This window comes from Pseudomonas sp. I2 (assembly GCF_040984075.1).
GTDB lineage: Bacteria > Pseudomonadota > Gammaproteobacteria > Pseudomonadales > Pseudomonadaceae > Aquipseudomonas > Aquipseudomonas guariconensis_B.
Genome location: NZ_JBCGFQ010000044.1, coordinates 1 through 44,362, shown reverse-complemented (window position 1 = coordinate 44,362; position 44,362 = coordinate 1). Strand labels below are relative to the sequence as shown.

Here is a 44,362-nt window from a genome sequence, read left to right as displayed (position 1 = left end):
CGATGGAATACGCGCTGTGGCAGTTGCCGGTATTCGCCGGGCTGATCCTTGGCAACCTGATCATCAACCGCATCGCCAGCACCGCACCGCCCAGCCCCAGCAGGGCAATGGTGATCATCCCCAGCATGGCCGACACCAGCCCCTTGCTCTGCTCACTGGCGAACAGGGTCATGCGGTACAGCACCGCATTGGCCACGCCCAGGCCCAGGGCGTACAGCGACATCCCCGCCACCACGCTGGTCACCGTCGGCCAGTACCAGGTCGCCAGCACCATCAGGCACAAGCCCGCCAGGTAGGGCCACAGGGCCCCACGCACCAGGCTGGGCAGCGGGTAGCGGTCGGCGATGCGGTTGATGATCAGGTTGCCAAGGATCAGCCCGGCGAATACCGGCAACTGCCACAGCGCGTATTCCATCGTGCTCAGCCCCTCGTCGTGGATCAGCAGCACCGGCGACAGGCCGATCCAGCCGATCAGCGGCAGGCCCACCAGGCCCAGGGCCGCGCTGCCGGCAACGAAGCGGCGGTTGGCCAGCAATTGGCCATAACCGAACAGCAAGGGCAGCAGCTGGATCGGCGTGAACGCCAGGCGCGAGCCGTCGCGGCGCTCCACGCCCAGGGTTTCCGGCATCAGCCGGTACAGCAGCAGCCAGGTCAGCACCGCGCCGGCGGCGAAAGCCAGGAACAGCCAGCGCCAGTCGAGCCACTGCAGCAGCAAGGTGCCTACCAGTGGGCCGAGCAGCGGTGACAGCAGGGCGATATTGGCCAGCAACGCCATCATGCGGACCGCATCGGCCTCGCTGAACGCCTCGTTCAGCGCCGGGTAGCTGACAGTGACCACGAAGCCCAGGCCAACGCCCTGCAGCAGGCGCAGCAGGTTGAACAAGCTGATGTCATGGACCCAGTAGGTGGCCAGGCACGCCAGGCCGAAGAAGGCGCAGCCGGCCAGCAACAGCGGACGTCGCCCATAGCGGTCGGCCAGTGGGCCGATCAGCCATTGCAGGAGCACGCCACCGAGCAGGTACAGGTTCAGGGCGTGGGGAATGAATTCGGGGCTGGCGGCCAGATCGTCGACCACCACCGGCATGGCAGGCATGACCGCGTCGCTGGCAAGGTAGGTCAGCAATTCGAACAGGGCCAGGGTGAGGCCGAACAGCAGGGCCCGCAGGGGCGAGATATACAGCAGTGGTTTCATGATGGACGTCAGGTTGGAACGGCGGGGAACAGCCTGTATGCCAGAAATGGCCGTACGGGGCTGTGAACAAGTGTAATGAGATGAATGGGATCGGGGCCGCTACGCGCCCCTTGGCAGGCAAGCCCGCTCCTACATGGCCGTGCACATCACATCGTGTGATCGACTCGGCTCTGTAGAAGCGGGCTTGCCTGCCAAGGGGCGCGTAGCGGCCCCGGCTGTTCAGCGGACCCTCGAAGGCCCTTACGACACGGCAGCCTCCTGCACCACGCGGATCACCCGCTGCGGGAACGGGATGTCGATTCCCACAGTCTTGAGCCGGTCGCGGGCCTGCTCGTTGAGCATGAACATCACGCTCCAGTAGTCCGGGGTCTTGACCCAGATACGCAGCGAAACGGTGATCGAGCTGTCGCCCAGCTCGGACACCACCGCCGCCGGCGCCGGATCAGGCAGCACCCGCGGGTCCTTGGCCAGCTCCAGCAACACCTCGCGGGCCTTCTGCAGGTCGGCATCGTAATCGACGCCGACATTGAATATCACCTGGCGGGTGGGCTGGCGGTTGTAGTTGGTGATGATGCCGTTGGACAAACTGCCGTTGGGCACGATGACCGTCTTGTTGTCACCGGTGCGCAGCACGGTGTGGAAGATCTGGATGCTGTCGACGGTACCGCTGACGCCCTGGGCCTCGATCCAGTCACCCAGGCGGAACGGACGGAACAGCAGGATCAGCACGCCGCCGGCGAAGTTCGCCAGGCTGCCCTGCAAGGCCAGGCCGATGGCCAGGCCCGCCGCACCGATGGCGGCGACGAACGAGGTGGTCTCGATGCCGATCATCGAGGCCACGCTGACGAACAGCAGCACCTTGAGCACGATGTTGGCCAGGGAACTGATGAAGCTCTGCAAGGCCGCATCGCCATGGCGCATGCCGACCAGCGCGCCCAGGCGGGCACTGACCTTGTTGACGATCCACCAGCCGACGGCGAGCGTCAGCAGCGCCAGCAGCACGCGGCTGCCGTACTCCATGATCAAGGGAACCCAGGTCTGCGATTGACGGACCAGCTGATCGACTTCAGCGTTCAAATCCATATTCATCTCCTGATGCCGAACGGCAAGTACACGATAAGCAGGCCGCGAGGATTTCAGCGGCCATGGAAGCGATGGACATCACGGCGCCATCAGGGTTCCTGGCCGCCTGCCGGTCAGTCGCGGAAGTTGTTGAACTGCAGCGGCATGTCGAACTCCTTGGTGCGCAGCAGCGCGATGGCTTCCTGCAGGTCGTCGCGTTTCTTGCCGGTGACGCGCACCTGCTCGCCCTGGATGGCCGCCTGGACCTTGAGCTTGGCGTCCTTGATGGTGGCGACGATCTTCTTGGCCAGGTCCTTGTCGATACCTTCGCGGAACTTGGCCTCTTGCTTCATTTCCTTGCCCGAGGCATAGGCGTCCTTGACCTCCAGGCACTTGACGTCGATCTTGCGCTTGACCAGGGCCAGGCGCAGGATCTCGATCATCGCCTCGAGCTGGAAGTCCGCCTCGGCGGTCAGCAGCACGGTCTGCTCCTTGTCCTTGAACTCGAAGCTGCCCTTGCCCTTGAGGTCGTAGCGACGGTCCAGTTCCTTCACCGCGTTTTCCACAGCGTTGGTGACTTCGTGCTTGTCCAGTTCCGATACCACGTCGAACGAAGGCATGGTTGTTCTCCAAAAATAAAAGCGCGCTCGGTAGGGGCGCGCGCCGGGTCAGACGGTTAAAATGCGGGCACATTATAACGGGTTGCGAAACACAGATGAGCAGCACCTGGCATATTCTCGGCGCCGGTAGCCTCGGCAGCCTCTGGGCCTGCCGGCTGGCCCGCGCCGGCAAGGCGGTCCGCCTGATCCTGCGCGACGAGCGTCGCCTGGCGGCGTACCAGGCGGCCGGTGGCCTCACCCTGGTCGAGCACGACCAGGCCAGTCACTATGCGATCCCCGCCGAGACCGACGCGGCCACCGGCGGGCCGATCCATCGCCTGCTGGTGGCGTGCAAGGCCTACGACGCCGCACCGGCAGTGGCGCGCCTGGCGCCGCGCCTGGCCGAGGGCGCCGAACTGGTGCTGCTACAGAACGGCCTGGGCAGCCAGGACGAAGTCGCCGAGCAGGTGCCGCACGCCCGTTGCATCTTCGCCTCCAGCACCGAGGGCGCCTTCCGCGAGGCGGACTGGCGGGTGCGCTTCGCCGGCCACGGCTTCAACTGGCTGGGCGACCCGCTCAACCCCGGCGTACCGGAGTGGTTCGACGACCTGCAGGATGCGGGCATTGCGGCCCAGTGGACGGTCGACATCCTCCCGCGCCTGTGGCGCAAGCTGGCCCTCAACTGTGCGATCAATCCCCTCACCGTGCTCCACGACTGCCACAACGGCGGCCTGCTGGAACACCTCGGCGAGGTCGACACACTGTGCACGGAACTGAAGGCACTGCTGCGCCGCTGCGGCCAGCCCCAGGCCGCCGAAGACCTGGACGAGGAAGTGCAGCGGGTGATCCTGGCCACCGCAGCCAACTACTCTTCCATGTACCAGGACGTGCGCCATGGCCGCCGCACCGAGGTGCACTACCTGCTCGGCCACGCTTGCCGGGCGGCAACCCGCCACGGCCTGGCCGTACCGCACCTGGAACACCTGCACCGGAGTCTGGTCGATAGACTGCAGGCCCGCGGCCTGCCCAGCGACTGACGCCGCCTCTTCAACGAGTGGACATTGCCTCGCCCATGACCCTGCGCCAACGCCTGGAAAACCTCCCAGTCGGACAGAAACTGCTGGCAGCCCTGCTGGTGCTGCTGGTCACTATCCTGCTGGTGGCCAACCTGGCGTTCATCAGCGCCGCCTACTGGATCACCCAGGAAAGCATGGCGCCCCAGGCCCTGCAGACCATCGGCCGCCTGGTGTCCAACCCGCAGCTCTCGGCGCGCGCCGGCGACTCGCCAGAGGCCGCCACGGCGCTGCTCAAGGAGCTCGACAGCTACTCTCCCCTGCGCGCCGCCGCGCTCTATGCCAGCGACGGGCGCATGCTCGCGCAGTTGCAGCACGGCGAGCCCCTGGCCCTGCCCAAGCGCTATCGCAACATCGACGGCTGGCGCCTGATGGAGTTTCGCAATACCCAACTGATTCGCCTGCCCCGTGCCGGCAGCCCGCCGGCGCACCTGCTGCTGGTGGCCAGCAGCGAACTGCCGACGGCCTTCTACACCGGCACCCTGACCGCCAGCCTGGCGATCCTGGTGTTCAGCGTGCTGCTGTGGCTGCTCATCGCCCGGCAGATCAAGCGCCTGATCACCCAGCCGATCAATCAGTTGGAGGAGCTGAGCCGCCAGGTCACCCGCGAAGAGAGCTACGCCCTGCGCGCCCAGCGTGGCAATGACGACGAGATCGGTAGCCTGGCCGAGGCCTTCAACACCATGCTTTCGCGCATCGAGGCCCGCGAGCAACAGCTCAAGAATGCCCGTGACGAGTTCCAGATGGCCTACGACCAAGCCCAGGGCCTGGCCGAGGAAACCCGCCACACCAACCGCAAGCTGGAACTGGAAGTCCAGGTGCGCAGCAAGATCGAGAAGAAACTCACAGGCTTCCAGAACTACCTCAACAGCATCATCGACTCGATGCCCTCGGCCTTGATCGCCCTGGACGAACAGCTCTACGTGACCCAGTGGAACCACGAGGCCACGGTGCTTTCCGGCACTCCGCTGGACGAAGCGTTGAACCAGCCAATCTTCATCGCCTTCGAGCCGCTCAAGCCGTTCCTGCCACAGCTCAAGGAAAGCGTGGAGAAGCATCGGGTGGCGAAGATCGAGCGGGTCACCTGGCCCAAGGGCGACGATGTACGCCACTATGCCCTGACCTTCTACCCCCTGATGGGTGGTGGCGGGCGCGGCGTGGTGATCCGCATCGACGACATCACCCAGCGCCTGTCGCTGGAAGAAATGATGGTGCAGTCGGAGAAGATGCTGTCGGTCGGCGGGCTGGCCGCCGGCATGGCCCACGAGATCAACAACCCGCTGGGCGCCATCCTGCACAATGTGCAGAACATCCGCCGGCGCCTGTCACCGGATCTGGCACGCAACCAAGCGCAGGCCGAGGAGCTCGGCGTCGACCTGGACGGCGTCAACCGCTACCTGGAAAGCCGCGAGGTGCCGCAACTGCTCGACGGCATCCAGCAGGCCGGCGCACGGGCGGCGAAGATCGTCACCCACATGCTCAGCTTCAGCCGCCGCAGCAACCGCCAGTTGGTGCCCTGCGACCTGCCGGCGCTGATCGACCAGGCGGTGGAGATCGCCGGCAACGACTTCGACCTGACCATCGGCTTCGACTTCAAGGGCCAGCACATCGTCCGCCAGTTCGACCCCAACCTGGGGCCGGTGCCCTGCACGGCCAACGAACTGGAACAGGTGCTGCTGAACCTGCTGAAGAACGCCGCCCAGGCCATTCACCTGCGCCCGCAGCCCTGCGAGCCGGGACGGATCATCCTGCGCACCCGGCTCAACCCGCCCTGGGCGGAAATCCAGGTCGAGGACAACGGCATCGGCATGCCCGAGGGCGTGCGCAAGCGGACCTTCGAGCCGTTCTTCACCACCAAGGAGATCGGCCAGGGCACCGGGCTTGGCCTGTCGGTCTCGTACTTCATCATCACCAACAACCACAAGGGGCAGATGGAGGTGCACTCCGCACCTGGCCAGGGGACCTGTTTCACCCTGCGCCTGCCCCTGAGCCAGCCCGCGCCGGCGGCGCCGGCCAAGACGGAGGCATGACATGGGCTACCGCCTGTCGAAAATCTACACACGCACCGGCGACAAGGGCGAGACCGGCCTGGGCGACGGCCGCCGGGTCCCCAAGGACCATCCACGGATCGAGGCGATCGGCGAGGTCGACAGCCTCAACAGCCAGCTCGGCCTGCTGCTGGCAGGCCTGGCCGAACACGGGCTGGAGGAGCTGACCGAGGTCCTGGCGCCCTGCCAGCACCGGCTGTTCGACCTCGGCGGAGAACTGGCGATGCCGAGCTACCAGGCCCTGGACCAGGCCGAGGTGGAACGACTGGAGGCGGCCATCGACCGCTGGAACGAGGAGCTGGGGCCGTTGAAGAACTTCATCCTGCCCAGCGGCTCGGCACTGGTGGCCCAGACCCATGTCTGCCGCAGCCAGGCACGCAGCGCGGAGCGGCGCTGCCAGCAGCTCAATGCCATCGAGCCGCTGGAAGGGGTTGGCCTGGCCTACATCAACCGGTTGTCGGACTTGCTCTTCGTGGCCGCACGGATCATCGGGCGGCGGCAGGGGGTGGCCGAGGTGTTGTGGCAGGCACGTGAAAAACCGGCGATTCGTTGAAATTAGAGAAACTTCCTACGCAACGTTAGGAAGCTCAGGGGAAGATTCACCATAAGCCCATCATTAAGCTTCTTGTCCCGCGCACAAGACTTCAACTTCGAATGAAGGAGACAGCGGGACAAGGAGTCTTCCATGCCTCAGTACGGCCTGCTGTTCATTTCGCTGTCAGTAACCTGCCCTCGCCTCTTCGCTTGTCAGCGCACAATCTGGAGAGAGCCACATGCCAACTGATTCCTCGACTGTCAGCACTCTCTCTGGTCCTGCCTGCAGTGCCCGTATTCCCATACTGCCAATCCGCTACGCCGTCGTTCCGAAAGCGCGTGACGCCGCCCATTTACGCTACGCCGACTCAGGCTTTCGGCTCGAGCATGATTTCGCCCCACTGCAGCACTGTGCCTATACCCTCCGATCGCTGCGTGCCGGCTACATCTACGTTTTCATGAAAGGTCCTCTTGGCGAAAAACTCGTCATTCATGAATACGACGGTGCAGGTCTTTATCGTGAGCTCACATACAAGGGCCTTGAGGACTATCAGCGTCGTGATCGATATACCACCGGCAAATCCATAGGCTGGGTCTGGGCGGACACCTGCAAAGACACCGCCCGGGAAGTATGGATCGGTTACAGCTCGCACTTGTGGAGCAATGCGATGTCCGCGCAGGTCATGACGTCTGTCGCTTCACGCAAACGCCATATGCGTGCTCTGAATATATCGGAGCTGATTTCAGGAGAGCGTACCGCTTCCAGCCAGGCACACGTTCTGCCCATCAGGGCTCTGCAGGACTGGGTCGAGGATTTCAAGCCCAATGCACTGCGCATGGACTTGCGGTGGAGCAGCCATCCATGTCCGGAAACACTGCATGTTGCTAACTTGGCGGGTATCGTACGCCACTATCCCTACGCTCAACCCAGGGTACCCGCCGTCGTCGCGCTCAATGATGCAGAGGGCATTTCCCTGGACCTCGGACTGTCGGCCAATGCCTATCGACATGCACTGAGTGACGTATCGGCGAGGGAGCATCCCGCACGTTCCATCCATGCGCAGACTCGGGAATCGATTCCTGCCTGCTACCAACTGGATGTGGGACGAATCTGCCAACAGAGCCAGGAATTCCACCACAAGAGCCTGGTATCCATGTTGCTGGAAAGAACACTGGAGACGCTCTATCCCCCAAGTGCGCCAGACCTGATTCAGGCAACGAGAGTACAAGCCGAGCAGCATGAACGAGCCACTGGTTCGCCTCAGCCACCAGGCTTGACGCGCTACAACGTGCTGACCAACGAGCGCCATTCACCACTTGGCGCCCGTTTGGCGCAGCGCATCGACAGGGCCCGCTATGAGGCATTCATAAACGAGCGCGAAATTCAGGAATCCAAATTGCGCGATCTGCAGAGGCAGGCTCTGATCGCCAGTGCAGACCATGATACCTGGCTGGCCACTGCGGAAAACGCTCATATCGATGACCCTAAAAGCCTGGCAGCGGCCATCGCCAGTTACGACCGCGACAATGCCCTCAGCGCTCGCGGACTGGAAGTCACCCTTGCCCTGATGCTGAACAGCATGAGCCAGCCATCACCGGGTACGGAGGAGCAGGATCTACGGTTCAAGCGCCTGGAAAAATGGCTGGACCAGCACGACAGTCCTTTGTACCTGGCATTGGCCCCCTTCAATCCGCTCAACGATAAACCCGATGCAGCCGGTACGCTGATCGGCGCGAGCGACAGCACCATCGAAGTAGTGGCGGGTCGTTTTCCAGCCGTCGCCGATGTAACCGATCTTACGGCACAGGCTGTCAATACGGTTGTTTTAAAACGGTTGAAGGGCAAGACCCGGTGGAATGCAAGTAGCTCTTTCAGCCAACGCATAATCGCCGCCGCGCAAGAGGCCAACGCCGAAAAGGCACTGGGGCTTTTGAAAGCTCGCTACAGGATCACGGACCAGACTCTTCGTCAAAGCAGCCTCAGTCAGGCAGTAACGCAATACCTGGAGTCTGGTATGGCGCAGGTCGAGGAAATGAAACAGCTGCGCATCAGCGGTAGCCGAACGGTTACCCTGGAAATGACCACGACCCAGTACGTCAAACCCAAGATAGCGGCAATACTCCGATCTCTGGCGGGTGCGGGGCTGAATGCGGGCGTGCTTTGGTTCAACCTTATCAACCTGAAAGTGGCTTATGCGAATGTGCAGAAAAGCTCGGCACCGGAATATACGACTGGGTTTGCGTCTGCCATTTTAGGCGTAATTGGTGCAGCAGGTGCAACACTGGTCACCGCCCGTTCTGCGCAACTGGCCGTGATGGTGAAACTCAGCAACATGACACCGGGCACGGCATTTGGCAATGGACTTGTGAGAGTAGTGAGCAGCAATCTCTTCGCCCGAGCGGCGGGGTATCCAGCGATTCTATCTGGGCTGTGGTCTGATCTGTTAAAGGCACAAAGACAGTCGGATAATGGCGATGATATTGCCCGCCGCCTTACCAACTCAGCAGCCTTTTCAGTCGCTATTGGCTCAGTCATTTTATTGGAAGGCAGCCTTGCTATCGCCGGGCCGACTGTCGTCATTTCCTTTTCTGGATGGATTGCTTTCTCCATTGCCTTGCTGGGCGCATCAATCTTGACAATTGGACTTACGCTACATGAAAAAGCCGCTGAACGCTTGCACACCCCAATGGAACTATGGGCAGCACGCAGTATATTTGGAACACGTCTGAATGATGGAGAGGTGCGTTCAGGCTTGCCTTTGGACGGATCAAAAAAACTACCTGGCTTCACAACATTAGCCGAAGAGATAGATAGTTGGTATATGACCTACTACACTCCTCTACGGATCTCCGATTACGACGCGAAGCAATTGGGCATCGACAGGGTAGCGAGCAAAATTCACAGCACTACAAGCTGGCCCCACCCGGACTGGGGCACAATCATTCAAACCGGCCCTTCCCAAACACCCAGCGTTGGAGAGATCACTGTGTTTCTTCGTGGATTCATACTTGGACAAAGTAGATGGTCAGCGCGTTTAAGCCATCGCAACAGGTTATCCGACACCATTGAGACGCTATCTGTCGAGCCTACCTGCTACCTTACTTCAGGAGGATTGGTTCTCCACTTTAAAACAGATCTCCCCCGTGGATCGGCTATTTTTCTGGATGTCAATTATTTCCCAAACCAAGGCGTTAGCGAGAGCAGCATAGCCACAGCTCAGTTATCTGTGAGACCGCATGAATGAACATTACATGGATGTTCTCCCGTCAACAAAACTCGCCTGTCAACCCTGCAATAAGTGATCAATTAGTGAGCATGGACAGCCGGTTTCTTTGCCTGAGAAACCCATGGACGCCTGACTCCGTGTTCATGGGAAAAATGTACACCTCGACAACGGTGCTAACGATTATATTACAAGCCTTCCTGTGGGCAGACTCTCATATTTGGACCCGAGCGCACTTCAACATACTCGACGCAGCCTTAATAATCATAACCCCACTTTTTGCAACCCCTTTCTTGGTGTACCGAATATTTTTGATAAATAGGCTTTCCCACCTCTATTTCGACCGCCACACAAAAACCATCATTTACAAACGAAACAAGACGTTGCTGACCTTTGACTGGAACAAATGCGTCGGTGGATTCCTGCAGAAAACAGAATTTGCAGGTAGCTCATTCAGTATCAATTATGCCTTAGCGATCGCGGAGCGCCCCGAGCACGGCGCTATCAATCCCAATAACGCATTGTGGTTCCCGAGCAATCACCCCAGTGAGTGCAACCCACTCTATGCCCACGAAGTCTGGGCATACATCTGTCAGTTCATGGCTCATGGCCCCGACAAACTCCCCCCACCGAATGAGCCAGACTGGTGGCGCATACCGCTGAATACGATCTGCCTGACGCCCAAACAAGCCTGGCGCCACTATGCTCCTTGGCGAACAGGGGAGCCCGGTGAAATGCAAGGTAAGAAAAACTGGCTACTGCCCTTGTGGCTGGTGCTGTGGCCGTACAACCTGCTTAGCGCCCTGTGCTGGTACGTCGTATGCCGGCTATTCAAGGTCCAGAGCCCCGCCGCCCCAATATAGGAAGGCTCGCCCCCAACACCGGCCAACAGCCTGACACCCACATGCACGATGTCAGGCTGATTACCTTCAGGAGCGCTCAGGCCAGAACGCGCGAATGCCAGCAACACCTTGCGCACCAACCTCCCAGGCCCGCGCCCGCTCATCCGGCCCAACCCCACCCAGTAAAAATACCGGCTGGTTGAAGCCTGCGATCAAGCGCTGCGCCTCATCCCAGCCCAGGGGAGTTGCCTCGGGGTGGGTCTGGGTCGCTTGCACGGGCGATAAGGTGACGAAGTCCACCCCCATCTGCTCGGCCAGGGCCAGTTCCTCGGCACTGTGGCAGGACGCCGCCAACCAGCGCGCCTGGGGGAAGGGCCGGCCATTGGCCGCGTACTTGCGCAACTGGGCAGACGTCAGGTGCCAGCCGGCCGATGGAAAGTCGCCCAGCCACTCCAACGGCCCCTTGAGCATCAGTTGGGCCTTGCCTGCGCACAAGCCGACCGCATCCACCGCCACGTCGCGGTACTTGGGGTCGTACATGTCCGGCGCCCGCAACTGTATCAGCCGGATACCGCTGGCGACGGCCTTCTGGATACCGCGCAGCAGCTGCGGCACCTCCAGGCCATCCGGGGTGATCAGGTACTGGTCGGGCAGGCGTGCAGCAGCGACGATTGGCCTGTTGGCCTCGGGGAAGTCATACTGCCCAAGATCCCGTGGCGCCACCCAGGCCAGGGGCTGCCCCTCGACGCCATGGGGCTCGCCGACGAAGGTGTCGACCTCACGCACATCCAGCAGGACCTGCTTGTCCGCATAGTCATGGCTGACCTTGATCAGCGGCCGCGAGCAGCTCACCTCGATGCCCAGTTCCTCGCGCAACTCACGGGCCAGCGCAGCTTCGACGCCCTCGCCCTCCTCCACCTTGCCGCCCGGGAACTCCCACAGGCCGCCCTGGTGCTGGGTATCGGCTCGGCGGGCAATGAGGATGCGCCCGTCGGTGCCACGAATCACCGCTGCAACGACATGGATCCGCTTCACCCTTCACGCTCCGCCAGGCCAGCCTTCTGCCAGGCCTGGAAAGCCGGCCACTGGTAGAGGGTCTCGATATAGGTAGCCGCTTCTGCCGGCACTTCAACACGGTAGGTGCGCAAGCGCACGGCCACCGGTGCGAAGAATGCATCGGCCAAGGTCGGCTTGCCGAACAGGAACGGGCCGCTGTCCTTGGCTGCCAGGCGGCATTCGGACCACAGCGCGACGATGCGGTCGATGTCTACCTGCACCTCCAGCGGAACGCTTTCCAGCGCCTGGTCGCGGGACAGGTCGAACGGCATGGCGCCACGCAAGGCGACGAAGCCGCTGTGCATCTGTGCACAGGCCGAACGGGCTTGGGCCCGGGCGGCGATGTCGGCCGGCCATAGCTGGGCCTCGGGATGGCGCTCGGCCAGGTACTCGGCGATGGCCAGGGAGTCGGCGATGATGCCGTGCTCGGTCTTGAGTAGTGGCACCTTGCCCGTGGCCGAGAAGGCCAGGATGCGCTTGCGGGTGTCGGGCTGGTTGAGTTTGATCAGCGTTTCTTCATAGGGCACGCCAGCCAGCTCGAGGGCCAGGGCGCCGCGCAGCGACCAGGAAGAATACAGCTTGTCGCCGATGATCAGGTGATAGCTCATGGTTCGGCTCCATTGGGTTTGAACGTCCGGGCCGCGTCGCAGCCCATCGCAGCACAAGGCCACTCCTCCAGGCACTGGGTCACACCTGTGGGAGTGGCCTCGGTCGCGAAGGGGCCGCGCTGCGGCCCCCTTTTGCGTATCAGTCGATCAGGTCCGGTATTCGGCGTTGATCTTCACGTACTCGTGGGACAGGTCGGTGGTCCAGATGGTTTCGCTGCATTGGCCACGGCCCAGCTCGATACGAATGGTGATTTCTTCCTGGGCCATCACCTTGGCGCCCTGCTCTTCGGTATAGCCCGGGCTGCGGCCGCCCTTGCTGGCGATGCACACGTCATCGAGGTACACGTCGATCAGGCTGACGTCCAGCGCCGGCACGCCGGCACGGCCGACCGCCGCGAGGATACGGCCCCAGTTGGGATCGGAGGCGAACAGCGCGGTCTTGATCAGCGGCGAGTGGGCCACGGCATAGCCGACATCCAGGCACTCCTGGTGGGTACCGCCGCCGTTGACCTGCACGGTGACGAACTTGGTCGCGCCTTCGCCGTCTCGGACGATCGCCTGCGCCACCTCCATGCAGACTTCGAATACCGCCTTTTTCAAGGCTTCGAACAGTGCACCGCTGGCTTCGGTGACCTCTGGGAGGTCGGCCTTGCCGGTGGCGATCAGCATGCAGCAGTCGTTGGTCGAGGTGTCGCCATCGATGGTGATGCGATTGAAGGACTTGTTGGCGCCGTCGAGCAGCAGGTCCTTGAGCACCACCGGGGCGACCTTGGCGTCGGTGGCGATGTAGCCGAGCATGGTGGCCATGTTCGGGCGGATCATCCCGGCGCCCTTGCTGATGCCGGTGACGGTGACGGTGACGCCGTCGTGCTGGAACTGACGACTGGCACCCTTGGGCAGGGTGTCGGTGGTCATGATGCCGGTGGCGGCTTCAGCCCAGTTGTTCTCCGACAGGTCGTCCAGGGCGGCCTGCAGCGCGCCCTCGATCTTCTCGACCGGCAGCGGCTCGCCGATCACGCCGGTGGAGAATGGCAGCACCGAACTGGCATCGACACCGGCCAGTTCGGCCAGCTTGGCGCAGGTACGCTCGGCGGCGGCCAGGCCAGGGGCGCCAGTGCCGGCGTTGGCGTTGCCGGTGTTGGTCAGCAGGTAGCGCACGGTGCCCTGGACCCGTTGCTTGGACAGGATCACCGGTGCGGCGCAGAAGGCGTTGAGGGTGAAGACCCCGGCGACGCTGGAGCCTTCGGCACAGCGCATCACTACCACGTCCTTGCGCCCTGGGCGCTTGATGCCCGCCGAAGCGATGCCGAGTTCGAAACCGGGAACCGGGTGCAGGGTGGGCAAAGGACCAAGACCAACAGCCATGTAAGCGCTCCTAGGGAAAACAGTGGGGGTATACGACGTGGACGATCTTAATGTCGGCCAGCCATGTGAGGGAAGAGCGGAGCTGCTTTGCAGCCCTTCTCGACACAAGGCCGCTCCCACAGGCACAGCGCTCGGCTGAAAAGCAGCGCTGATGGTGTGGGAGCGGCCTTGTGTCGCGAAAGGGCCGCAAAGCGGCCCCCAGGAATCATCGTGCAGGCACCCTCGGCCCGATCATTCGATCTGCCCGTGGCAATGCTTGAACTTCTTGCCCGAACCGCACCAGCACGGCTCATTGCGGCCCAGCTTCTGTTCATTGCGCACCGGCGCTGCCGCCACGGCCACCTCGGCGCCTTCTTCCTGCAGTCGCGCCTCGCCTTCCAGGCCTGGGGCGGCGGCGTGCTGGAACTGCATGCGCCGGGCCAGCTCTTCGGCCTCGCGGCGCAGGCGGGCTTCTTCCTCGGCCGGGTCCTCGCGACGGACCTGGACGTGGGACAGGACGCGGATGGTGTCGCGCTTGATCGACTCCAGCAGTTCCTGGAACAGGGTGAAGGACTCGCGCTTGTACTCCTGCTTCGGGTTCTTCTGCGCATAGCCGCGCAGGTGGATACCGTGGCGCAGGTGGTCCATGGTCGACAGGTGGTCTTTCCACAGGTCGTCCAGTACACGCAGCAGGATCTGCTTCTCGAAGGTACGCAGGGCTTCTTCGCCCGCCTGGTCTTCCTTCTCGGTGTAGGCGGCGGTGATCTCGTTGAGCAGTTTCTCGCGCAGGGTTTCCTCGTAGAGGTGATCGTCCTCGTCGAGCCACTGCTGGATCGGCAGCTTCATGGCGAAGTCGCTGGCCAGTGCAGCTTCCAGGCCTGCCACGTCCCACTGCTCGGGCAGCGACTGCGGCGGGATGTGCTGGCTGATGGTGGCGTCGAGCACTTCCTTGCGGAACTCGCCGATGGTCTCGCCGATGTTCTCTGCGGCCAGCAGGCTGTTGCGCATGTGGTAGATCACCTTGCGCTGCTCGTTGGCCACGTCGTCGTATTCCAGCAACTGCTTGCGGATGTCGAAGTTGCGCCCCTCGACCTTGCGCTGGGCCTTTTCGATGGCGTTGGTGACCATGCGATGCTCGATGGCCTCGCCGGACTGCATGCCGAGGGCCTTCATGAAGTTCTTCACCCGGTCGGAGGCGAAGATGCGCATCAGGCTGTCTTCCAGGGACAGGTAGAAACGGCTGGAGCCCGGGTCGCCCTGGCGGCCGGAACGGCCACGCAGCTGGTTGTCGATACGCCGGGATTCATGGCGCTCGGAGGCGATCACGTGCAGGCCGCCGGCCTCGATCACCTGCTGGTGGCGCTTCTGCCAGTCGGCCTTGATCTGCGCCACCTGCTCGTCGGTCGGGTTCTCCAGGGCGGCCACCTCGGCCTCCCAGTTGCCGCCCAGCAGGATGTCGGTACCACGGCCGGCCATGTTGGTGGCGATGGTCAGCGCACCCGGGGCACCGGCCTGGGCGATGATCTCGGCTTCCTTCTCGTGGTACTTGGCGTTGAGCACCTTGTGGTCGATGCCCTCCTTCTTCAGGAGGTTGGACATGTGCTCGGAGGTCTCGATGGTCGCCGTACCGACCAGGACCGGACGGCCCTGGGCCATGCTTTCCTTGATGTCGGCGATGATGGCCGCGTACTTCTCGTCGGCGGTCAGGTACACCAGGTCGTTGAAGTCCTTGCGCGCCAACGGCTTGTTCGGCGGAATGACCATCACGTTGAGGTTGTAGATCTGGGCGAACTCGAACGCCTCGGTGTCGGCGGTACCGGTCATGCCGGAGAGCTTGGCGTAGAGGCGGAAGTAGTTCTGGAAGGTGGTCGAGGCCAGCGTCTGGCTCTCGGCCTGGATGTTCAGGTTTTCCTTGGCCTCGATGGCCTGGTGCAGGCCTTCGGACAGGCGGCGGCCCGGCATGGTACGGCCGGTGTGCTCGTCGATCAGCAGGATCTGGCCGTCCTGGACGATGTACTCGACGTTGCGGTGGAACAGCTTGTGGGCGCGCAGGCCGGCGTAGACGTGGGTCAGCAGGCTCAGGTTGTGCGCCGAGTAGAGGCTCTCGCCCTCGGCCAGCAGGCCGGACTGGGTCAGCATCTCCTCGATGTACTGGTGGCCGGCCTCGTTCAGTTCGACCTGGCGGCTCTTCTCGTCGATGGTGAAGTGGCCTTCCTGGGTGACCTGGCCCTCGACCTCCTCGATGTGCTGCTTCAGGCGCGGGATCAGGCGGTTGATCTCGATGTACAGCTTGGAGCTGTCCTCGGCCTGGCCGGAGATGATCAGCGGGGTACGGGCTTCGTCGATGAGGATGGAGTCGACTTCGTCGATCACGGCGAAATTCAGCTCGCGCTGGTACTTCTCGTCCAGGCTGAAGGCCATGTTGTCGCGCAGGTAGTCGAAACCGAATTCGTTGTTGGTGCCGTAGGTGATGTCGGCGGCGTAGGCGGCGCGCTTCTCTTCCGGTGGCTGGAAGGGCGAGACCACGCCTACGCTCAGGCCGAGGAATTCGTACAGCGGACGCATCCAGTTGGCGTCACGGCGGGCCAGGTAGTCGTTCACCGTGACCACGTGTACACCTTTGCCGGACAGGGCATTGAGGTACACGGCCAGGGTTGCGACCAAGGTCTTGCCTTCACCGGTGCGCATTTCTGCGATCATGCCCTCGTGCAGGGTCATGCCACCGATCAGCTGCACATCGAAGTGACGCATGCCCATGACGCGCTTGCCGGCTTCGCGGGCCACGGCGAAGGCTTCGGGCAGCAGTTGGTCGAGGGTCTCGCCTTTGGCCAGGCGCTCTTTGAACTCTGCGGTCTTGCCCCGCAGCTGTTCGTCAGAGAGGGCCACCATCTTCTCTTCGAAGGCATTGACGATGTTCACCGTCTTGAGCATGCGTTTGACTTCACGCTCGTTCTTGCTTCCAAAAAGTTTCTTTAACAAAGGCGCAAACATATCGGCAGGATCTTCCACACTTAGGGATGGAGGGCGGCCCCGTGAGTCGCCCGTGCAGCCCTTGGGCCGCATGCGAACGAGCATTCTACCCGGAAACGATGGTGAGGAAAGTGGTGGATTTCCACGATGCTGGCACAGCGCTTTGGCGGGGGCTTTTCTAACATAAGGGCATTTTCGCCGAGTTCAAGGCGCGGCCCGATGAAACGTATCGAGAATGACTTGCATCCTGAATCCGGGGCTGCGCTGCCTGTGCCAGCCCATCGTCGGCACGCCGGCTCCCACAGGGACCTGCAAACCACCTCATCTGCGATCGACGCCCTCCCGCGATGGGCCGACACGGGCAATACCAGATCCGGCTTCTGTTAAGATGCCGATCTTGTAACCTCCTGCGTACCCCCATGGCCTACAAACCTTCACCCGCCCAGCCACCGTCCGCGCTCCTGCGCCAGGCCAGGCCCTTGCGCCTGCTGCTCAACCAGGCCGAACGCCTGGCACACCTGCAGCGCCTGCTGGAAAGCCAGCTGCAACCGGCCGCCCGCGCCCACTGCCATGTGGCGTCCTGGCGCGACGGCACCTTGCTGCTGGTGGTCACCGACGGTCACTGGGCGACCCGCCTGCGCTACCAGCAGAAGCGTCTGCAGCGACAGTTGCAGGCGCTCGAGGCGTTCGCCAACCTGCAGCGCATCAGGTTCCAGGTACAACCTCCTGTCGGAGCCCCCCGGCACTCGGGGCAGGCTGCGGAGCTTTCGGAAAACGCTGCCGAAAGCCTGCGCGAGACCGCCGAAGGGATTACCGACCCCAAACTGCGCGCGGCCCTGGAGCGGTTGGCCAGTCACGCTCGAGATAAGCGGTGATGCCCCCTGAGGCCGTACAGCAGCCCCCAAGAATCAGGCGTAAAAAAGGCCACCCGAAGGTGGCCTCAGAACTAGAGAGTGTTCGAACTTACACGGCCGCGACAGGGCGCATGTAGGAGATCGGTGCCGTGCTGGCATCTTCGAAGGTGACCACTTCCCAGGCGTCTTTCTCGGCGATGAGCTTGCGCAACAGCTGGTTGTTCAGCGCGTGCCCGGACTTGTAGCCCTTGAACTCGCCGATCAGGCTGTTGCCCAGCAGGTAGAGGTCGCCGATGGCGTCGAGGATCTTGTGCTTGACGAATTCGTCTTCGTAACGAAGGCCGTCTTCGTTGAGCACGCCGTCCTCATCGACCACGATGGCGTTTTCCACACTGCCGCCCAGCGCAAGATTGTGCTTGCGCAGGTACTCGATGTCGCGCATGAACCCGAAGGTACGGGCGCGGCTGACTTCCTTCACGAACGAGGTGCTGGAGAAGTCGACGCTGGCGCTCTGGGTCCGGTTGCGCAGGACCGGGTGATCGAAGTCGATCTCGAAGCTCACCTTGAACCCGTCGAAAGGCAGGAAGGTGGCGCGCTTGTCGCCCTCCTCCACCGTCACTTCGCGCAGGATGCGGATGAACTTCTTGGCGGCGTCCTGTTCTTCCAGGCCGGCGGATTGAATCAGGAATACGAAGGGGCCTGCGCTGCCATCCATAATCGGCACTTCCGAGGCGGAGAGCTCGACGTAGGCGTTATCGATGCCCAGGCCCGCCATGGCGGAGAGCAGGTGCTCGACCGTATCGACCTTGACGTCACCGTTGACCAGCGTCGTCGACATGGTTGTCTCGCCGACGTTGGCCGCGCGAGCCGGGATCTCGACGACAGGGTCGAGGTCGGCACGGCGGAAGACGATGCCGGTGTCCACAGGCGCTGGCTTGAGGGTCAGGTAGACCTTCTCCCCGGAGTGCAGGCCGACACCTGTGGCACGGATGGTATTCTTCAGGGTGCGTTGTCTAATCATGGCATTGGCCGCTTCAGCGCAAATTGCGAACAGGTATCAACAAAGGCTGGGAATGATAACAGACCCGGCCTTTGCTGAACACCAATCACCCTTATACCCCTGATAAATTTCATCAATCAGCCTGACGACGCAGGAAGGCCGGGATATCCAGGTAGTCCAGATCGTCCTGTGGGTTGAGTTTAGCTGCCGCGGCGGCACCTGCATGGGCCTGGTTGCGCATCACGGTCGGACGCTCCAGGTCACGGTAGTTCACCGCTGGTTGCTCCGGACGGGCCGGCGCGGGGTTGGACGCCTCGTAGGCAGCGGCTGCGGTCTGCAGGGTGTTGTCCACCACCTTGACCGGTTTTTCGATGCGCGCGCCCAGGCCAGTGGCGACCACGGTCACGTGCAGTTCGTCGCGCATGTCCGGATCGATCACGGTGCCGACCTTGACCATGGCATGGTCGGAAGCGAAGGCCTCGATGATGCTGCCCACGTCGGAGTATTCGCCCAGGGACAGGTCGGGACCTGCGGTGATGTTCACCAGGATGCCGCGGGCGCCCTGCAGGTTGACGTCTTCCAGCAGCGGGTTGCGAATCGCCGCCTCGGTGGCTTCGCGGGCACGGTTCGGGCCGCTGGCGCAGCCGGTACCCATCATCGCCATGCCCATCTCGCCCATCACGGTGCGCACGTCGGCGAAGTCGACGTTGATCATGCCCGGACGCTTGATGATGTCGGAGATGCCACGCACGGCGCCGGCCAGTACGTCGTCGGCCTTGGCGAAGGCGGACAGCAGGCTGGCATCCTTGCCCAGGATGGTCAGCAGCTTCTCGTTGGGGATGGTGATGAGCGAGTCGACGCTCTCGGCCAGCATGCGGATGCCTTCATCGGCGATCTGCATGCGCTTGCGCCCCTCGAACGGGAACGGACGGGTCACCACCGCGACGGTGAGGATACCCATCTCCTTGGCCACTTCGGCGATGATCGGCGCAGCACCGGTACCGGTACCGCCACCCATGCCGGTGGTGATGAACACCATGTTGGTGCCCTGCAGCACCTCGGCGATGCGCTCACGGTCTTCCAGCGCGGCCTGGCGACCGACTTCCGGATTGGCGCCTGCACCCAGGCCCTTGGTCACGCCGGTACCCAGTTGCAGGATGGTGCGTGCGCCAATGTTCTTCAGCGCCTGGGCATCGGTGTTGGCGCAGATGAATTCCACGCCCTCGATGTTGCTCTTGACCATATGGTTGACGGCGTTGCCGCCGCCACCGCCGACACCGATCACTTTGATGACCGGGCTTTGCGGGACGTTGTCTACGAGCTCGAACATTTTCCCTCTCCTTACAGTTCTCTAGTTTTGCGCCTACCACTACTGCTCTGAAACTTAGAAATTGCCCTGGACCCAACGCTTGAATCGCTCAAGCACCGGAGCCTTCGGTTCCTCGCCATAGCTGTTGCTGCTGTTGCCGGTCAGGGGCAGGTCCTCGGTCTGCTTCTGCAGGCCATAGGTAAGCAGGCCCACGCCGGTGGAATAGATCGGGTTGCGCACCACGTCGCTCAGCCCCCGAACGCTGTGCGGTACGCCCAGGCGTACCGGCATGTGGAAGATTTCCTCGGCCAGTTCCACGGCGCCTTCCATCTTCGCGGTGCCGCCGGTGAGGACGATGCCGGCGGGCACCAGGTCCTCGTAGCCGCTGCGACGCAGTTCGGCCTGGATCAGGGTGAAGAGCTCGTCGTAACGGGGCTCCACCACCTCGGCCAGGGCCTGGCGCGACAGCTCGCGCGGCGGGCGATCGCCCACGCTCGGCACCTTGATGGTCTCGCCTGCGCCGGCCAGTTTGGCCAGGGCACAGGCGTAGCGGATCTTGATTTCCTCGGCGTACTGGGTCGGCGTGCGCAGGGCCATGGCGATGTCGTTGGTCACCTGGTCGCCGGCGATCGGGATCACCGCGGTGTGGCGGATCGCGCCTTCGGTGAAGATGGCGATGTCGGTGGTGCCGCCACCGATGTCCACCAGGCACACGCCCAGTTCCTTCTCGTCGTCGGTCAGCACCGAGTAGGCCGAAGCCAGTTGCTCGAGGATGATGTCATCGATTTCCAGGCCGCAACGGCGCACGCACTTCTCGATGTTCTGCGCCGCGTTGACCGCGCAGGTGACCACGTGGACCTTGGCCTCCAGGCGCACGCCGGACATGCCCAGCGGCTCGCGCACGCCTTCCTGGTTGTCGATCACGTAGTCCTGCGGCAGGGTGTGCAGGACCCGCTGGTCGGCCGGGATCGCCACGGCCTGGGCGGCGTCGAGCACGCGCTCGAGGTCGGCGGTGCTGACCTCGCGGTCGCGGATGGCGACGATGCCGTGGGAGTTCAGGCTGCGGATGTGGTTGCCGGCCACGCCGACGAACGCCGAGTGGATGCGGCAGCCAGCCATCAGCTGCGCCTCTTCCACCGCGCGCTGGATCGACTGCACGGTCGACTCGATGTTCACCACCACGCCCTTCTTCAGGCCGCGGGACGGATGGGTGCCGATCCCCACGATCTCCAGGGTGCCGTCATCGGCCACTTCGCCCACCAGCGCCACCACCTTGGAGGTGCCGATGTCCAGCCCGACGATCATTTTGCCGCTATGCGCGTTTGCCATGGTCCTGCCTCTCTCTAATTCTTCGCAACGGCGGGTTGGGCCGTCGTCGGTGCAATCGGTTCCCGCCAGCCAACGGCCAACCCGTTGGCGTACCGCAGATCGATGCGGGCGATGTTGGTGATCTGCTCTTTGAGTGTCTTGTCGTAAATGGCAATGAAACGGCGCATCTTCTCCACCAGGTGATCACGCCCCAACAACAGCTCGATCCCCGGGCCGGCGCTGCCTGCGCCGGTGGTGAGGAACCAACTGCCCCGCTCGCGCAGCTCCAGGCGAGCGATGGAAAACCCCAGGGGGCGCAGCATCTGGCTCAATACCTGATATTGCTGCATGACTTTTTGCTGGGCACGCTGCGGCCCGAACAGCTGCGGCAGGTGCTCATAGTTGGCCAGTTCGCGCGGGGTGAAGGCCTGGCCCTGGTTGTTGAGCAGGGCTTCATCCCCCCAGCGCGCCACCGGCAACTGTTCTTCCAGGCGGATCACCACCTCGTCCGGCCAGACCCGGCGAACCTCGGCGTGGGCGATCCAGGGCATCTGCTCGAGCTCCAGGCGCATGGCCGTCAGATCCACGCTGAAGAAGCTCGCCGCCACATAGGGCGCGATCCGTTGCTGCACCGCCTGCTGGCTGATGTAGCTCAGGTCGCCCTGCACGGCGATCCGGGTGATCGGCCGGTCGGCGTACGGCATCAGGCGCAACGCGCCTTCGTAGGCGCCGAAGCCGGCGGCCACCAGCAGTACCGGCCAGAGCAGGCGCTTGAGCGCGCTGAAGTTGGCCTTGGGCAGGCGCGCCGACATTGGCTCCTTGGCCACCAGTCGGCTGGCACCGCGCGGCACCGGCTTGCTACGGCCGGTGGCGGGTTGCTGATGACGGAACATCGCGCCTTGCATGGCGGTTAACCTCGCGTCTCGACGCTGTCGGCCAGGATCGCCAGCACCAGTTGCTGGAAGTCCAGGCCGGCCGCGCGGGCAGCCATCGGCACCAGGCTATGGTCGGTCATGCCCGGTGCGGTGTTGACCTCGAGCAGCCAGAAGCGACCCTGCTCGTCCTGCATCACGTCCAGCCGGCCCCAGCCTTCGATGCCGATGGCATCGCAGGCGCGCGCGGTCAGTTCGATCAGTTCCTGTTCCTTGGCGCTGTCCAGGCCGCACGGGATGCGGTACTGGGTATCGTTGGCCAGGTACTTGGCGTCGTAGTCGTAGAACACGTGCGGCGTACCCAGGGCGATCGGCGGCAATACCTGGCCACGCAGCACGGCGACGGTGAATTCCGGGCCGTGGATCCATTGCTCGACCAGGACCTGGGAATCGTATTGGGCGGCATCCCTCCAGGCAGCGACCAGCTCTTCCACGCTGTTCACCTTGGCCATGCCGATACTGGAACCTTCATGGGCGGGTTTGACGATCAACGGGAAGCCCAGTTCCGTGCCCGCGGCGACACAGTCGTTTTCATTGGCCAGCACGGCGTGGCGTGGCGTCGGGATGCCCAGGCTTTGCCACACCTGCTTGGTGCGCAGCTTGTCCATGGCCAGGGCCGAGGCCAGGATGCCGCTGCCGGTGTAGGGGATGTCCAGGCACTCAAGCAGGCCCTGCATGCTGCCGTCTTCGCCACCACGGCCGTGGAGGATGATGAAGGCGCGGTCGATCTTCTCGCTCTGCAGGCGCGCGAGCAGGTCGTCGCCCACATCGATGCCGACCACGTCGACACCGGCACTGGTCAGCGCCTGCAGCACCGCGGTGCCGGACTTGAGGGAAACCTCACGCTCGGCGCTCTTGCCGCCGTAGAGCACGGCGACGCGACCGAAGGCCTTCACGTCCATGGTCGAATGCAGCTTGTCGTAGGCACGGGTCATTTCGACTTCTCCTGGCGGGTGACGGTGCCGGCGAACAGCGGGCTTTTCATCAATTGCGGGGCCAGGCCACCGATGTCACCGGCACCCTGGCAGAGCAGGATGTCGCCGGCGCGCAGCAACGGCTTGACCAGCGGCGCCAGGTCGACGCCGCGTTCGATGTAGATCGGGTCCAGTTGGCCGCGCTGGCGGATGCTGTGGCACAGCTGGCGGCTGTCGGCCCCGGGGATCGGCTCCTCGCCGGCCGGGTACACCTCCATCAGCAGCAGCACGTTGGCGTCGGCCAGCACCTGCACGAAATCGTCGTACAGGTCGCGGGTACGGCTGTAGCGGTGCGGCTGGTAGACCATCACCAGGCGCCGGCTCGGCCAGCCGCCGCGCACGGCCTTGATCACCGCGGCCACTTCGGTCGGGTGGTGGCCGTAGTCGTCCACCAGCATCACGCTGCCGTCCTCGACCGGCAGCTCGCCGTATACCTGGAAGCGTCGACCCACGCCCTGGAAGCCCGACAGGCCCTGGACGATGGCCTCGTCGCTGATGCCCTCGTCGGTGGCGATGGCGATGGTGGCCAGGGCGTTGAGCACATTGTGGTTGCCCGGCATGTTGACCGAGACATCCAGCGGCTCGCGATCACGGCGCAGCACGGTGAAGTGGGTCTGCATGCCCTGCTGGCGCACGTTGATGGCGCGCACGTCGGCCTCGTCGCTGAAACCGTAGGTGACGGTCGGGCGCTTGACCTGCGGCAGGATCTCGCGCACCACCGGGTCGTCCAGGCACATCACCGCCAGGCCGTAGAACGGCAGGTTGTGCAGGAACTCGACGAAGGTCTTCTTCAGCTTGTTGAAGTCGCCTTCGTAGGTGGCCATGTGGTCGGCGTCGATGTTGGTGACCACGGCGACCATCGGCTGCAGGTGCAGGAAGCTGGCATCGCTCTCGTCGGCTTCGGCGATCAGGTAGCGGCTGGTGCCGAGCTGAGCGTTGGTGCCAGCCGCGGTCAGGCGTCCGCCGATGACGAAGGTCGGGTCCAGGCCACCGGCGGCGAACACCGAGGCCAGCAGGCTGGTGGTGGTGGTCTTGCCGTGGGTACCGGCCACGGCGACACCGTGACGGTAGCGCATCAGCTCGGCGAGCATCTCGGCACGCGGCACCACGGGGATGCGCCGCTCCAGGGCGGTGGCGACTTCCGGGTTGGCCGGGTTGATGGCACTGGAGACCACCAGCACATCGGCGTTGGCGGCGTTCTCGGCGCGATGGCCGACGAAGATCTCGGCGCCGAACGACTCCAGCCGCTCGGTGACCGGCGAGGCCTTGAGGTCAGAGCCGGACACCTGGTAACCCAGGTTCAGCAGCACCTCGGCGATGCCGCACATGCCCACGCCGCCGATACCGACGAAGTGGATGCGGCGGATACGGCCCATCTTCGGCTGAGGCATGGCTTTCTGGCTTTCAACCATGGGCCACCTCCAGGCAGATATCGACCACGGTGCTGGTTGCGGCAGGTTTGGCCAGCCGCCGTGCGGTGCTGGCCATGGTGTTGAGTTTCTCGGGTTGCATCAGCACCTCGTTCAGGCGTTCAGCGAGCTGCGCTGCGCCAGTTGTCGCTTGTGGCATCAGGAAGGCGGCACCTTCGCGAGCCAGGTATTGGGCGTTGTGGGTCTGGTGGTCGTCGATGGCGTGGGGCAAGGGCACCAGCATCGAGGGCAGGCCTGCCGCCGCGAGTTCGCTGACGGTCAGGGCGCCGGCCCGGCACACCACCATGTCGGCCCAGCCATAGGCCTGGGCCATGTCCTTGATGAAGGGCTCTACCTGAGCCTCGACGCCCGCTTCGCGATAACGCTCGGCGGTGATCGACGCATGCTGCTTGCCGGCCTGGTGGAACACCTCCGGGCGCAGGTCCGCTGACACTTCCGACAGGGCCTTAGGCAGCAATTTATTCAATGGTTCCGCACCCAGGCTGCCGCCGAGCACCAATAGCCGCGCACGCCGCTCGGCCAGGGGCGCGCGCGACGCCTCCAGGAACAGCTCAGGGCGCACCGGATTGCCGGTGGTACGGCGCTTGGCGCTGGCCGCGAAGGTGTCAGGGAAAGCTTCGCAGACGCGCGCCGAGAGGGGCACCAGCAGCCGATTGGCGGTACCGGCACGGGCATTCTGCTCGTGGATCACCAGCGGCACGCCGCACAGCCGCGCGGCCACGCCACCTGGGCCGGTCACGTAGCCGCCGAAGCCCAGCACGCAGGCCGGCTTCAGTTGGCCAATGATGCGCCGCGCCTGCAGCACCGCCTTGACCAGGGTGAATGGTGCCTTGAGCAGCGACAGCTTGCTCTTGCCACGCAGCCCGCTGACCTGGATCAGGTGCAAGGGCAAGCCGGCCTGGGGCACCAGTTCGTTCTCGATGCCGCGCGGGGTGCCCAACCAGTGCACGTTGTAGCCACGGGCCTGGAATTCGCGGGCGCAGGCCAGGGCCGGGAACACGTGGCCCCCGGTGCCGCCCGCCATGATCAGGACGTTCTTGCCGTCAGCGGCCATGGTAGGTCTCCTCGGCAAAATCGCTTTCCTTGAATTCGTGCTCCTCGCTGCCCAGGTGCGTGCGGCTCTCCCATTCGATACGCAGCAACAGCCCCACGCAGGCACAGCAGATGACCAACGAGCTGCCGCCATAGCTGAGGAACGGCAGGGTCAGGCCCTTGGTCGGCAGCAGGCCGACATTCACCCCGATGTTGATGAGGAACTGGCCTATCCACAGGAAGGCCAGGCCGAAGGCCATGTAGGCGGCGAAGAATTGCTTGGCCTTCTCGGCCCACAGGCCGATGTACAGGGCGCGCACGGTGACGAAGACGAACAGCGCCACGGTGCACAGCGAGCCGAGCACACCCAGCTCCTCGGCCAGGACCGAGAACACGAAGTCGGTGTGCGCCTCGGGCAGGTAGAACTGCTTCTGCACGCTGTTGCCCAGGCCCACGCCCAGCCACTCGCCACGACCGAAGGCGATCAGCGCCTGGGTCAGCTGGTAGCCGGAACCGAACTGGTCGGCCCAGGGGTCGGTGAAGGTGATCAGGCGCGCCATCCGGTAGGGCTGCGCCTGTACCAGGATGAACACCGCCACCACCGCCAGCGCCACCATCAGGCTGAAGCGGAACAACCCCACCCCACCAAGGAACAGCATGGCCGCCGCGGCGCCCATCATCACCACGGTGGCGCCGAAGTCCGGCTCCATCAGCAGCAGGCCGGCCATCGGCAGCAGCACGATGAACGGCTTGAAGAAGCCCATCCAGCTTTCGCGCACCTCTTGCTGGCGGCGCACCAGGTAGCCGGCCAGGTAGATGACCACGAAGACCTTGGCGATCTCCGAGGGCTGGACGTTGAAGAAGCTGAAGCCGATCCAACGCATGGAGCCGTTCACTTCGCGACCGATGCCGGGCACCAGCACCAGCACCAGCAAGCCGAAGGCGCCCAGCAGCATCATGAAGCCCATGCGCTGCCAAGTGGCGATCGGCACCATCATGGTCGCCCCGCAAGCGATCAGGCCCAGGGCCACGTACACCAGGTGGCGGAACATGTGGTACAGCGGGTTGCCCGACTGCACCGCGGCGACTTCCGAGGAGGCCGAGGTGATCATCACCAGGCCCAAGCCGAGCAGCGCCAGGCAGCCGGCGAGGAACGGGAAGTCCAGGTCGATGCCTCGGCCGCTGATCAGCGGCGACGGATAGGGCTTGATGATGCCGAAGATCATGCCAGCCCTCCTGCCGCCTGGGCGAACAGACGCCCGCGTTCTTCGAAGTTGCGGAACATGTCGAGGCTGGCGCAGGCCGGCGACAACAGCACGGCATCGCCGGGCTGGGCCAGTTCGGCGCAGCGCTGCACGGCCTCGTCCAGGGTCTTGACCCTGACCTGCCGCACACCCTCGCCGAGCGACTCGGCCAGGCGCTCGGCATCGCGGCCGAGCAGGACCACGGCGCGGCAGTAGCGCGCCACCGGCTCGCGCAAAGCGGAGAAATCGGCCCCCTTGCCGTCACCGCCGGCAATCAGCACCAGCTTGCCGTCGATATCCGCGCCCAGGCCCTCGATGGCGGCCAGGGCGGCACCGACGTTGGTGGCCTTGGAATCGTCGTACCAGTTCACCCCGTTGCGCTCGCGCACCCATTGGCAACGGTGGGCGAGCCCGGCGAATTCGCGCAGGGCCTCGAGCATCGGTGCGAACGGCAGGCCCACCGCATGGCCCAGGGCCAGCGCGGCCAGGGCATTGCTCTGGTTGTGGGCACCCCGGATCTTCAGCTCGCGCACCGGCATCAGGGCCTGGAACTCGAAGGCCAGGTGTTTTTCACCGTCCACTTCGCGCAGGCCGAAGGCCTTGAAGTCCGGCACGTTGAGGCCGAAGGTCCAGCAGGGCCGGCCTTCGACCGGCAGCGGCCGGCTCAGGGCGTCCTGGCGGTTCACCACCACCTGGCGGGCGCCGCGAAAGATCCGGTGCTTGGCCAGGTGGTAGGCCGGCAGGCCGCTGTAGCGGTCCATGTGGTCTTCGCTGATGTTGAGCACGGTGGCCACTTCGGCATTGAGCTGCTCGGTGGTCTCCAGCTGGAAGCTGGACAACTCCAGGACGTACAGCTCCACGGCGTCGTCGAGCAGATCGAGCGCCGGCGTGCCGAGGTTGCCGCCCACTGCCACACGTTTGCCAGCCTTGGCGGCCATCTCGCCGACCAGGGTGGTCACGGTGCTCTTGGCGTTGGAGCCGCTGATGGCCACGATCGGCGCCTTGGCATACCGGGCGAACAGTTCGATGTCGCCGGACAGGCGCACGCCACGCGCCGCGGCCTGCTGCAGCGCCGGTGTGGCCAGGGCCAGGCCGGGGCTGACGTACAACTCGTTGGCGCGGCACAGGAAGTCCACGTCCAGTTCGCCACAGCGCACTTCCACCTGCGGGTACTCGCGGCGCAGGGTATCCAGTTCCGGCGGCTGCTCGCGGGTGTCGGCGACCGCAAAGGCGATGCCCCGGTTCGCCAGAAAGCGAACCAGGGACATGCCGCTCTTGCCGAGGCCGACAACGATGCGGAATTGGTCGGAAGCGATCAGTGACACGCTCATCTACCTCAGTTTCAGGGTGGCAAGGCCGATCAGCACCAGAATCACGGTGATGATCCAGAAACGGACGATCACCCGTGGCTCGGGCCAACCCTTGAGTTCAAAGTGGTGGTGGATCGGTGCCATGCGGAACACGCGCTTGCCGGTCAACTTGAACGAAGCGACCTGGATCACCACCGACAGGGTTTCCATGACGAACACCCCGCCCATGATGAACAGGACGATCTCCTGGCGGACGATCACCGCGATGGTGCCCAGCGCAGCGCCCAGCGCCAGGGCGCCGACGTCGCCCATGAACACCTGGGCCGGGTAGGTGTTGAACCACAAGAAGCCCAGGCCCGCGCCGATCAGCGCGCCGCAGAACACGATCAGCTCGCCCGAGCCCGGCACGTACGGGATCAGCAGGTATTCGGCGAATTTCACGTTGCCCGACAGGTAGCAGAAGATGCCCAGGGCGCCGCCGACCATCACTGTCGGCATGATCGCCAGGCCATCGAGGCCATCGGTGAGGTTGACCGCGTTGCTCGAGCCGACGATGACGAAATAGGTCAGCACGACGAAGCCGATGCCCAGGGGGATGGTGACATCCTTGAGGAACGGCACGATCAGGGTGGTCTCGACGCTGGTCGGGGCGGTCATGTAGAGGAACACCGCGGCGCCCAGGCCGAACACCGACTGCCAGAAATACTTCCAGCGGCTCGGCAGGCCACGGGAGTTCTTCTCGATCACCTTGCGGTAGTCGTCGACCCAGCCGATGGCGCCGAACAGCATGGTCACCACCAGCACGACCCAGACATAACGGTTGGACAGGTCGGCCCACAGCAGGGTGCTGATGCCGATGGCCGACAGGATCAGGGCGCCGCCCATGGTGGGGGTGCCCGACTTGGACAGGTGCGATTGCGGGCCGTCGTTACGCACGGCCTGGCCAATCTGGCGGATCTGCAGGGTACGGATCATCCACGGCCCCAGCCACAGCGCCAGGGACAACGCGGTCAGTACGCCCAGGATCCCGCGCAGGGACAGGTACTGGAAGACCGCGAAGCCCTTGTGGAACTGTTGCAGATACTCGGCCAACAGCAGCAGCATTAATGTTTCTCCCCGCTGGCACCGCACAAGGCCGCCACGACGTTTTCCATCGCAGCGCTGCGCGAGCCCTTGATCAAGATAGTGGTGTTGCTGGCATGCTCGCCGCGAACAGCGTCGATCAGCTCAGCCTGAGTAGCGAAATGACGGCCATTGGCGCCGAACGCCTTGACCGCATGGGCCATGTTGGTACCCACCGCGTACAGGGCGTCGACCTTGCCGCGCGCGTAGTCGCCCACCTGGCGGTGGCCTTCCTGCGCCCATTGCCCCAGTTCGCCGATATCCCCGAGCACCAGGACGGTCCGCCCGGAAAAGCCGGCGAGTATATCAATGGCGGCGCACATCGAGGTGGGATTTGCGTTGTAGCTGTCGTCGATCACCCTGACGCCGTTGGGCGCGATTTGCGCCACGCTACGCCCCTTGACCGGCTGGACCGCGCCCAGCCCGGCCGCGATACCGGCAAGGCTCACACCCAGGGCATGGGCGGCAGCGGCGCCAGCCAGGGCATTGCTGACGTTGTGGGTGCCCAGCAGGTTCAGTTGCACCGCGACCGAGCCTTGCGGCCCGTGCAGGGTGAAGGATGGGCAACCACGGGCATCGCGACCGATGTCGCTGGCGTGGAAGTCGGCCTGCGGATTGGCCAGGGCGAAACTCAGGACCCGATGGGCACCCGCACGCACGTGCCAAGTGCCAAAGGCCTTGTCGTCCAGGTTGAGGATGGCCGTGCCGCCCTCGCCCAGGCCTTCGAGGATCTCGCCCTTGGCCTCGACGATTTTTTCCGGGCCGCCGAACTCGCCGACGTGGGCGGTCCCGGCGTTGTTGATGATGACCACTTCAGGGCGGGTCAAGCCGACGGTGTAGCGGATCTCGCCGATGCGCGAGGCGCCCAGCTCGATCACCGCGGCACTGTGCTCGGGGGCGATTTCCAGCAGGGTCAGCGGTGCGCCGAGGTCGTTGTTGAGGTTGCCACGGGTGGCCAGCACCGGGCCTCGGGTGCGCAAAATGCAGGCGAGCATCTCTTTGACGGTGGTCTTGCCGCTGGAGCCGGTGATGGCAACGACCGGCTTGTCGAACGCGGCGCGATTCAAGGCACCGAGCTGGCCCAGGGCCAGGCGGCTATCGGCGACCAGCAGTTGCGGCAGCTCGACATCGGCGATCTCACGCTCCACCAGGGCGGCCACGGCGCCCTTGGCCTTGACGTCGGCCAGGTAGTCATGGCCGTCGAAACGCGGGCCGGCCAGGGCGACGAACAACTGCCCGGCAGCCACCGTGCGGCTGTCGATGCTGACGCCGTCGAAGCGGGCATCGTCGCCAACCACCCGTGCGGCGAGCGGTGCGCTCAATTGGCTGAGTGTCATGGGCTTAAGCATGCGGAGCCTCCCAGGCTGCAAGTGCCTTCTCGGCTTCGACCAAGTCGGAGAAGTCAAGGCGCTGGCCGTTGATCTCCTGGTAATCCTCGTGCCCCTTGCCGGCCAGGACGATCACGTCGTCGGCGGCAGCGGTGGCGATCAGGTGCGCGATGGCCTCGCCACGGCCGGCGACGAACTCGACATCGACAGGCTTGGCGAAACCGGGGCGAATATCGTCGAAAATACGCTGCGGATCTTCGCTACGCGGATTGTCGTCGGTGACCAGCACGCGGTCGGCCAGGCGCTCGGCCACCTGGGCCATCAGCGGGCGCTTGCCACGGTCACGGTCGCCGCCGCAACCGAACAGGCACAGCAGGCGGCCATGGGCATGCGGGCGCAAGGCTTCGAGGACCTTCTCCAGGGCATCGGGCGTGTGTGCGTAGTCGACCACCACCAGCGGCTTGTCGCCGCCGCCCAGGCGCTGCATGCGACCGACCGGCCCCTGCAGTCGCGGGGTGACCTTGAGAATCTCGTCCAGCGGATAGTCCAGGGCCAGCAGGGTCGCCACGGCGGCGAGCATATTGCTCAGGTTGAAGCGCCCGAGCAGGCAGCTGCGCAGGGCATGCTCGCCTTGCGGGGTGACGATCACGGCACGCACGCCGTCGTCGTCGAAACTCGCCTGTTTGCAGAACAGCGTCGCCGCCGGGTCCTGCAAGCTGTAGCTGATCAGCCGCGACTCGGCGTGGACCATGGCCAGGCGACGACCGAAGTCATCGTCCAGGTTGACCACCCGGCACTGCAGGTTCGGCCAGGCGAACAGCCGGGCCTTGGCGGCCTCGTAGGCCTCCATGCTGCCGTGGTAGTCCAGGTGGTCGCGGGACAGGTTGGTCATCACGGCGATATCGAAGGCCAGGGCGGCCACCCGGCCCTGCTCCAGGGCATGGGACGACACCTCCATGGCCACGGCCTTGGCGCCGCCCTTCTTCAGGTCGTTCAGGGTCGCCTGCACGGCGATCGGGTCGGGCGTGGTCAGGCGGCCGCTGCGCAGCTCGCCATAAAAGCCGGTGCCGAGCGTACCGATCAGCCCACAGCGCCGGCCCAGCGCATCGAGCGCCTGGGCCACCAGCTGGGTGACACTGGTCTTGCCGTTGGTGCCGGTGACGCCGACCAGGTCGAGCTGGCGGCTCGGTTCGCCATAGAAGCGCCCGGCGATCTGCGACAGCTGGCCGATCAGGCCCTTGACCGGAATCAGCGGCACGTCGGTGATCGGCAGGACGCTTGCGCCCTGCTCTTCATAGGCCACCGCGGCGGCGCCACGGGCCAGCGCGTCGGCGATGTGCGCACGGCCGTCGACCTTGGCGCCGGGGACAGCCAGGAACAGGTCGCCCGGCCGCACCTGGCGGCTGTCGAGGGTCAGCTCGCGGATCAGCGGATCGCGGCTGGCATGGGCGAAAAGCTTGCTCAATGGCATCGTCATCAACCACGCCCTCCCTTGGCGGGTACTGCACTGGCCTGCTGCGTATCTGGCGGCGGCAGGTTGTCCGGCGGCACGTTCATCAGGCGCAGGGTGCCCGACATCACCTTGCTGAACACCGGCGCCGAGACCAGGCCGCCGAAGTAACCACCCTTGCTCGGCTCGTCGATGACCACGACGATGGCGTAGCGCGGGTCGCTCATCGGACCGAAGCCGGCGAACAGCGAACGGTAGGCGTTTTCCGTGTAGCCCTTGGCACCGACGGTGGCCTTGCGCGCCGTACCGGACTTGCCACCGACGTGGTAGAACGGCACCTGGGCGCGGAACACCCCACGCGGGGCCTCGATGACCTGCTGCAGCATGCCCTGGATGGTCTCGGCGGTTTCTTTCGGGATCGCCTGGACGGCTTCCGGGGCCTTGTCGACCTTGAGGATCGACAGCGGCACCATCTTGCCGTCGTTGGCCAGGGCGGCGTAGGCATGCACCAGTTGCAAGGCAGTCACCGAGACGCCATAGCCGTAGGACAGCGTGGCAGTCTCGGCCTTGCGCCATTCGCGATGGTTGGGCAGGTTGCCGACTCGCTCGCCAGGGAAGCCCAGGCCGGTGTACTGGCCCAGGCCCAGTTGCGACATGACCCGGTAGATGGCGTCGCCACCGATGTCGAAGGCGATCTTGCTCATGCCCACGTTACTGGAGTTGATCAGGATGCCGGTCAGGTCGAGGATCGGGCCCTCGCTACGGGACACGTCCTTGATGGTGTAGCGGCCGATCTGCAGGCTGCCGGGGTAGACCTCGACCTTGTCGGTCGGCTTCCAGCGGCCACTCTGCAACGCCGCGCTCATGGAGATCGGCTTGACCGTCGAGCCAGGCTCGAACACATCGATGATCGCCCGGTTGCGCATCGCGGCGGGGAACATGCTGCGGCGGTTGTTCGGGTTGTAGGTCGGCTGGTTGACCATGGCCAGGACCTCGCCGGTCTTGACGTCCATGATCACCAGGCTGCCGGCCTTGGCGTCCTGTTCGGCGATGGCGTTGCGCAGCTCGCGGGTGGCCAGGTACTGCAGGCGCAGGTCTATCGACAACGCCAAGGTCTTCCCGGCCTTGGCGTTCTTGGTCACCTGGATGTCCTTGATCAGCCGGCCACGCCGGTCCTTGATCACCTGCCGCTTGCCGGGCACGCCGGCGAGCCATTCGTCGTAGGCCAGCTCCACGCCTTCGCGCCCGTGATCGTCCAGGTCGGTGAAGCCGACCATGTGCGCGGTGACGTCCCCCGCCGGGTAGAAGCGGCGGAACTCCTCCATGCCGTAGACACCGGGGATCTTCAGGTCGAGCACTTGCTGGCCCTGCTCCGGGGTCAGGCCGCGGACCAGGTAGATGAACTCCTTGTTGGCCTGCTGGGTCAGGCGCTCGCTCAACTGCTGGGCGTTCTGCCCCAAGGCGGCGGCCAGTTGCCCCCAGCGCTCCTTGGAGGCCTGCATTTCCTTGGGGTTGGCCCACAGGGTGGTGACCGGCGTACTGACGGCCAGGGGCTCGCCATTGCGGTCGGTGATCAGGCCACGGTGCGCAGGGATCGGGATATGCCGCAGGCTGCGGGCGTCGCCCTGCCCCTTGAGGAAGTCACGGTCGATGACCTGCAGGTCGATGATGCGCCAGCAGATGGCGCCGACCATCAGCGCCAGCAATGCGATCACCACCCGGAAGCGCCAGGGGTAGAGTGCGCCTTCGAGCTTCATCATGGTGCCACCATCCGCACTTCGTCAGCGGCCGGCACACGCATGCGCAGTTGCTCGGTAGCCAGGTTCTCGATACGGCTATGGGCGGTCCAGGTGCTCTGTTCGAGGATCAACCGCCCCCATTCGGCCTGGACCTTGTCGCGCTCGTTCAGCTCACCGTAGAGGGTGTTGAGCAGTTGGCGGTTCCAGTGGGCGCTGTAGGACACCGCGATGGCCGAAACCAGGACACCGGCGAACAGCAGAAGCATCAGGAAGCTTCCGCCTGGCAAAGGTTTGGCGAACAGCCGGCTCACCGTAACTTCTCCGCCACCCGCATCACGGCACTGCGCGCGCGCGGGTTGGCCTTGAGTTCGGCATCGGAGGCGAACTGCGCCTTGCCGACCAGACGGATCTTCGGCTCGAAGGCCTTGTGCTGCACCGGCAGGTTGCGCGGCAGGCTGTCTGCCTCGCCCTTGGCCAGCTTGCGCATGAACAGCTTGACGATGCGGTCTTCCAGGGAGTGGAAGCTGATCACCACCAGGCGGCCACCGACTTCCAGCGCATCGAGCGCCGCCTCAAGGCCAGTCTCCAGGTCGCCCAGCTCGTTGTTGATGTGAATGCGCAGGCCCTGGAAGGCACGGGTTGCCGGGTTCTTGCCCTTTTCCCAGGCAGGGTTGGCCGCCTTGAGCACCTCGGCCAGGTCGCCGGTGCGGGTAAAGGGCTGTTGCTCCCGGCGCTGTACCACGGCACGGGCCATGCGTTTGGCGAAGCGCTCTTCGCCATATTCCTTGAAGACCCGGGCGATCTCCTCCTCGGGCGCGCTGGCGATGAACTCGGCAGCACTGAAACCCTTGCCCGGGTTCATGCGCATGTCCAGCGGGCCATCATTGAGGAAGCTGAAGCCGCGCTCGGGATCGTCCAGTTGCGGCGACGACACGCCCAGGTCGAGCAGCACGCCACTGACCTTGCCGTGCAGGCCGCGCGCAGACACTTCGTCGCCCATCTCGGCAAAGCTGCGCTGCACAATGACAAAGCGGCCGTCTTCGGCCGCCAGCGCTTGCCCCGTGGCAATCGCCTGTGGGTCCTTGTCGAAGCCCAGCAACCGCCCTTGCGGCCCGAGCTTGCTGAGAATCAGGCGGCTGTGCCCACCTCGCCCGAAGGTGCCATCCAGATAGCAACCATCGGCGCGCAGGGCCAGTGCCTCGACAGCCTCGTCGAGCAGCACGGTGATGTGGTTGAAGCCGCTATCTATAGTCACAGGATCAGGTCACGCAAATCGTCGGGCATGGCGCCCGGTTGTTGAATAGCTGCAAGATCAGCTGCCGAAACCGCGTTCCAGGCATCCTCATCCCACAGCTGGAATTTGTTCAGCTGCCCCACCAGCATCGCCTTCTTGTCGAGCTTGGCGTATTCGCGCAGGCGTGGCGGAACCAGGAAACGCCCACTGCCATCGAGCTCCAGGTCTACCGCATTACCGATCAGCAGACGCTGGAGGCGGCGGTTTTCCTCACGCAACGACGGCAAGGCGCGCAACTTGGCTTCTATCTGTTCCCACTCATCGAGGGGGTAGACACACAAGCAGGGATCGACAGCGTCGATGGTCACGATCAGCTGACCACCACAACGCGAATCGAGCTCGTCACGGTACCGACTCGGCATGGCGAGTCGGCCCTTTGCATCGAGGCTGACGGCGTTGGCTCCGCGGAACACGGCTGCGATTCCCCACAATGTTAGCTTTTTTGTGTCAGAAAACCCACTTCATCCCACTTTCTGCCACTTGCGCACACTATAGGAATCCGTCCGCTGCACCGTCAAGGCACGTTCATAAGGAAATCCCTTACAGGACGGCGATTTAGCTCAACATAGGAAGGAGGAAGGACTACAGGGAGAAAATTCTGGAGGGAAAAATCAAGCGCACTCAGTTGGATAGCCCACCAAGTTAAAGTGATTTATTAAGAGTAAGATTTTTTTGGTATTACCAGGACACATCTGCTATCGATTCAAGCAGGAGAAGGAGGTGGAGAGTCGATCTATAAGCCGGGTTCTGTCGAGGACAGTCATTCCTCTACGACGGCCATCACTGGACGCCTTTAGCAACCTACCCGGTTCCGACGCGGGCCACGCCGTATGGAACCCTATTTGGTCTTGCTCCGAGTGGGGTTTACCTAGCCACGAACTGTTGCCAGCCGTGCGGTGCGCTCTTACCGCACCTTTTCACCCTTACCGGCACCGAAGTGCTTAGGCGGTTGTTTTCTGTGGCACTTTCCGTAGGCTCGCGCCTCCCAGGCATTACCTGGCACTCTGCCCTATGGAGCCCGGACTTTCCTCCCCCTTCTTTTGCGGAACAAAAGAAGGCAGCGACTGTCCAATCGACTCTCCGCCGACAAGGTTAACGGCACGCGTGCCCAAGAACAAGTGATACGGTAAACAATACCAAAAAGCCACTATTTGGCTTTCTGTTTATCCAGGGCCATTTGATACAGCAGGTTCTTGCGCACACCCGTGATTTCCGCCGCCAGGGCAGCCGCCCGCTTCAGCGGCAATTCCGCCAGCAACAGATCCAGCACGCGCTGTGCCTGGGCGCTGATCGCCTGGTCGTCCTCGGGCGCACTCCACCCCCCCACCAGCACCACGCACTCGCCCCGCTGCTGATTGCCGTCGCCCGCGACGAAGGCACGCAGTTCGCCCAACGGCAGGCCCTTGAGGGTCTCGAAGGTCTTGGTCAGTTCACGCCCCAGCACCGCCGGACGCTCCGCGCCGAAGACCGCCTCCATGTCCTCCAGGCACTCGAGGATACGATGCGGCGCCTCATAGAAGATCAGCGTACGCGGTTCTTCCTTTACCTGCTCCAGACGCGCACGACGCCCGGCGGCCTTGGCCGGGAGAAAACCTTCGAAGATGAAGCGGTCCGACGGCAGGCCCGCCGCCGACAATGCTGTGATCAGCGCGCAGGCGCCGGGCACCGGGACCACCCTCACCCCCGCCGCACGCGCCTGGCGCACCAGGTGGTAGCCCGGATCAGAGATCAACGGCGTGCCGGCGTCGGACACCAGCGCCACATCGTCCCCGGCCAGAAGACGGGTGATGAAACGCCCGCCTTCGTCGCGCTCGTTGTGCTCATGACAGGCCGCCAGCGGCGTGTCGATGCCGAAGTGCTGCAGCAGGCGTACCGAGTGACGGGTATCCTCGGCGGCGATCAGGGCCACGTCCGCCAGCACCTTCAGCGCCCTGGCGCTCATGTCGTCGAGGTTGCCGATCGGCGTCGCGACGACATAGAGCGTACCCACCGTGGATTTCGAAGTCCCTGCACCATCACTCACTGCGCACACCTGCCTTTCGGATCAAAGGCGCCATTGTAGCCCGAGTGCCAGGGCGCTGTACGGCCAATTCAGCGCCCGTCCCCATGCCCCGACCACGCGGACCTTGCGCAACATGGCGCAAGGAACTTCGCGGCCATCCCCTGCCAGGCGACCTATAGTGAAGGATCGACGTCAGCAAGATCGCGCCCTGGCCGACGCTTGGGTACAATTGCCGGCCAACTTGATCGAGTAACAGGACCTTTACATGATCGCTTGCCTGCGGCTGCTCACAGCCCTCTGCCTCGCTGCCCTGCTGGCAGCCTGCGCCAGCTCGCCCTCATCCAGCCTGGGCGAACTGCCACGCACCCCGGATGCCAGCATCGAGCAGTTGCTCGACAAGGCCGCCACCAGCAAGTCCGCGGAAGATGCCGCCCTACTGCGCCTGAGCGCCGCCGACATGGCCTACCGGCAGAAGGACTACCCGCGCGCCGCACGCATCCTCGAACAGGTTCCCCTGGATGGGCTCAAGCCTGCCCAGCAGGTGTTCGCCAGCACCCTGGCCGCCGAGCTGGCCATGAGCCGCAACCAGCCCAAGGCAGCACTGGACGCCCTCTCCCACCCGAGCCTGCAGCGCCTGGGCGAACTGCCGCAAGCGCAACAGGCACGCACCTACAGCGTCCACGCCGCCGCCCTGGAAGCCGACGGCCAGGCCCTGGCCGCCGCACAGCAGCGTGTCCTGCTCGCCCCACTGCTCGAAGGCCAGGCAGCCGAAGCCAACCATGACGCCATCTGGGCCCTGGTCGCGTCGCTGCCGGCCGAGCAACTGCAGCAGCCGGCCAGCGACGAGACCCTGGCCGGCTGGACCAGCCTGGCCCTGGCGGTGAAAAGCGCCGGCACCCTCGAGCAGCAGCAGGCTGCCATCGACACCTGGAGCGCGCAGCACCCGAACCATCCGGCCGCCCAGCAACTGCCGCTGGCCCTGGTCAAGCTCAAGGAGCTGGCCAGCCAGCCGCTGACCAAGATCGCCCTGCTGCTGCCCCAGGAAGGCCCGCTGGCCGGTGTGGCCCGTGCCCTGCGCGACGGCTTCATGGCCGCCCACTTCCAGGCCCAGCAGTCCGGCCAACCGGCCCCGGCCGTGCAGGTCTTCGATAGCTCGCGCATGACCTCGCTCGATGATTTCTACAACCAGGCCCAGGCGGCCGGCGTACAACTGGTGGTAGGGCCACTGGAAAAACCGCTGGTGAAGAAACTCGCCGCCTACCCGCAGTTGCCGATCACCACCCTGGCACTGAACTACGCCGATGCAGGCCAGCAGGCGCCAGCACAGCTGTTCCAGTTCGGCCTCGCCGCCGAGGACGAGGCCCGCGAGGTCTCGCGCCGCGCCCGCGCCGACGGCATGGTCCGAGCCGTGGCCCTGGTCCCCAGCGGCGAATGGGGTGAGCGCGTACTCGCCGCCTTCCGCCAGGACTGGGAAAGCCATGGCGGCACCCTGCTGGCCGCCGAACGCATTGCCCAGCCGGTCGCCCTGGCCCAGCAGATCGCCGACCTGTTCCAACTGCGCCAGAGCGAAGGCCGCGCCAAGAGCCTGCAGAGCACCGTGGGCGGCACCATCGCCGCACAACCGTCGCGCCGCCAGGACATCGACTTCATCTTCCTCGCCTCCACGCCGCAGCAGGCACAGCAGATCAAGCCGACCCTGAACTTCCAGTACGCCGGCGACGTGCCGGTCTATGCCACCTCGAACCTGTACAGCGCCAGCGGCGACGTCAACCAGTACAACGACATGAACGGCATCCGCTTCTGCGAGACGCCATGGCTGCTCGACAACACCAACAGCCTGCGCCAGCAGGTGGTCCAGCAATGGCCCCAGGCCGCCGGTAGCCTCGGCCGCCTGTATGCCATGGGCGTCGATGCCTACAGCCTGGCGCCGCGCCTGGGCCAGCTCAAGGCCCTACCGGACAACCGCATCGAAGGCCTTTCCGGCAGCCTGAGCATGAACGCCAGCCAGCGCATCGAACGCCAGCTGCCCTGGGCGGAGTTCGCTGGCGGCCAGGTCAAGCGCCTCCCGGATACGCCGCGCTGATGCCCGACGCATCGCCTTCGAGCGCCGGCGCAGCCGCAGAAAACCACGCCCTCGACTTCCTTCGGGGGCGTGGTCTGCAACTGCTGGCACGCAACTGGCGATGCAAGGGAGGCGAGCTCGATCTGGTCATGCTCGACGCCGATACAGTAGTATTCGTCGAAGTCCGCTACCGGTTGCACGCGGCCTTCGGCGGCGCCCTGGGCAGCATCGACGGGCGCAAGCAGAAACGACTGGCGCTTGCCGCCAACCTGTTCCTGCAGAAGGAGTCCCGCTGGGCCAAGCATCCCTGCCGCTTCGACGTCATCGCCCTGCAGGGCAGGCACCATGCAGGCCAACCGCTGCAATGGCTGAAAAACGCCTTCGAATGCTGAACCCATTCCGATTTTTTTGCTCTATGTTTCGCGGGCAGGTCACCGTCGCGCGTCGCGCCGGCCACCGCCCCTCTTAAGGTCACACCAGATGGACATGCAATCCCGAATTCGCCGGCTGTTCCAGGCCAGCATCGACACCAAGCAACAGGCAATGGACATCCTGGCACCGCACATCGAGCAGGCCAGCCTGGTCATGGTCAATGCCCTGCTCAACGAGGGCAAGATGCTCGCCTGCGGCAACGGTGGATCGGCTGGCGATGCCCAGCACTTTTCCTCGGAGCTGCTCAACCGTTTCGAGCGCGAACGCCCGAGCCTACCGGCCATTGCCCTGACCACCGACAGCTCGACCCTCACCTCGATCGCCAACGACTACAGCTACAACGAAGTCTTCTCCAAGCAGATTCGCGCCCTGGGCCAACCGGGCGACGTGCTGCTGGCGATCTCCACCAGCGGCAACTCGGCCAACGTGATACAAGCGATCCAGGCCGCGCACGACCGCGAGATGACCGTCGTGGCATTGACCGGGCGAGACGGCGGCGGGATGGCTTCGCTGCTGCTGCCCGAAGACGTGGAGATCCGCGTGCCAGCGAACGTCACCGCGCGAATCCAGGAAGTCCACCTGCTGGCGATCCATTGCCTGTGCGACCTGATCGACAGCCAACTGTTCGGGAGTGAAGAATGATCCCCAAGCGCCTCGGCCTGATGGCCCTGACCCTGTGCCTGAGTGTTTCCGGCTGCAGCTCGGTACTGACCTCTGCACGTAACTCGCCGATCGAAGATGATCGCGGCACCCGCACCATCGGCAGCAAGATCGACGACTCGCTGATCGAGACCAAGGTCTCGGTCAACGTCGCCAAGGCCAACCCCGACCTGGACAAGGGTTCGCACATCGTCGTCAGCAGCTACAACGGCGTTGTCCTGCTCGCCGGCCAGACCCCTCGCGCCGACCTCAAGAGCCTGGCCGAGCAAACCGCCAGCCAGGTGCAGCGGGTCAAGAAAGTGCACAACGAACTGCAGGTCATGCAGCCCTCCTCGATCCTGGCCCGCAACAACGACGCCTGGCTGACCACCAAGATCAAGACCCAGATGCTGGCTGACGCCAACGTTCCAGGCTCGCGCATCAAGGTGATCACCGAGAACGGCATCGTCTACATGCTGGGCCTGGTGACCCAGAAGGAGGCCACCGCCGCCACCAACGTGGTACAGGGCGTGTCTGGCGTGCAGAAGATCGTCAAGCTGTTCGAGTACATCGACTGACGACAGCGAAGCTACATCGGGGCTGCTTCGCAGCCCCCTCCCTGGATTACAAGACCTGCTTGACTGGCCGGCCTTGGTCCAGGGTCGCCTTCCAGGTTACTTGACCACCTTCAGGCTTGGCCTGCCACTCGGGCGTGGCGGCTGACCACCGCCCTCGGGCGGGCCGTCGTCATCCGGTTCGACATCGTCTTCCAGCTCGTCGCTGTCCATCAGCGGCGGCTCGAGCTCGAACACCATGCCCTGGCCATTCTCCCGGGCATAGATACCCAGGATCGCGCCCACTGGCACGAACAAGGAATGGGCCACGCCACTGAAGCGGCCCTCGAAGCTCACCGCGTCATTGTCCATGTGCAGGTTGCGCACGGCGTTGGGGGAAATGTTCAGGACGATCTGGCCGTCGCTGGCGAATCCCTGAGGCACCTGGACTGCCGGGTACTCGGCATTGACCAGCATGTGGGGGGTGCAATCGTTGTCGACGATCCACTCGTACAGCGCACGAACCAGATAGGGGCGACTGGAGTTCATCAACGGCTCCTTAAACCTTGCGCATTTCACGTTCAGCAGCGGACAGGCTCGCCTGGAAAGGCTCGCGGGCGAACTGTCGCTCCATGTAGTCCAGCAGCGGCTTGGCCTGCCGCGGCAAGTCGATACCCAGTACCGGCAACCGCCATAGTATGGGCAGTAGACAACAGTCGACCAGACTTTGCTCCTCACTCATGAAACAAGAAAACTCGCCGAACAGCGGGGAGACACCTGTCAGGCTTTCACGTAGCGCCTTGCGCGCCTCGGCGCACGCAGCCTCGCTGCTGCGCGGATCCAGCACGGTATCCGCCAGCGAACACCAGTCGCGTTGGATGCGATGCATCAGCAAACGGCTGTTGCCCCGAGCCACCGGGTAGACCGGCATCAACGGCGGATGCGGATAACGTTCCTCGAGGTACTCCATCACAACGGTCGACTCGTACAGCGCCAGGTCTCGATCGACCAGGGTCGGCACGCTGCCATAGGGGTTCACCTCGACCAGCCCGGGCGGCAGGCGGCCGGGATCGACGTCGATGATCTGCACACTGACGCCTTTCTCCGCGAGAACAAGGCGTACCCGATGAGAATAATGGTCAGCGGGGTCGGAATAGCAGGCTAACCTGTTGGTCGCGCCCATGTAGCTCCTCCTCGCATGGGAATGCTTGTGAAACTGCAAATGCAAACGCGCCCTGAGGAGCCCTCCGCTGTCGCGGGGAGCGCCCCAGGGCGCGTTCAACTACCAGCAAAAACTACTGCGTGATCAATGCACGTCCTTCCAGTATTCGCGCTTGAGCAAATAGGCGAATACGAAGAAGAAAGCCAGGTACAGCAACACATAGGTACCGATGCGCTGGCTCTCCAGTTTGACCGGGTTGGCCGAATAGGCCAGGAAGGTCACCAGGTTCTTGACCTTCTCGTCGAACTGCTCAGGCGTCAGGGTACCGGAATTCGGCTCGATGGTCAGCTGGTCGCAGGCTTCATGGGTCAGCGGGCTGCCCGTCAGCGGGTCGAACTGCTTCTTGCCATCGACCACGGTCTGCACCTGCTTGCAGCCGATCACCTGGTTACCCTGCAGGCCAACCAGCACGTTGGGCATGCCGACGTTCGGGAACACCTTGTTGTTCACCCCATAAGGACGCGACTTGTCCTCGTAGAAGCTGCGCAGGTAGGTGTACAGCCAGTCGTTGCCGCGCACCCGGGCGACCAGGGTCAGGTCGGGCGGCGCCGCACCGAACCAGACCTTGGCATCGTCGGGCTGCATGCCGATCTGCATGTGATCGCCGATCTTGGCGCCGGTGAACACCAGCTTCTCGAGCATCAGCTCGTGGGGAATGCCCAGGTCATCGGCGACCCGCTCGTAACGCTGGAACTTGGCGCTGTGGCAACCCATGCAATAGTTGGCGAAGGTACGCGCACCGTCTTGCATGGCGGCCTTGTCGGTCAGGTCGATATCGACCTTGTCCAGCTCCAGGCTCTGCTCCGCGGCGAAGGACAAGGCAGGCATCACTGCCAGGAACAATACTGCAATAAGCTTTTTCATCAGCCAGTCACCCTTTCCGGAACCGGTTTGGTCTTCTCGAGCCTGGTGTAGAACGGCATCAGGAGGAAGTAGGCGAAATACAGCACGGTGCAGACCTGCGACAGCAAGGTCCGGCCCGGCGTAGGCGCCAGCACACCCAGCACACCCAGAATCACGAAGGCCACGCAGAACACCAGCAGGAACAGCTTGCTCAGCCAGCCCTTGTAGCGCATGGAGCGCACCGGGCTGCGGTCAAGCCAGGGCAGCACGAACAGCACAGCGATCGCGGCGCCCATGGCGATGACGCCGAACAGCTTGTCGGGGACCGCTCGCAAGATCGCGTAGAACGGCGTGAAGTACCAGACCGGCGCGATGTGCTCGGGGGTCTTGAACGCATTCGCCTGTTCGAAGTTCGGTTTCTCCAGGAAGTAGCCGCCCATCTCCGGGAAGAAGAACACCACGGCACAGAAGACGAAGAGGAACACCACGACGCCGACGATATCCTTGACGGTGTAGTACGGATGGAAGGGAATGCCGTCGAGGGGCACGCCGTTCTCGTCCTTGTTCTTCTTGATGTCGATGCCGTCGGGGTTGTTCGAACCCACTTCGTGCAACGCCAGGATGTGCAGCACCACCAGCCCGAGGATGACGATCGGCAAGGCGATCACATGGAGGGCGAAGAAGCGGTTCAGGGTGATGCCGGAGATCAGGTAGTCACCCCGGATCCACTGGGTCAGGTCGTCGCCGATCAGCGGGATGGCGCCGAACAGCGAGATGATCACCTGGGCGCCCCAGTAGGACATCTGGCCCCAGGGCAGCAGGTAACCCATGAACGCCTCGGCCATCAACGCCAGGTAGATCAGCATGCCGAACAGCCAGACCAGCTCGCGCGGCTTCTGGTACGAGCCGTAGAGCAGGCCGCGGAACATGTGCAGGTAGACCACGATGAAGAACGCCGAAGCGCCGGTGGAGTGCAGGTAGCGCAGGATCCAGCCGTACTCCACGTCACGCATGATGTACTCGACCGAGGCGAAGGCCTCTTCCGCCGAGGGCGTGAAGCTCATGGTCAACCAGACGCCGGTGACGATCTGGTTGACCAGCACCAGCAGGGCCAGGGAGCCGAAGAAGTACAGGAAGTTGAAGTTCTTGGGCGCGTAATACTTGCTCAGGTGGTCTTCCCACATCTTGGTGGCGGGGAAGCGAGCATCAATCCAGTCCATGAACTTGCTCATCATGCGTTCTCCTGATCGACGCCGATGACGATGATGTCGTCCGACTCGTAAGAGTGCGGAGGCACTGGCAGGTTGAGGGGTGCCGGCTGGGCCTTGTAGACACGGCCGGCCAGGTCGTAGTGCGAACCGTGGCAAGGGCAGAAGTAGCCGCCGACCCATTTCGGCCCGAGGTCGGCCGGCGCGACTTCAGGGCGGAAGGTCGGCGAGCAGCCCAGGTGGGTGCACAGGCCGACGAGGACAAGGATCTCGGGCTTGATCGAGCGGTTTTCCGGGTCGACATAGGTCGGCTGATCCGAGGCCTTGGACTCGGGATCGGAGAGCTCTCCGGCGATTTTCTTGAGGTTCCCGAGGATCTCTTGCGTTCGCCGCACGATGAACACCGGCTGGCCACGCCACTCAGCGACCATCTGCTGGCCCGGCTCGACCTTGGCGATATTGACCTTCACCGGTGCACCTGCGGCTTTCGCCTTGGCACTGGGAAACCATGACCCCACGAAT

The 44,362-nt window shown here is 64.0% G+C and carries 39 protein-coding genes and 1 other RNA gene; 10 read left to right on the top strand and 30 right to left on the bottom strand.

Annotated elements, in window-relative coordinates; genetic code table 11:
* From WCE05_RS20315 to WCE05_RS20305, 3 genes are all read right to left on the bottom strand, one after another.
* Positions 1–1,192, bottom strand: a 1,192-nt coding sequence (locus WCE05_RS20315) for an MFS transporter (RefSeq protein WP_368816448.1), incomplete at its 3' end; no start/stop codon positions are given.
* Positions 1,193–1,432: 240 nt separating this feature from the next.
* Entirely contained in the window at positions 1,433–2,275 is an 843-nt protein-coding gene (locus tag WCE05_RS20310; RefSeq protein WP_225789378.1) for a mechanosensitive ion channel family protein, read from the bottom strand.
* A gap of 113 nt (positions 2,276–2,388) precedes the next feature.
* The gene (locus WCE05_RS20305; protein ID WP_225789379.1) at positions 2,389–2,874 is read right to left on the bottom strand and encodes a YajQ family cyclic di-GMP-binding protein; all 486 of its coding nucleotides are present in this window, start codon (positions 2,872–2,874) and stop codon (positions 2,389–2,391) included.
* Positions 2,875–2,969: 95 nt separating this feature from the next.
* On the opposite strand from WCE05_RS20305, the gene WCE05_RS20300 reads away from it, so the two are divergent.
* The 5 genes from WCE05_RS20300 to WCE05_RS20280 all read left to right on the top strand — a co-directional run bounded on the left by WCE05_RS20300 (position 2,970) and on the right by WCE05_RS20280 (position 10,595).
* Positions 2,970–3,890, top strand: a complete 921-nt coding sequence (locus WCE05_RS20300; protein WP_253081759.1) for a putative 2-dehydropantoate 2-reductase — start codon at positions 2,970–2,972, stop codon at positions 3,888–3,890.
* Positions 3,891–3,925: 35 nt separating this feature from the next.
* Positions 3,926–5,956, top strand: a complete 2,031-nt coding sequence (locus WCE05_RS20295) for an ATP-binding protein (protein ID WP_225789381.1) — start codon at positions 3,926–3,928, stop codon at positions 5,954–5,956.
* Position 5,957: 1 nt separating this feature from the next.
* Positions 5,958–6,527, top strand: coding sequence for a cob(I)yrinic acid a,c-diamide adenosyltransferase (locus WCE05_RS20290; RefSeq protein WP_225789382.1), 570 nt, complete (start codon positions 5,958–5,960; stop codon positions 6,525–6,527).
* Between the two features lie 220 nt (positions 6,528–6,747).
* On the top strand, positions 6,748–9,753 hold the full coding sequence (locus WCE05_RS20285; protein ID WP_368816447.1) for a T6SS effector BTH_I2691 family protein: 3,006 nt from the start codon (positions 6,748–6,750) through the stop codon (positions 9,751–9,753).
* Positions 9,750–10,595 (top strand): hypothetical protein, encoded by an 846-nt coding sequence (locus tag WCE05_RS20280; RefSeq protein WP_225789383.1) that lies wholly within the window; start codon positions 9,750–9,752, stop codon positions 10,593–10,595. Before WCE05_RS20285 ends, WCE05_RS20280 begins: the two co-directional genes overlap by 4 nt.
* A gap of 66 nt (positions 10,596–10,661) precedes the next feature.
* Here WCE05_RS20280 and WCE05_RS20275 read toward each other — a convergent pair whose 3' ends face one another.
* The 4 genes from WCE05_RS20275 to secA form a co-directional block, all read right to left on the bottom strand.
* Positions 10,662–11,609, bottom strand: a complete 948-nt coding sequence (locus tag WCE05_RS20275; RefSeq protein WP_368816446.1) for a Nudix family hydrolase — start codon at positions 11,607–11,609, stop codon at positions 10,662–10,664.
* Entirely contained in the window at positions 11,606–12,238 is a 633-nt protein-coding gene (locus WCE05_RS20270) for a glutathione S-transferase family protein (protein WP_368816445.1), read from the bottom strand. The genes WCE05_RS20275 and WCE05_RS20270 overlap by 4 nt, the downstream gene beginning before the upstream one ends.
* Positions 12,239–12,385: 147 nt before the next feature.
* Positions 12,386–13,603 carry a bifunctional glutamate N-acetyltransferase/amino-acid acetyltransferase ArgJ gene (argJ, locus tag WCE05_RS20265; protein WP_253081756.1) on the bottom strand — a complete coding sequence of 406 codons (1,218 nt, stop codon included), beginning with the start codon at positions 13,601–13,603 and terminating at the stop codon, positions 12,386–12,388.
* Positions 13,604–13,834: 231 nt separating this feature from the next.
* On the bottom strand, positions 13,835–16,573 hold the full coding sequence (secA, locus tag WCE05_RS20260) for a preprotein translocase subunit SecA (protein ID WP_253081263.1): 2,739 nt from the start codon (positions 16,571–16,573) through the stop codon (positions 13,835–13,837).
* 398 nt (positions 16,574–16,971) lie between these two features.
* Here secA and WCE05_RS20255 point away from each other — a divergent pair, with 398 nt between their 5' ends.
* Entirely contained in the window at positions 16,972–17,427 is a 456-nt protein-coding gene (locus tag WCE05_RS20255) for a DUF721 domain-containing protein (RefSeq protein ID WP_225789388.1), read from the top strand.
* 88 nt (positions 17,428–17,515) lie between these two features.
* Here WCE05_RS20255 and lpxC read toward each other — a convergent pair whose 3' ends face one another.
* The 18 genes from lpxC to rsmI form a co-directional block, all read right to left on the bottom strand.
* A complete protein-coding gene (gene lpxC, locus WCE05_RS20250) occupies positions 17,516–18,427 on the bottom strand; it encodes a UDP-3-O-acyl-N-acetylglucosamine deacetylase (protein ID WP_070092350.1) in 912 nt (303 codons plus the stop codon).
* Positions 18,428–18,539: 112 nt separating this feature from the next.
* On the bottom strand, positions 18,540–19,736 hold the full coding sequence (ftsZ, locus tag WCE05_RS20245) for a cell division protein FtsZ (RefSeq protein ID WP_225789389.1): 1,197 nt from the start codon (positions 19,734–19,736) through the stop codon (positions 18,540–18,542).
* A gap of 54 nt (positions 19,737–19,790) precedes the next feature.
* Positions 19,791–21,044, bottom strand: coding sequence for a cell division protein FtsA (gene ftsA, locus WCE05_RS20240; RefSeq protein WP_225789390.1), 1,254 nt, complete (start codon positions 21,042–21,044; stop codon positions 19,791–19,793).
* 14 nt (positions 21,045–21,058) lie between these two features.
* A complete protein-coding gene (locus WCE05_RS20235) occupies positions 21,059–21,928 on the bottom strand; it encodes a cell division protein FtsQ/DivIB (RefSeq protein WP_253081264.1) in 870 nt (289 codons plus the stop codon).
* Between the two features lie 5 nt (positions 21,929–21,933).
* Positions 21,934–22,890, bottom strand: coding sequence for a D-alanine--D-alanine ligase (locus WCE05_RS20230; protein ID WP_225789392.1), 957 nt, complete (start codon positions 22,888–22,890; stop codon positions 21,934–21,936).
* Positions 22,887–24,341, bottom strand: coding sequence for a UDP-N-acetylmuramate--L-alanine ligase (gene murC / locus WCE05_RS20225; RefSeq protein ID WP_225789393.1), 1,455 nt, complete (start codon positions 24,339–24,341; stop codon positions 22,887–22,889). Before murC ends, WCE05_RS20230 begins: the two co-directional genes overlap by 4 nt.
* Positions 24,334–25,413 carry an undecaprenyldiphospho-muramoylpentapeptide beta-N-acetylglucosaminyltransferase gene (gene murG, locus WCE05_RS20220; protein WP_253099579.1) on the bottom strand — a complete coding sequence of 360 codons (1,080 nt, stop codon included), beginning with the start codon at positions 25,411–25,413 and terminating at the stop codon, positions 24,334–24,336. The genes murC and murG overlap by 8 nt, the downstream gene beginning before the upstream one ends.
* Positions 25,403–26,614 (bottom strand): putative lipid II flippase FtsW, encoded by a 1,212-nt coding sequence (gene ftsW / locus WCE05_RS20215; protein ID WP_225789501.1) that lies wholly within the window; start codon positions 26,612–26,614, stop codon positions 25,403–25,405. The genes murG and ftsW overlap by 11 nt, the downstream gene beginning before the upstream one ends.
* Positions 26,614–27,960 (bottom strand): UDP-N-acetylmuramoyl-L-alanine--D-glutamate ligase, encoded by a 1,347-nt coding sequence (murD, locus tag WCE05_RS20210; protein ID WP_253081270.1) that lies wholly within the window; start codon positions 27,958–27,960, stop codon positions 26,614–26,616. Before murD ends, ftsW begins: the two co-directional genes overlap by 1 nt.
* Before the next feature lie 6 nt (positions 27,961–27,966).
* Complete coding sequence (gene mraY, locus WCE05_RS20205; RefSeq protein WP_225789396.1) at positions 27,967–29,049, bottom strand: phospho-N-acetylmuramoyl-pentapeptide-transferase; 1,083 nt, start codon at positions 29,047–29,049, stop codon at positions 27,967–27,969.
* Positions 29,049–30,416 (bottom strand): UDP-N-acetylmuramoyl-tripeptide--D-alanyl-D-alanine ligase, encoded by a 1,368-nt coding sequence (murF, locus tag WCE05_RS20200; RefSeq protein ID WP_253081265.1) that lies wholly within the window; start codon positions 30,414–30,416, stop codon positions 29,049–29,051. Before murF ends, mraY begins: the two co-directional genes overlap by 1 nt.
* Complete coding sequence (locus WCE05_RS20195) at positions 30,409–31,872, bottom strand: UDP-N-acetylmuramoyl-L-alanyl-D-glutamate--2,6-diaminopimelate ligase (protein ID WP_225789398.1); 1,464 nt, start codon at positions 31,870–31,872, stop codon at positions 30,409–30,411. Before WCE05_RS20195 ends, murF begins: the two co-directional genes overlap by 8 nt.
* Positions 31,872–33,602: a penicillin-binding protein 2 gene (locus WCE05_RS20190; protein WP_225789502.1), complete on the bottom strand. Its 1,731-nt coding sequence runs from the start codon at positions 33,600–33,602 to the stop codon at positions 31,872–31,874. The genes WCE05_RS20195 and WCE05_RS20190 overlap by 1 nt, the downstream gene beginning before the upstream one ends.
* Positions 33,602–33,895, bottom strand: a complete 294-nt coding sequence (ftsL, locus tag WCE05_RS20185; RefSeq protein ID WP_225789399.1) for a cell division protein FtsL — start codon at positions 33,893–33,895, stop codon at positions 33,602–33,604. The genes WCE05_RS20190 and ftsL overlap by 1 nt, the downstream gene beginning before the upstream one ends.
* A complete protein-coding gene (gene rsmH / locus WCE05_RS20180; protein WP_368816449.1) occupies positions 33,892–34,833 on the bottom strand; it encodes a 16S rRNA (cytosine(1402)-N(4))-methyltransferase RsmH in 942 nt (313 codons plus the stop codon). The genes ftsL and rsmH overlap by 4 nt, the downstream gene beginning before the upstream one ends.
* Before the next feature lie 2 nt (positions 34,834–34,835).
* Positions 34,836–35,291: a division/cell wall cluster transcriptional repressor MraZ gene (gene mraZ / locus WCE05_RS20175; RefSeq protein WP_225789400.1), complete on the bottom strand. Its 456-nt coding sequence runs from the start codon at positions 35,289–35,291 to the stop codon at positions 34,836–34,838.
* Between the two features lie 307 nt (positions 35,292–35,598).
* Positions 35,599–35,958, bottom strand: an RNA gene (gene rnpB, locus WCE05_RS20170) — RNase P RNA component class A.
* A gap of 67 nt (positions 35,959–36,025) precedes the next feature.
* The gene (gene rsmI, locus WCE05_RS20165; RefSeq protein WP_262967468.1) at positions 36,026–36,901 is read right to left on the bottom strand and encodes a 16S rRNA (cytidine(1402)-2'-O)-methyltransferase; all 876 of its coding nucleotides are present in this window, start codon (positions 36,899–36,901) and stop codon (positions 36,026–36,028) included.
* Positions 36,902–37,145: 244 nt separating this feature from the next.
* On the opposite strand from rsmI, the gene WCE05_RS20160 reads away from it, so the two are divergent.
* The 4 genes from WCE05_RS20160 to WCE05_RS20145 all read left to right on the top strand — a co-directional run bounded on the left by WCE05_RS20160 (position 37,146) and on the right by WCE05_RS20145 (position 40,591).
* Positions 37,146–38,963, top strand: a complete 1,818-nt coding sequence (locus WCE05_RS20160) for a penicillin-binding protein activator (protein WP_225789402.1) — start codon at positions 37,146–37,148, stop codon at positions 38,961–38,963.
* Positions 38,963–39,334 (top strand): YraN family protein, encoded by a 372-nt coding sequence (locus WCE05_RS20155; RefSeq protein WP_225789403.1) that lies wholly within the window; start codon positions 38,963–38,965, stop codon positions 39,332–39,334. The genes WCE05_RS20160 and WCE05_RS20155 overlap by 1 nt, the downstream gene beginning before the upstream one ends.
* Before the next feature lie 88 nt (positions 39,335–39,422).
* Positions 39,423–40,016 (top strand): phosphoheptose isomerase, encoded by a 594-nt coding sequence (locus WCE05_RS20150; protein ID WP_225789404.1) that lies wholly within the window; start codon positions 39,423–39,425, stop codon positions 40,014–40,016.
* Complete coding sequence (locus WCE05_RS20145; RefSeq protein WP_225789405.1) at positions 40,013–40,591, top strand: BON domain-containing protein; 579 nt, start codon at positions 40,013–40,015, stop codon at positions 40,589–40,591. Before WCE05_RS20150 ends, WCE05_RS20145 begins: the two co-directional genes overlap by 4 nt.
* Positions 40,592–40,687: 96 nt before the next feature.
* Here the strand turns inward: WCE05_RS20145 and WCE05_RS20140 are convergent, their stop codons facing one another.
* From WCE05_RS20140 to petA, 5 genes are all read right to left on the bottom strand, one after another.
* Positions 40,688–41,116, bottom strand: coding sequence for a ClpXP protease specificity-enhancing factor (locus WCE05_RS20140; protein ID WP_225789406.1), 429 nt, complete (start codon positions 41,114–41,116; stop codon positions 40,688–40,690).
* Positions 41,117–41,126: 10 nt separating this feature from the next.
* Positions 41,127–41,750, bottom strand: coding sequence for a glutathione S-transferase N-terminal domain-containing protein (locus WCE05_RS20135; protein ID WP_368816444.1), 624 nt, complete (start codon positions 41,748–41,750; stop codon positions 41,127–41,129).
* Positions 41,751–41,873: 123 nt separating this feature from the next.
* Positions 41,874–42,653, bottom strand: a complete 780-nt coding sequence (locus WCE05_RS20130; RefSeq protein WP_225789408.1) for a cytochrome c1 — start codon at positions 42,651–42,653, stop codon at positions 41,874–41,876.
* Complete coding sequence (locus WCE05_RS20125; RefSeq protein WP_225789504.1) at positions 42,653–43,864, bottom strand: cytochrome bc complex cytochrome b subunit; 1,212 nt, start codon at positions 43,862–43,864, stop codon at positions 42,653–42,655. Before WCE05_RS20125 ends, WCE05_RS20130 begins: the two co-directional genes overlap by 1 nt.
* Positions 43,864–44,362 (bottom strand): ubiquinol-cytochrome c reductase iron-sulfur subunit (gene petA, locus WCE05_RS20120; protein ID WP_368816443.1); only part of this gene is annotated, 499 nt, incomplete at its 5' end. The genes petA and WCE05_RS20125, both read right to left, overlap by 1 nt.

Bases quoted from the DNA above. Each gene is read 5' to 3' on its own strand.
- WCE05_RS20310 (WP_225789378.1), bottom strand. From the start codon at position 2,275: ATGGATTTGAACGCTGAAGTCGATCAGCTGGTCCGTCAATCGCAGACC.
- WCE05_RS20305 (WP_225789379.1), bottom strand. From the start codon at position 2,874: ATGCCTTCGTTCGACGTGGTATCGGAACTGGACAAGCACGAAGTCACC.
- WCE05_RS20300 (WP_253081759.1), top strand. From the start codon at position 2,970: ATGAGCAGCACCTGGCATATTCTCGGCGCCGGTAGCCTCGGCAGCCTC.
- WCE05_RS20295 (WP_225789381.1), top strand. From the start codon at position 3,926: ATGACCCTGCGCCAACGCCTGGAAAACCTCCCAGTCGGACAGAAACTG.
- WCE05_RS20290 (WP_225789382.1), top strand. From the start codon at position 5,958: ATGGGCTACCGCCTGTCGAAAATCTACACACGCACCGGCGACAAGGGC.
- WCE05_RS20285 (WP_368816447.1), top strand. From the start codon at position 6,748: ATGCCAACTGATTCCTCGACTGTCAGCACTCTCTCTGGTCCTGCCTGC.
- WCE05_RS20280 (WP_225789383.1), top strand. From the start codon at position 9,750: ATGAACATTACATGGATGTTCTCCCGTCAACAAAACTCGCCTGTCAAC.
- WCE05_RS20270 (WP_368816445.1), bottom strand. From the start codon at position 12,238: ATGAGCTATCACCTGATCATCGGCGACAAGCTGTATTCTTCCTGGTCG.
- argJ (WP_253081756.1), bottom strand. From the start codon at position 13,603: ATGGCTGTTGGTCTTGGTCCTTTGCCCACCCTGCACCCGGTTCCCGGT.
- secA (WP_253081263.1), bottom strand. From the start codon at position 16,573: ATGTTTGCGCCTTTGTTAAAGAAACTTTTTGGAAGCAAGAACGAGCGT.
- WCE05_RS20255 (WP_225789388.1), top strand. From the start codon at position 16,972: ATGGCCTACAAACCTTCACCCGCCCAGCCACCGTCCGCGCTCCTGCGC.
- lpxC (WP_070092350.1), bottom strand. From the start codon at position 18,427: ATGATTAGACAACGCACCCTGAAGAATACCATCCGTGCCACAGGTGTC.
- ftsZ (WP_225789389.1), bottom strand. From the start codon at position 19,736: ATGTTCGAGCTCGTAGACAACGTCCCGCAAAGCCCGGTCATCAAAGTG.
- ftsA (WP_225789390.1), bottom strand. From the start codon at position 21,044: ATGGCAAACGCGCATAGCGGCAAAATGATCGTCGGGCTGGACATCGGC.
- WCE05_RS20235 (WP_253081264.1), bottom strand. From the start codon at position 21,928: ATGCAAGGCGCGATGTTCCGTCATCAGCAACCCGCCACCGGCCGTAGC.
- WCE05_RS20230 (WP_225789392.1), bottom strand. From the start codon at position 22,890: ATGACCCGTGCCTACGACAAGCTGCATTCGACCATGGACGTGAAGGCC.
- murC (WP_225789393.1), bottom strand. From the start codon at position 24,341: ATGGTTGAAAGCCAGAAAGCCATGCCTCAGCCGAAGATGGGCCGTATC.
- murG (WP_253099579.1), bottom strand. From the start codon at position 25,413: ATGGCCGCTGACGGCAAGAACGTCCTGATCATGGCGGGCGGCACCGGG.
- mraY (WP_225789396.1), bottom strand. From the start codon at position 29,049: ATGCTGCTGCTGTTGGCCGAGTATCTGCAACAGTTCCACAAGGGCTTC.
- murF (WP_253081265.1), bottom strand. From the start codon at position 30,416: ATGCTTAAGCCCATGACACTCAGCCAATTGAGCGCACCGCTCGCCGCA.
- WCE05_RS20195 (WP_225789398.1), bottom strand. From the start codon at position 31,872: ATGACGATGCCATTGAGCAAGCTTTTCGCCCATGCCAGCCGCGATCCG.
- WCE05_RS20190 (WP_225789502.1), bottom strand. From the start codon at position 33,602: ATGAAGCTCGAAGGCGCACTCTACCCCTGGCGCTTCCGGGTGGTGATC.
- WCE05_RS20160 (WP_225789402.1), top strand. From the start codon at position 37,146: ATGATCGCTTGCCTGCGGCTGCTCACAGCCCTCTGCCTCGCTGCCCTG.
- WCE05_RS20155 (WP_225789403.1), top strand. From the start codon at position 38,963: ATGCCCGACGCATCGCCTTCGAGCGCCGGCGCAGCCGCAGAAAACCAC.
- WCE05_RS20150 (WP_225789404.1), top strand. From the start codon at position 39,423: ATGGACATGCAATCCCGAATTCGCCGGCTGTTCCAGGCCAGCATCGAC.
- WCE05_RS20145 (WP_225789405.1), top strand. From the start codon at position 40,013: ATGATCCCCAAGCGCCTCGGCCTGATGGCCCTGACCCTGTGCCTGAGT.
- WCE05_RS20140 (WP_225789406.1), bottom strand. From the start codon at position 41,116: ATGAACTCCAGTCGCCCCTATCTGGTTCGTGCGCTGTACGAGTGGATC.
- WCE05_RS20135 (WP_368816444.1), bottom strand. From the start codon at position 41,750: ATGGGCGCGACCAACAGGTTAGCCTGCTATTCCGACCCCGCTGACCAT.
- WCE05_RS20130 (WP_225789408.1), bottom strand. From the start codon at position 42,653: ATGAAAAAGCTTATTGCAGTATTGTTCCTGGCAGTGATGCCTGCCTTG.
- WCE05_RS20125 (WP_225789504.1), bottom strand. From the start codon at position 43,864: ATGAGCAAGTTCATGGACTGGATTGATGCTCGCTTCCCCGCCACCAAG.